We start from the raw sequence: 56,187 nt of genomic DNA, 5'->3' as shown, positions 1-56,187 counted from the left end.
GGCTGGACGCTGCCCTGGCGGATGCGCGACGGCGTCAAGGAGTTCCACCTGGTCGCCGAGCCGGTGCTGCGCGAGCTCGCGCCCGGCATGACCGCGCACCTGTGGGGCTACAACGGGCAGTCGCCCGGTCCCACGATCGAGGTCGTCGAAGGCGACCGCGTGCGCATCTACGTCACCAACCGGCTGCCCGAGCACACCAGCGTGCACTGGCATGGCCAGCGGCTGCCCAACGGCATGGACGGCGTGTCGGGCCTGACGCAGCCTGCGATCCGGCCGGGCGAGACCTTCGTCTACGAGTTCGTCGCGCGCCGGCCCGGCACCTTCATGTATCACCCGCACGCGGACGAGATGACGCAGATGGCGATGGGGATGATGGGCTTCTGGGTCACGCATCCGAAGGGCCGCCATCCGCAGATCGCCGAGGTGCAGCGCGACTTCTGCTTCCTGCTGTCGAGCTACGACATCGATCCCGGCAGCTACACGCCGCGCACGATGACGATGACCGACTTCAACCTGTGGGCCTGGAACAGCCGCGTCTTCCCGGGCATCGACACGCTCAACGTGCGCCAGGGCGACCGGGTCCGGATCCGCGTCGGCAACCTGACGATGACCAACCACCCGATCCACCTGCACGGGCACGAGTTCGAGGTCACCGGCACCGACGGCGGCCCGGTGCCCAAGTCGGCGCGCTGGCCGGAGGTGACGACGGACGTGGCGGTCGGGCAGATGCGGCAGATCGAGTTCCTGGCCGACGAGCCCGGCGACTGGGCGATCCACTGCCACAAGAGCCACCACACGATGAACGCGATGGGGCACGAGGTGGACACGCTGATCGGCGTCGACCACCGCGGGCTGGCGGCGCGCATCAACAAGGTCATCCCCGACTACATGGCCATGGGCGAGCGCGGCATGGCCGACATGGGCGAGATGCAGATGCCGCTGCCCGAAAACACCGTGCCGATGATGGCCGGGCAGGGGCCGCACGGGCCGCTCGAGATGGGCGGCATGTTCAGCGTGCTCAAGGTGCGCAAGGACCAGAAGCCCGGCGACTACCGCGATCCGGGCTGGTACGCGGCGCCGGCGGGCACGGTCGCCCGGGCCGTCGCGACGCCTCCGGGCGCTCCGGTCGCGCCACCGCCGAAGCCCACCGCGGCGCCCGCCGCCGAACCGCTGCGTGTCCGCAAGCCCGATGGGCACGGACATCAAGGACATTGAACAAGGAACACCGACATGAACCGCATTGCCCTCTCTTTCGCCATCGCCCTCGTCACGCTGATCGGCGCGCAGACGCCGCTGCGCGCGCAGGCGCATTCGCATGAAGGCCACGACCAGGAAGCGTCCGCCGCCTCGGACGCGGCGACGCCGTCGTCGCAGGACTGGGTCGCCGCCGAGGTCCGCCGCATCGACATCCCGCAGCAGAAGCTGACGCTCAAGCATGGCGACATCCGTCACCTCGACATGCCGGGCATGACGATGCCGTTCAAGCTCGCGCCGGGCGTGCTGAGCGCCGCGCAGCTCTCCGAGGTCAAGATCGGCGACAAGGTCGAGGTCCGCATCGAGGCCCAGCAGGGGCAGCTGACGATCGTCGAGCTGCGTCCCGCGCCCGCCGCGAACTGAGGTCAGTCCCCGGTCGTTCGGGGCCGGAAGGGCGTGGGGTTTCGGCGCTTGCCGCCGGGGCCCCATGCCCTGGCGGCCTGGCGCTGGGACGCGGCAGGTGGCAGCCACCCCTCGCGAATCGCCGACAATCGCGGGATGGCGATTCAATGGTTTCCCGGGCACATGCACAAGACCCGGGGCGCGATCCGCGAGCGCATGAAAAGCGGGATCGACGTGGTCATCGAGATGCTCGATGCCCGCGTGCCCGCGAGCAGCGCCAATCCGCTGATCGCGCAACTCACGGCCGGCCGTCCGGCGCTGAAGCTGCTCAACAAGCAGGACCTGGCGGACCCGGCGCGCACGGCGCAGTGGCTGGCGTTCTACCAGTCGCAGCCGAACACGCACGCGGTGGGGATCCATCAGGGGCAGCCCGGGCTGGCCAAGATGATGGCGGCCGAGTGCCGTTCGCTCGCGCCCACCCGGGGCGGGCTGGACAAGCCGCTGCGGGTGCTGATCTGCGGCATTCCCAACGTCGGCAAGAGCACGCTGATCAACACGATCGTGGGCAAGCGCGCCGCCGCCACCGGCGACGAGCCGGGCATCACGAAGATCGAGCAGAAGATCCTGCTGGAGAAGGGGGTCTACCTCTTCGACACGCCGGGCATGCTGTGGCCCAAGATCCGCGTGCCGGAGGCGGGGCTCAACCTGGCCGCCAGCGGCGCGATCGGCCGCAACGCGTTCGAGGAGGAAGTGGTCGCGCTGGACCTGCTGGGTTACCTGCGCCGGCACTATCCGCAGGCGCTCAAGGTCCGGTACCAGTTGGAGCCTGACGCGTCGCTGCTCGACGGCGAGGTGCTGGCGCTGATCGGCAAGCGGCGCGGCGCGGTGCTGCCGGGCGGCCGGATCAACACGCAGAAGGCGGCGGAGATCCTGCTGTACGACCTGCGCCAGGGGCAACTGGGCCGGATCACGCTGGAGACGCCGGACGAATTCGCCGAGTGGACCGCCGCCGCGGACGCCGCCGAGGCCGCCAAGGAGGCGGAGAAGGAAGCCCGCCGGGCGGAGAGCAAGCGCGGGACGCGCGATGCGTACGTCGTGGACGACGGCGACGAAGACGAAGACGAAGACGAAAGCGACGGCGACGGCGAAGGCGAAGGCGAAGGCGAAGGCGAAGGCGAAGGCGAAGGCGAAGGCGAAGGCGCCCCGCGCTCCTGATTCCCCGAAGGCGCCGCCACCCCCCGGCCCGTCCCGGCGGACCGGCGCCGCCCTCCGGACTCTTCCTTACGCATTTCTGCAATAGCCGGAACCGGGTCGACCTGCTCTACAATTGACGTTTACGTAAACGTAAGTGCGAATTGCCCAGCGCGGCGCCCGGACGGCGGCGCGCGGAGGTGGTCGAGGAGACAAACCCATGAACCTGCCCGGTCTGAACTTCCAACTCGGAGAGGACATCGACGCGCTGCGCGACGCGGTGCGCGAGTTCGCCCAAGCCGAGATCGCTCCCCGCGCCGCGGAGATCGACCACAGCGACCAGTTCCCGATGGACCTGTGGCGCAAGATGGGCGACGTGGGCGTCCTGGGCATCACGGTGCCCGAGGAGTACGGCGGCGCCGCGATGGGCTACCTGGCCCACATGGTGGCGATGGAGGAGATCAGCCGCGCCAGCGCCTCGGTCGGCCTGAGCTACGGCGCCCACTCCAACCTGTGCGTCAACCAGATCAAGCGCAACGGCAACGAGGCGCAGAAGAAGAAGTACCTGCCCAAGCTGATCTCCGGCGAGCACGTCGGCGCGCTGGCGATGAGCGAGCCGGGCGCCGGTTCCGACGTCGTCTCGATGAAGCTGCGGGCCGAGGACAAGGGCGGCTACTACGTCCTGAACGGCACCAAGATGTGGATCACCAACGGTCCCGACGCGGACACGCTGGTCGTCTACGCCAAGACCGAGCCCGAGCTGGGCGCCCGCGGCATGACCGCCTTCCTGATCGAGAAGGGCATGAAGGGCTTCTCGATCGCGCAGAAGCTCGACAAGCTGGGCATGCGCGGCAGCCACACCGGCGAGCTGGTGTTCCAGGACGTCGAGGTCCCGGCCGAGAACATCCTGGGCCAGCTCGGCGGCGGCACCAAGGTGCTGATGTCGGGCCTGGACTACGAGCGCGCCGTGCTGGCCGCCGGTCCGATCGGGATCATGCAGGCGGTGATGGACAACGTCGTCCCCTACATCCACGACCGCAAGCAGTTCGGCCAGTCGATCGGCGAGTTCCAGCTGATCCAGGGCAAGGTCGCCGACATGTACACGGTGCTGCAGGCCGCCCGGGCGTTCTGCTACACGGTCGGCAAGAACCTGGACGCGCTGGACGGCGCCCACGTGCGCCAGGTCCGCAAGGACTGCGCCTCCGTCATCCTGTGGTGCGCCGAGAAGGCCACCTGGATGGCCGGCGAGGGCATCCAGATCTTCGGCGGCAACGGCTACATCAACGAGTACCCGCTGGGCCGCCTGTGGCGTGACGCGAAGCTCTACGAAATCGGCGCGGGCACGTCCGAGATCCGTCGCATGCTGATCGGCCGCGAGCTCTTCGCCGAAACGATGTGAGGCCTTCGCGGTTCCGACATCCGGCGACGGCCCGCAACCGCGACAATCCCGCTTCATGAGCACGACGAACCAACTGCAAGACCTGCTGGACAACAACAAGCGCTGGGCCACGGAGACTGAAGAGCAGTCCCCCGGTTTCTTCTCGCGCTTGCTGAAGCAGCAGACGCCGCAATACCTGTGGATCGGCTGCGCGGACAGCCGCGTGCCGGCCAACGAGCTGGTGGACCTGCTGCCGGGCGAGCTCTTCGTCCATCGCAACGTCGCCAACGTCGTCGTGCACTCGGACCTGAACTGCCTGTCGGTGATGCAGTTCGCCGTCGACCAGCTCAAGGTCCAGCACATCATCATCGTCGGCCACAGCAACTGCGGCGGCGTGCGCGCGGCGCTGGAGGACCTGCGGGTCGGCCTGGTCGACAACTGGCTGCGCCACGTCCAGGACGTGCGCAACCACCACCAGGAGTGGCTGGACCAGGTGGCGCCGGACCAGCGCGCCAACGCGCTATGCGAGCTCAACGTGCTGGAGCAGGCCCGCAACGCCTGCCAGACCACCGTGGTCCAGGACGCCTGGGCGCGCGGCCAGTCGGTGGCCGTGCACGGCTGGGTCTACGGCCTGCACAACGGGCTGCTGAAGGACCTGAGCATCACTGTCGGCAAGGCCGAGGACGTCGGCCCCGCCTACCGCAGCGCGCTCGAGGCGCTGCACCGCCGCTACGAGGCCGCGATGGGCCGCTGAGCCCGCGCGCCGGCGAGCGGTCACCCCTGGAACGGACGACGCGATGTTCCCCCACGAGCTCACCGATCCGCGCGCCTTCGAGATCGCGCAGGCGATGCTCGAGGGCTTCGACAAGCACTACCGGCTGTTCCGCGCCGCGTCGGCGACGGCCAAGACGCGCTTCGAGCAGGCGGACTGGCACGGCCAGCAGCGCGCGCAGCGCGAGCGCATCGAGTTCTACGACCTGCGCGTGGACGAGGCGGTGGCGCTGCTCGAAGCGCGCTACCAGACCAGCGCGCTGCCCGGCGAGGTCTGGCAGCAGGTCAAGCTGCACTACATCGGGCTGCTGACCAAGCACCTGCGGCCCGAGCTCGCCGAGACCTTCTTCAACTCGGTCACGACGCGCATCCTGCACCACAGCTACTTCCACAACGAGTTCATCTTCGTGCGCCCGGCGCTGTCGACCGAGTTCATCGAGAACGACGAGCCCGCCGCGCAGCCGACCTACCGCTGCTACTACCCCTCGCAGGACACGCTGCGCGACACCTTCATGCGCATCGTCTGGAACTTCCAGCTGGCGCTGGAGTTCGAGGACCTGGGCCGCGACATCGACCTGGTGCTGCAGGCCGTGGGCGAGCAGCTGGGCGCCTTCCGCTGGCGCACCAACTTCCAGGTGCAGGTGCTGTCCTCGCTGTTCTTCCGCAACAAGGGCGCGTACATCGTCGGCAAGGTCATCAACGGCTTCACCGAGACGCCGTTCGCGCTGCCGATCCTGCACAAGGAGACGGCACCGGCGGCCCAGCCCAACGGATCGAAGGCGCCGGCCCCGGTCGAGCGCCGGCTCTACATCGACGCCGCGCTGTTCGGCGAGGACGAGCTGCAGATGCTGTTCAGCTTCGCGCGGGCCTACTTCCTCGTCGACATGGAGGTCCCCAGCGCCTACGTGCAGTTCCTGCGCTCGCTGATGCCGCGCAAGCCGCGCTCGGAGATCTACTCGGCGCTGGGCCTGCAGAAGCAGGGCAAGAACCTGTTCTACCGGGACTTCCTCAATCACCTGCGCCACAGCAGCGACAAGTTCCGCATCGCGCCCGGCATCAAGGGCATGGTGATGCTGGTCTTCGACCTGCCGTCCTACCCGTTCGTCTTCAAGGTCATCAAGGACTTCTACCCGCCGCAGAAGGACACGACGCGCGAGCAGATCCAGTCCAAGTACCTGCTGGTCAAGCAGCACGATCGCGTGGGCCGCATGGCCGACACGCTGGAGTACACCCGCGTCGCCTTCCCGCGCCACCGCTTCGAGGAAGAGCTGATCGCCGAGCTCAAGCACTTCTGCCCGTCGCTGCTGGAGGAGACCGGCGAGGACCTCGTCATCAAGCACCTGTACATCGAGCGGCGCATGGTGCCGCTCAACATCTACCTGCAGGAGGCGTCGCCGGCGCAGCTGGCGCATGCGGTGGTCGAGTACGGCAACGCGATCAAGGATCTGGTGGCGGCCAACATCTTCCCTGGCGACATGCTGTGGAAGAACTTCGGCGTGACCCGCCACGGCAAGGTCGTGTTCTACGACTACGACGAGATCGAGTACCTGACCGACTGCAACTTCCGCAAGGTGCCCGAGGCGCGCAACGAGGAGGAAGAGCTGTCCGGCGAGGTCTGGTACTCGGTGCAGAAGCACGACGTGTTCCCCGAGACCTTCGGCCCGTTCCTGCTCGGCCATCCCGGCGTGCGCGACGTCTTCATGGCGCACCACGCCGACCTGCTCGATCCCGCGTTCTGGCAGACCCACAAGGAGCGCATCCTGGCGGGCCATGTCGAGGACGTCTTCCCGTACGACCCGCACAAGCGCTTCCACGTCCGGGACGTGGCGCCCGCGCTGAAGGTGCCGGAGCCGCAGGACCGCGAGCTCCCGATCCATTGATTCCACCGATTCCACGGACTTCTTTGAAGGAGACCCCCATGTCCGATTCCATCGTCATCGTTTCCGCGGCCCGCACGCCGATCGGCGGCCTGCTGGGCGACTTCGCCGGCCTGGCCGCGTGGGAGCTGGGCGCCGTCGCCATCCAGGCGGCCGTCGAGCGCGCCGGCATCCCGGCCGACGCGATCGAGGAAGCCTTCCTCGGCAACTGCCTGATGGCCGGCCAGGGCCAGGCCCCGGCGCGCCAGGCCGTGCTGAAGGCGGGCCTGCCGCAGTCGGTTGGCGCGGTGACGCTGTCCAAGATGTGCGGCGCCGGCATGCGCGCGACCATGTTCGCGCACGACACGCTGAAGGCCGAAAGCGCCGACATCCTGATCGCCGGCGGCATGGAGTCGATGACCAACGCGCCGCACCTGATGTTCGCGCGCAAGGGCGTGAAGTACGGCGCCGCGCAGATGTACGACCACATGGCGCTGGACGGCCTGGAAGACGCCTATGAGCGCGGCAAGGCGATGGGTGTCTTCGCCGAGCAGTGCGTCGACAAGTACGCCTTCACCCGCGAGGCGCAGGACCAGTTCGCGATCGCCTCGACCGAGCGCTCCAAGCGCGCCAACGAGGACGGCTCCTTCGCCTGGGAGATCGCGCCGGTGACGATCGCCGGCAGGGGCGGCGACACGGTGATCTCGCGCGACGAGCAGCCGTTCAAGGCCAAGCTCGACAAGATCCCGACGCTGAAGCCGGCGTTCAAGAAGGACGGCTCGATCACCGCCGCCACCTCGTCGTCGATCTCCGACGGCGCGGCCGCGATGGTGCTGATGCGCGAATCCACCGCCAACAAGCTGGGCGTGACGCCGGTGGCGCGCATCGTCGGCACGGCGGTGCACGCCAACGCGCCGGAATGGTTCACGACGGCCCCGGTCGGCGCGATCCAGAAGCTGCTCGCGAAGAACCAGTGGGACGCCAAGAGCGTCGACCTGTGGGAAGTGAACGAGGCCTTCGCCGCGGTCACGATGGCCGCGATGGCCGAGTTCAAGCTGCCGCACGAGATCGTCAACGTCAACGGCGGCGCCGTGGCGCTGGGCCATCCGATCGGCGCCTCGGGCGCCCGCATCCTGGTCACGCTGCTGGGCGCGCTCAAGCACCGCAATCTCAAGCGCGGCGTCGCGGCGCTGTGCATCGGCGGCGGCGAAGCGACCGCCGTCGGCGTCGAGCTGATCTGAGGACGGGACGGATGGCCCAAGTCCTCATCATCGGCGCGTCGCGGGGCATCGGCCTCGAGCTCGTGAAGCAGCACCGCGAGCGCGGCGACGCCGTCGTCGCGACCGCGCGCGACGACGCCAGCCTGGAGAAGCTGAAGGCGCTCGGCGCGACCGCGATCAAGCTGGACGTGTCCGACATGATCAGCATCGCCGGGCTGGCCTGGCAGCTCGACGGGCACCAGTTCAACCGCGTCATGTACGTGGCCGGGCTGTACGGCCCGAAGACGATCGGCCTGCAGCCGCCTAGCGCGGCGGACTTCGACGCCGTCATGCACACCAACGTGCTGGGCCCGATGCGGGTGCTGCCGCAGCTGCTGGACGCGCTCGCGCCGGACGCGCGCATCGGGATCCTGTCCTCGCGGATGGGCTCGATGACGCTGCGGGCGAACTCGGCCGGCTGGGTCTACCGGGCGTCGAAGGCGGCGGTGAACTCGGTGATGAAGGACGTCGCGCTGACGCTGGACGGCCGCGCGATCTGCGTCAGCCTCCACCCGGGCTGGGTCAAGACCGACATGGGCGGCCAGGAGGCCGACATCGACGTGGCGACCAGCGCCTCGAGCCTGCGCGGCGTGCTCGACGGCCTGAAGCCGGCCGACAACGGCGGCTTCTTCAACTACGACGGCAGCGCGCTGCCCTGGTGACGCCATGATCCTTTCCGAAGACCACCGCGCCGTGCAGGACGCCGTCCGCGCCTACGTGCAGGACCAGATCGCGCCGAAGGCGGCCGAGTGGGACAAGTCCCACCACTTCCCGGCGGCCGAGCTCAAGGGCCTGGCCGAACTCGGCTGCTACGGCGTGGCCGTGCCCACCGAGTACGACGGCGCCGGCCTGGACTACCTGGCGCTGGCGATCATCCTGGAGGAGATCGGCGCGGGCGACGGCGCGACCTCCACCGTCGTCAGTGTCAACAACTGCCCGGTGTGCAGCATCCTGATGGCCTTCGGCAACGAGGACCAGAAGGAACGTTTCCTCAAGCCGCTGGCGCGCGGCGACATGCTGGGCGCGTTCTGCCTGACCGAGCCGCATGTGGGCTCCGAGGCCGGCGGCCTGAAGACCACGGCGGTGCGGGACGGCGACGACTACGTCCTCAACGGCGTCAAGCAGTTCATCACCAGCGGCAAGAACGGCGACGTCGCGATCGTGATGGCGGTGACCGACAAGGCCGCCGGCAAGAAGGGCATCTCGGCCTTCCTGGTGCCCACGTCCACGCCGGGCTACGTGGTGGCGCGCATCGAGGACAAGATGGGCCAGCACGCCAGCGACACGGCGCAGATCCTGTTCGAGGGCTGCCGGGTGCCGGCGGCCAACCGGTTGGGCGAGGAAGGGCAGGGCCTGAAGATCGCCCTGTCGGGGCTGGAGGGCGGGCGCATCGGCATCGCGTCGCAGTCGGTGGGCATGGCGCGCGCGGCCTTCGAGGCGGCGCTGCGCTACAGCAAGGAGCGGGTCGCCTTCGGCGTGCCGATCTTCGAGCACCAGGCCATGCAGCACAAGCTGGCCGACATGGCCACGCAGATCGAGGCCGCGCGCCAGCTGATCTGGCATGCGGCGTCGCTGAAGGATGCCGGCCAGCCCTGCCTGAAGGAAGCGGCGATGGCCAAGCTCTTCGCCAGCGAGATGGCGGAGAAGGTGTGCTCCGCCGCGATCCAGGTCCACGGCGGCTACGGCTACGTCAGCGACTTCCCGGTCGAGCGGATCTACCGCGACGTGCGGGTGACGCAGATCTACGAAGGCACCTCCGAGGTGCAGAAGATCCTGATCGGCCGCGCGCTGGTCTGAGCGCGGGCCCCGGTGCCGGCCGCCTCGCCGGCGGCAGGCCCGGGCGCCGGAGGGCGGCTTACTCGCTTTCCTTGACCTCGCGACCGTTGAGCGGCTGCACCGGCCGCGCGTTGCTGCCGACCAGCTTGCGGATCGCGCCGATCTGGCGGGCCGACAGCGTCACCGGCGTCTTCAGCACCATCCAGTGCACGCCCTCGGAGCAGGGCGGCGTGGTCAGCGAGCCAGCGAAGTCGTAGTAGCCGAGCGACGTGGGCAGCAGGGCCGGCAGGTCCAGCGCGAGCTCGTCCACGGTGATCTTCTCGCCGGGGCGTGGCAGGTGCGCGAACACCGGCGACAGCGCGGCGTTGGCCTGGCCCGCGCGCGCCAGCACGGCGACCACGCCGAGCTCGCCGGCCGCGTTGCGGTGGACGAAGTGCAGCACCATCGGCTGCGACTTGCCCTTGATGCGCTCCTCGCTGGGCGTGTGGAAGTGGAACTGCAGCAGCTCGTAGGTCTGGTCGCCGACCTGCAGCGTGTTGCCGGCCGGCAGGTTCACCTGCACGGTGTGGCCGTTGTTCCAGATCGTCGGCGCGGCGCTGCCGTAATGGAACTCGAGCCGGGGCAGCTCGGCCTTCACGGTCTGGGCGATGTCGATCGGGCTCTGCTGATGGCCGAGCCCGCATTGCGCGAAGGACGCGTCGATGTCGCCCCAGTGCGTGGCGCCCTTGTCGCCGGTGTACGCCCAGTGGGGCGGCGTCGCGGCGACGGCGGACAGGGCGGAAGACAGGAGGCCGATCGACAGGACGGTCGTCAGCGCGCGCGCGTGCAGGGTCATGGTGATGAGGGCGTTGGGAAGGGCTGGAAACGAGGCGGCCGGATCGCCGGCCGGCGGCAGTGTGGCACGGTGCCCTTGGCGTTGCATGACCGCTGGCGCTCCAAACGACACCGCTCCGCGCGAGGTGTTTGGAGGCCGTTGGGATCGCGTTCAGGCGTCGTTCCGAATCCGCCTGGCCTGCGTCGCGTCGCCTTGGCATCGGCGTTTTCCCGTCCCTCTTCGGGCGGGTTGCCGATGACACCAGGTCGACATACCCTGCCGCGCGCCGGCAACAAGACCTGACCCTCGCGATGGGATCGGCCCGGCGCGATGCCTCAGGGAGAACGACACATGACTTCGACGATCGGGCGGCGACTGGCCGCCGCGCAAGGATGGCGCGCGAGCGCGACGGCGCTGCTCGCGCTCACCGCCCTGGCGGGCTGCGGCGGTTCGGACTCCGGCGCTCCGCCGGTCGAGGACATTCCTACCTTCGCGCTGGACCGGGACACCTTCGACTGCAAGGCCGCGCCCGAGGCGAGCTGCGACCAGGTCACGATCTACGCGACGCCGGTGCACCTGGAGCGTCGCGACCGGACCCCGTTCGTCTACGTGCGCTCGGTCGACGGCGCGACCGGCATCCCGGTCCAGTCGATGGGCGACATGAAGCAGCTGCCCGACGGGCGCTGGCAGATGAGCTTCCGCCTCGCGCCGGACCGCCCGGCCGGCGTCTACGTCGGGGCGGTCCATGTCGACCTGCCACCGGACCTGATCCCGCCGGCGGGCAAGCGCTACCGCGGCGCCCGGCTGAACTACCGGCTCGAGGTGACGGCGGTGCCGACCGCCACCACGCCGCTGCCCGCGACGGTCGCCGGCGCCACGCCCTGGAGCGACGCGGCCCCCGGCTCGACGCGCAGCGGCTACGTGCCGGTCTCGCTGGACGCGTCGAAGTTCTCGCGGCGCTGGATGGCCTGGCTGGTCGGCGCGACGGACACCTCGACGCCCGGACTGCCGGCGCTGGTGGACGGCCAGATCCTGGTGCCGCAGGCGCGCGTCATCGACGGCGCCACCGGGCCGAACGCGCTGGCGCTGTCGGAGTCCGACGGCAAGCCGCAATGGACCGCGACGATCGCCGGCGCGGGCCTGACGCACGTGGTGCCGGCGGGCGGCCGCGCGGTCTGGTCCTCGCTGCAGGCGACGACGCCGGGCACCTTGCCGCTGTACTCGGCGGTGTCGACGAACCGGACCAATGGCGCGGTGCTGGCCACCCGCTCGCTGAACGAGAACAACCCGCCGCGTTTCTGGCTCGCGACGGACGACACGCTGTACCTGACCGACGCGATCACCGGCGAGGTGGCGGCGGTGAACCCCGGCGACCTGCAGACGCGCTGGACCGCGAAGGCCGATCCGTCGCCGAGCCGCGTGCTGCCGGTGCACGGCCAGTTCGGCGCGACGGTGGCCGACGGCGTGGTGTACACGCACTCGAGCACGACCTTCCGCGCCTTCCGGGCGACCGACGGCGGGCAACTGCTCGACGTGACGGCCGATGGCGGACAGTCCTTGGCGCTGAAGCTCTACGAGAGCCAGACCCCGGTGATCGCGGACGCGAACACGGTGCTGGCGATGGACCGCCCGCGCTACGTCCAGGAATCGGCGAGCGCGAACGCCGGCGTCCAGGCGCTCGCGCGCGCGGACGGTTCGGTGCGGTGGACGGTGCGTGCGCCGTTCCGCGGCTTGCCGGTGACGGCCAACGGCGTGGTGTACCTGGCCAACCAGGGCAACAAGGCGATCGAGGCGCGCAGCCTGGCCGATGGATCGGTGCTGTGGTCGTGGCCGATGGACGCGGCCGACCGGGTCTGGCAGCAGACGATGGTGCTGACGGACACCCACCTGTTCGTCTCGACCGATCGCCAGACCGTGGCGATCGACCTGGCGACGCACCAGGCGGTGTGGCGCTACTCGCTGGGCGGCTGGCTGGGCATGAGCCAGCGCGGCACGCTGCTGATCGTGACGACGAACACCGCGACCACCGCCGATCCGATGGCGCTGACGGCGGTGACGTTGCGCTGAAGGCGGTCACGCCGCCGTAAGAGCGGTCAGCTCGCGAATGACGGTCGCGCCGCTCGGGCCGGCAATTCGCGGGGAAGGGGCAATGCCGTGCGGCGGGCTCAGTCGTCGTCGAGATTCAGGCCGCTCTGCCAGGTGGCCGTTGCCGCCTCGAACATCGACCCGGCGCTTCCCAGCGCCTTCGGATCGCGCGCGAGCTTGAGCCAGGCGAGCGTGTCGTGGTGGCTGCCCGGCAGCAGGTCGCGACCGCGTTCGGCGGTGAGCCAGGCGTGCAGCGCGGCGTATTGAGCCGGGTGGCGCTGCGCGGTCCAGCTCAGCGCGACCAGGTCGCCGTAGCCTTCCTCGCGGCGCGTGGACTTCATCGACTGGTAGGCGCGCTGCAGGTCGGGGCTCAGCCCATCCGGCACCTGGCCCGCGGTGAATCCAGCCGGCAGCTGGAACCACGCGCCGTCGAGGTAGCGACGGCAGTGACCCAGTTCATGCGCGGCCATCAGTTCGAGCGCGGCATCCTCGAGCCCCTCCGGCACGCGACCGAGCGTCGCTTCGCCTTCCGGGTTGCCGCGCAGGCTGAGCACCAGCTTGCAGCGGCCGTCCTTGAAACCCAGCGCCAGCGGCGCGGCCTCCGGCGCGTCCTGCGGTTGGACCACGATGTCCACCGGCATGCCGGTGCCCTTCGCATGCACCAGCACCGGCGTCATGCCGGCGACCCAGCGCTGCTCCAGCGGCGTCAGGCCGGCGGCATGCGCGGCGGTCGAAAGGACGGGGAGGGCGGCGGCCACGGCGGTCAGCGCGGCGAACAACTTCTTCATCGCTCGGGTCCTGCAGGGAAGGGCAGAGCACCGATGGTGACGGGCCGCGCGGCGCTTGTGGGCGCGCGGTTCCGCGCGGGAGCGGGGGCGCCGTGACAGGCTGCCGCTTGCGCGTGGCGAGTTGTAAACGACGCGGGTCCGAACGGCGCGGCGAGGGGCCGCGCGACGGCGCGAGAGCGGACCCACGCCCGTCGCGTGGGGGGCCGACGCTCAGCCCAGCGCCGTGTCCAGCACCATCATCAGCGCGAAGCCCAGCATCAGTCCCTGCGTCGCCCAGCGCTCATGGCCCTTGCGGTGCGACTCGGGAATGATCTCGTGGCTGATGACGAACAGCATCGCGCCCGCCGCGAACCCCAGTCCCCATGGCAGCAGCTGCGGCCACGCCGACACGACCCAGGCGCCCAGCACCGCGCCGACCGGCTCCACCAGCCCCGAGGCCGCGCCCAGCAGCAGCGCCTTGCGCCGCGAGTACCCGACCCCCATCAGCGCCACCGCGATGACGAAGCCCTCGGGCAGGTCCTGGATCGCGATCGCCAGGCTGAGGCTGGCCGCCGCCAGCGGATCGTTCGCCGCGAAGGCCACGCCCATCGCGAGGCCCTCCGGCAGGTTGTGCAGCGTGACGGCGATCACGAACAGCGTCGTGCGCCGCAGCCGCGTCGGATCGGTGCCTTCGCGGCCCTTGATGAAGTGCTCGTGCGGCAGCCAGCGGTCCAGCGCCATCAACGCCCACGCGCCCAGCAGCACCGCCAGGGCCACCTGCGCGGCGGCGCCGGAGGCGGTCGCGTGATCGCGCGCCGCCGCCAGGCCCGGAATGATCAGGGAGAACGAGCAGGCCGCCAGCATCACCCCGGCGCCGAAGCCCATCAGCGCATCCTGGCCGCGCGCCGACAAACTGCGCGTGCCCAGCGCGGGCAAGGTGCCGAAGGCCGTCGCCGCCGCGGCGATCAGGCCGGCCTGCAGCGCCATGACGATCACCGACCCCTGCCCGATGCCACCCGCCGGCTGCATCCAGGTCCAGCCCTGGTGCAGCAGCAGCACCGCGCCGATCAGCAGGATCGTCCAGCCCAGCGCCTGGCGCAGCCGATGGCGGCGCGCCGACGTCCGGTCCGCGGCGATGACGGCCTCAGAGTCCGCCATCGGTCAGCTTGGCCGGATCCAGCATCTGCTGGAGCGTGGCGCGGTCGAACTCGGTCATCTCCTCGGCGACGTCCAGGATCGGACGCTTCTCGGCATAGGCGCGCTTGGCGATCGCGGCGGCCTTCAGGTAGCCGATCTCGCGGTTCAGCGCGGTGACCAGGATCGGGTTGCGCGCCAGCGCATGCTGCAACCCGTCGGTGTTGACCTTGAAGTCGCGGATCGCCTGCGCCGCCAGCGCCTGCGTCGCCGCCGCCAGCAACGCCAGGCTGTCCAGCAGGTTGGTCGCGATCAGCGGCAACATCACGTTGAGCTGGAAGTTGCCCGACTGCCCCGCCACGGTGATCGCCGCGTCATGGCCGATGACCTGCGCGCAGACCATCGTCACCGCCTCCGGGATCACCGGATTCACCTTGCCCGGCATGATCGACGAGCCCGGCTGCAGCGCATGCAGCTCGATCTCCGCCAGCCCGGCGAGCGGGCCGGAGTTCATCCAGCGCAGGTCGTTGGCGATCTTCATCAGCGACACCGCCAGGCCCTTGAGCGCGCCCGACAGCGCCACCGCCGTGTCCTGCGCCGACAGCGCGGCGAAGAAGTCCGGCGCCGGGCGGAAGCTCAGGCCGGTGAGGGTGGACAGCTCCTCGCAGAAGCGGCGCGCGAAGTCCGGATGCGCGTTGATGCCGGTGCCCACCGCGGTGCCGCCCTGCGCGAGTTCGCACACCGACGGCAGCAGCGCGCGCAGCTGCGCGCGTCGCGCCTCGATCTGCGCGCACCAGCCGCCCAGCTCCTGGCCCAGGCGCAGCGGCATCGCGTCCATCAGGTGGGTGCGGCCGGTCTTGACGTGATGGCCGTCGCTCTGGATCTTGTCCTGCAGCGTCTGCACCAGCAGGTCCAGCGCGGGCAGCAGCTCGCCGTTGAGCGCCTGCGCGGCGCTGATGTGCAGCACCGTCGGGATCGAGTCGTTACTGCTCTGACCGGCGTTGACATGATCGTTGGGACTGACGCTGACCGGGTTCGCCGCGCCGCTGCCGATCAGCCGCGTGGCCACGGTGGCCAGCACCTCGTTGGCATTCATGTTCGAGCTGGTGCCCGAGCCGGTCTGGAAAACTTCCACCGGGAAGTGGCTCATCAGCGCCGGATCCTGCAACAACTGGGTCGCGGCACGATCGATGGCCTGGCCGATGTCGGCGGGCAGTTGCTCCAGCGCGATGTTGGCGCGCGCCGCCGCGGCCTTCTGCAGCACCAGCGCGCGCACGAAGCGCTCGGGCATCGGCTGGCGGCTGATCGCGAAGTTCTCGACCGCGCGCTGGGTCTGCGCGCCGTACAGCGCGTCGACCGGCACGGCCACCTCGCCCATGGAGTCTCGTTCGATGCGGGTGGGCTTGTTCATCGGGATTCCTTCATGTCGGGCAGGCGGATCGCCACGGACCAGCGTAGCAGCGTGAGTTGCGCGGCGCCGTGAAGCCGGTGGAGGGCCTGCCGAAGTGGGGGACTCCAGGCCGGACGGGGGACCATGCGAACGATGCAAAAGAAAAAGAGGCCGCGCCGCCGAACGATGCCGATCTGATGGCGGCGCAGCCTCTGTGCAAGTTGCATTGGTCGCGGGGCTCGGGTCCCGCTGGAGTCTTTTCGTTTGTGACGATGCTAGATGAGAATTGCTCTCATTTGCAAGCCTCGTCGTGCAAGCGCTTGCACGGCCTGGGGGCTTTGGGGCGAGTGGGGGGGCCCGGCCTCAGACCAGGCGCAGGTCCTTCGGGCGGACCGACGGGAACACACGCGTCAGCGCTTCGTTCGACAGGCCGAACTGGCGTTGCCAGAGGCCGCCGAGCACCGCGCGGTAATCGTTCAGCACCGGATAGTCCCGGTTCTGGAACAGCGTCGTCGCCGTCAGCGCGATCTGGTCGCCCGCGACGGGCCCGCCGCTCGCCAGCCCGCCGCCCAGCAGCCAGTAGACGCTCCCGTGACCGTGGTCGGTGCCACGGTTGCCGTTCTCGCGGAAAGTCCGGCCGAACTCGCTGATCACCATCATGGTGGTCTGGCGCCACACCTCGGGCCCCAATTCGTCGGCGATCGCCGCCAGGCCTCGGCCCAGTTCCTCGAACCGGTTCGCCAACTGCCCCGTCGCGCCGCCCTGGTTCACATGCGTGTCCCACCCACCCACATCGATGAACCCCAGGCTGAACCGCCCTCGCATCAAGGTCGCGATGCGTCGCGCCTCCAACTCGAACCCCTTCGCCGGAATCGCGTTGCGACCCGCCGCATCGGTCATCGACTTCATCCGGTCTGGCGACAGATCCCTCGCCAGCTCATCCCGCAGCGCCAGTCCCTCCTGCACGCTCGCCCCCAGCGGCTGACCCTGGTACATGCTCGCGATCAGCGCCCGGTTCTTCCCCTCCACCGCCGGGCGCGCCGTCTCCCGCAAGCCCGCGTTGGCAATGCGCACCGGACCCCGGAAGGCCATCGGCAACTGGTCGGTGAACGACAAGGCCTGCTGCGCATCGAGCTCCGCCGCGAGCCGGTTCAGGAAACCCGAGTTGTAGTCGCGCGATCCACCCACCGGTTGGCCCAGCTCAATGCTGTCCTGCGTCTCGAAATGACTCCTGGACAAGTCCTCGGTGCCGGCGAACGGGATGAACCGCGCCTGGCCAGCCTGCGCCAGCGGGTACACGCTGTTCCGGAGCGCGGGGTGCAAACCCCAGTCCGCATTCAGCGGCAGCGCGGCGTTCACATCCGTTGCGCTCGGGCGGGCGATCGCGATGCGGGGGCGTTGCTCGTAATAGAAACCACTCGAGGTCGGAATCAATAGGTTGGTGGCGTCGTAACCACCGCGCAGGAACACCAGCAGGAAACGTGGACGGGCGCCCGAAGCCTGAACAGCCGGTGCCCCCCTCCGCTCAGACGCCTCCGCACGCTCGGCATTCGCTCCGGAGGGCACCGGCTGCCCAGGCTTCTCCATGCCCAGCCCCCGTCCGTCGGTGGCGAAGAGACGGGCACTGGAAATCGTCAGGCCGCCCAGTGCGAGAGCGTGGAGGAGGTGACGTCTGTGCATGGTCATCGATACATGAAATCAGGACTCGAGAACAACAGCGTCAGCCATTGCTGCGGCGATGTGGTCTGCGACAAGGCAGCCATCGTCGTCGTCGCCAGCGTGGGCTCGATACGCGTCCGTAGAGGGCTCAGGTCCGGCATCGGGACCGGCGTCGTGACGCCATCCGGGCGGTAAAGCGGCGCCGCGCCGCTGCCCATCTGGCGCGCGATCTCGAATCGCAGCGTCATCTGGCCCGGGCTGTTCCACGCGTCCGCCGTCATCGGATAGCCGTCCGGCGTCTGCTTGTCGTAAAGGCCCTGGCCCAGGCGGCGCAACCAGTTCTGCAGCGGCTGCGCGTTCTGAAGCTCGCGGCGCTCGAAACCGGCGCGCAAGCTCGACAGCAAGTAGTGATGCGGGTCCTTGAACTTCGGGGACTCCGCGGACGCGAACTGCGGCGCGTACAGCAGCGGCCTCAAGGTCGCCGGCACGTCGCCCTTCGTCCGCAGGAACGCCGCCGTCATCGCGTCCACCACCGGCTGCGGCGGCTGGTCGCTCAGGAAGAACACCGCCAGCTTGCGGCACACGAATCGCGCCGTCGCCGGCTGCGCCGTCAGCAGGTCCAGCACCTCGTCCAACTCGTCCGCGCCGCGGCCCTTGATCGTGTGGCCCAGCAACTGCTTGTCGCCGAAATCGTGGCGGCCCGGATGGAACTCGAACAGCCCGTCGCGCTGGTAGAGGCGCTCGAAACGCGGCGCCACCTTCGCCGGGTCCGGATCGACCCGCACGCCGAATCCCGTCAGCACGCGCGCCAGCTCCTGCACGTCGCGCTGCGTGTAGCCGCCGTCCACGCCCATCGTGTGCAGCTCCAGCAACTCGCGCGCGTAGTTCTCGTTGATCGCGCGCACCGCGTTCTGGTCGTTGTCTAGGTAGCGCAGCATCGCCGGATGTCGCGCGACCGCGCCCAGCATCCGGCGGAACGAACCCAGCGCCTGCGGGCGCAGCGCGCGGTCCTGGTAATCCGCCAGCAGCAGCCGGATGTCGCGCTTGCCCTGGTGCACGTTGAAATGGTTGAACCAGAACCACGACAGGTGCTCGAGCAGCTGCTGCTCGCCGTACAGCTCGCGCAGCAGCTGGCGCTCGCCGGTCTCGCGCGCGGCCAGGCCCTGCGCCTCCTGGTAGGCCTTGCGCGCGGCGGCGCGCTCCTCCTCGGTCGCGCCCTTGTCGCCGTTGCGTCGGAACGATTCCGCCGCCCACACGCGTGACGCGACGTCGCCCTGGCTGATGCCGAGCGCGTCGATGCGGGCCTGGATCGGCGCGGGCATCGGCGCCTTGGGATCGGCCTTGAACTGGCGTTCGACGTAGCGTCCCCAGCCAAGCCGGTCGATCTCGTCGAGCTGCGATTGCGTCGCGCCCCAACCGATGCGGTTGGCCGCGCGTTGGCGCTGCGTCGCATCCATCGGCACGTCCGGCGCCGACGGCAGGCCGCCGCAGGCGGCGAGCGCCGCGGACGCGGTCGCGCCGAGCAGCAACGCGCGGCGGGGGATCGGGACGGAGGCGGTCGGCAATGACATGGGGGCTAGCATGCCGCCGCCGCGTCCGCGATGTCCAGAGACCTTTTCGCTACTTCACAGTTGTAGCGGCGGCGCGCGCCGCATCGCGGCCATCCAGCGCTTGGTGCCCATCACGCCTTCGAGCAGCCCCGGCAGGTAGACATCCGCGTTGAGCCGGGGGAAGAACACACCCAGTCCGGACGGGGAGATCACCGCGTCGGCGAGGTCGCCGGCCTCGGCGCCGCCCAGCCCCTGCACCAGCCACGGCGCGAAGGCGAGTTCGACGCCGGTGTCCAGGATCACCAGCACCCGGTCCGTCACGCCGTCGTAACGCACCGCGACCGCCGCCGGCATCAGCGAGCGCTGCAACGCGCCGGCGCGCTCGGCGGCCTCGTAGGTGTCGGCGTCGATCGGGACCGGCGCGGCGTCGGGATCGTCAATGCCGTCCATGGAGAACCCTCCAGTCGGCGCTGAGCCGCGGCAGCTGGCTCGCCAGGATCGCGGCGATGCGGTTCAGCCGCGCGTGGGTGAAGAAGTGGTTCTCCATCAGCGTCAGCGTCAGCGCGCCGGCGGCGCCACCATCGAGGCCCGCATGGCCCGCATGGCCCGCATGGCCCGCATGGCCCGCATGGCCCGCATGGCCCGCATGGCTCGTGGAACTCGCGTGGCCGCGAGGGCGGAACTCGAAGCGCGCCTCGCAGCCGTGGCCCATCACGTGGACCTGGCCGGGGCGGTGGTCGTTCAGGTAGATCACCGCTCGCAGGCCGTTGAAGCTCAGGATCGTCGGCATGGCAGCCGCGGTCCCGGACAGGACCGCGTGGGGAAGTGGCACAGGCCTCGAAGCTTCCCCGGCCCGCGAGCGGCGCGCCTTGACGGATGAAGACAAACGCGCCGTCCGGCGCCGCGTTCCCCCTTCAGGACGGGGACGGGCACCGCGACGGCGCGTTCGATGCCGCGAGCCTCAGAGCTCGGCCACGCCCTTCACGCGTTCGGGGGCCTTCGTCAGCGGCACGACAGCGATGGGCGCCTCGACCGCGCGGCCGTGGAAGCGGTCCAGCAGGTCCTTCCACTGCGCGCGCACGGTGACGACGTTGGCCAGCTTCACGTGGCCGTAGCCGCGGATGCCCTCGGGCAGGCGCGCGAGCTTGATCGCGACGTCGAGCTTGTCGGCCTTGCCGCCGGCCAGGCCGGCCAGCAGCTCGTCGACGAGCGCCTCGTAGTCGCGGATCAGCTGGCGTTCGATCCGGCGTTCCTCGGTCTTGCCGAAGAGGTCGAGCGCGCCGCCGCGCAGGCCCTTGAACTTCGCCAGCGTCTTGAGCGCCATGAAGGTCCACGAGCCGAGCTCGACCTTCTTCGCGCGGCCGTCGGCGCCGGGCTTGGCGATCAGCGGCGGGGCCATGTGGAAGCTCAGGTGGTCCCAGTCCTCGAACTGCGCCTTGAGCGCGGCCTCGAACTTGCCGTCGGTGTACAGGCGCGCGACCTCGTACTCGTCCTTGATGGCCAGCAGCTTGGCGTAGTAGCGCGCGACCGCCTTGGTCAGGCGCAGGCCCTTGCCCGCGTCGCCGAGCGCGGTCTCGGCCGCGCGCACGCGCTGCACCAGCGCCTCGTAGCGCGACGCGTAGGCCGCGTCCTGGTAGTCGGCCAGGAAGGCCTTGCGGCGCGAGACCAGGCCGGGCTGGCCGTCCTTGTCGTCGAGCTGGTCGAAGTTGAACCACTGCACCGCCGACCCCGGCTGCTCGCCGGCCAGGCGGCGCAGCGCCTCGGGCGCGGCGATCGCCAGGCGGCCCAGCGCGAAGGCGGTCTTGTTGTTCTCGACCGCGACGCCGTTGAGCTCGATCGCGCGCATCAGCGCCTCGAAGGACACCGGCACCAGCCCGCGCTGCCAGCAGGCGCCGAGCATGACGATGTTGCTGGGCATGGTGTCGCCCATCAGGCGCTGGGCGATGTCCTGCGCGTCGATGCTGGCGAGCAGGTCCTTGCCCTCGCCCACGGCGTGGCGCATCTTGGCCAGCAACGCGTCGGCCTGCAGGTTGGCGTCGGGGTTGCGGACGAAGGCGGCCGTGGGCAGCTCATGCGTGTTGGCCAGGATCACGGTGCGGCCGGCCTTGACCGTGGCCAGCGCGTCGGCGCTGGCGCCCACGACCATGTCGCAGGCCAGCAGCACGTCGGCCTGCTGCGTGTCGATGCGGACCTGGTTGAGCAGGTCCTGCGTCGGCGCGACGCGGACGAAGGAGAGCACCGCGCCGCCCTTCTGCGCGAAGCCCATGAAGTCCAGCACCGAGCTCTGCTTGCCTTCCAGGTGCGCGGCCATCGTGACCAGCGCGCCCACCGTCACCACGCCGGTGCCGCCGACGCCGGTGACCAGCATGTCGAACGGACCCGTCCAGGCCCAGGTCGCCGGCGGCTGGATGGCGGCGATCTCGCGCGCCAGGTCGGCCGGGCCGAAGGCCGCGCCCGCGCGCTTCTTGAGCTTGGCGCCGTGCACCGAGACGAAGCTCGGGCAGAAGCCGTTGACGCAGCTGAAGTCCTTGTTGCAGCTGCTCTGCTCGATTGCGCGCTTGCGGCCGAAGTCGGTCTCCACCGGCACCACCGACAGGCAGTTGCTCGCCTGGCCGCAGTCGCCGCAGCCCTCGCAGACGGACTCGTTGATGAAGATGCGCTTGTTGGGGTCGGGGAACTCGCCCTTCTTGCGGCGGCGGCGCTTCTCGGCCGCGCAGGTCTGGTCGTAGATCAGCACGGTGACGCCGGCGATCTCGCGCAGCTCGCGCTGGACCGCGTCGAGCTCGGACCGGTCATGGAAGGTCGTGCCCGCCGGGAAGAGGCCGTGATGGCCGTCGTACTTGCCGATCTCGTCGGAGACGACGACCAGGCGCTTGACGCCCTCGGCCTCGACCTGGCGCGCGATCTGCGGGACCGAGGTCTGGCCGTCCACCGGCTGGCCGCCGGTCATCGCGACGGCGTCGTTGTAGAGGATCTTGTAGGTGATGTTGGCCTTGGCCGCGATGGCCTGCCGGATCGCCAGGTAACCCGAGTGGTAGTAGGTGCCGTCGCCCAGGTTCTGGAAGACATGCTTCTCGGTGGTGAAGCGCGAATGCGCCGCCCAGTCGACGCCCTCGGCGCCCATCTGGATCAGGCCGGAGGTGCCGCGCTCCATCCAGCTCGCCATGAAGTGGCAGCCGATGCCGGCCAGCGCGCGCGAGCCCTCGGGCAGCTTGGTGGACGTGTTGTGCGGGCAGCCCGAGCAGAAGTAGGGCTGGCGGCGCACCGCGTCGGCATCGTTGGACAGCAGGCAGGGCGTCAGGAAGTCGACGACCAGGTGGCGGCGGTCCAGCGCCGGGTTCAGCCGCGCGAGCCAGTCCGCGACGGTCGGCATGATGCGCGACGGCCGCAGCTCGCCGAGCGCGCTCAGCACCGCGCCGCCGTGCTCGTCGGTCTTGCCGACGACGCGCGGACGTTGCGCGTCGGGCAGGTGATAGAGCAGTTCCTTGATCTGGCGCTCGACGACCGGGGCCTTCTCCTCGATGACCAGCATGTCGGTCAGGCCCTGCGCGAATTCGCGGATGCGCGTCGGCTCCAGCGGATAGACCAGGCCGACCTTGTAGAGCCGCACGCCCGCCGCGGCCAGCGCGTTGGGGTCGAGGTCCAGGCGGCGCAGGACTTCCATGAAGTCGTAATGCGCCTTGCCGACGGTGACGATGCCCAGCGTCGCGCGCGGGCTCACCACGATGTGCTTGTCGATGGAGTTGACCTTGGCGAAGGCCAGCACGGCATCGATCTTGTGCGCCAGGCGCGACTCCAGCTCCAGCGACGGCAGGTCGACGGAACGGATGTGGAGATTCGTCGGCGGCGTGTGGTCGACCGGCAGCTCGAAGTCCAGCGGCACCGCGTCGAGGTCGACGGTCATGCCCGACTCGACGACCTCGGAGATCGCCTTGAAACCGACCCACGCGCCCGAGAAGCGCGAGAGCGCCCAGCCGTAGAGGCCGAACTCGAGGTACTCGGCGACATTGCCCGGATGCACCAGCGGCATCGACCAGGCCTGCAGCGCGAGATCGCTCTGGTGCGGCGTCGACGAGGAGACGCAGCCGTGGTCGTCGCCGCAGACGACGAGCACGCCGCCCTGTTTCGCGGTGCCGTAGACGTTGCCGTGCTTGAGCGCGTCGCCGGAGCGGTCCACGCCCGGGCCCTTGCCGTACCACATCGCGAAGACGCCATCGACGGTGCGCTTCGGATCGAGCGCCACGCGCTGCACGCCCAGGCAGGCGGTGGCGGCGAGGTCCTCGTTGATCGCGGGCAGGAAGTTGACCGCCGCCTTGTCGAGGAACTTCTTCGCCTTCCACAGCTGCTGGTCGACCATGCCCAACGGGCTGCCGCGGTAACCGCTGACGAAGCCGGCGGTCTTCAGGCCCTGGCGCTCGTCCAGCGCCTTCTGCATCAGCAGCAGGCGCACCAGGGCCTGCGTGCCGGTCAGGAACACCTGGCCGGCGCTCGCGGCCAGGTTGTCGGACAGCTGGTACGGGCGCAGCGCCGGCGCGACGGCAAGACTGGCTTCGGTCATGGCTTGTCTCCCCAACGGGACGAGCCGGCCGGACGCCGCCGGTCGGCTCGGGTTCTAGGAATGATGAATGGAGGGATTCTTTCCGAGACAATGCGCAGTTTCTTGCTTCGTTCGCTCGATCGATAGCAAAGATCGATAGATCCATTCTCAAATGAGGACGATATGGAGAATGAACGTTTCGACCGCGCGACGCGCCTGATCCTGGAGGCGCTGCAGGCCGACGCGCGCCAGAGCACGCAGCAGCTCGCCGAGCGGGTGGGCCTGTCGGCGACGCCGGTGTGGCGCCGGGTGAAGGAGCTGGAGGAACGCGGCGTGATCCGGCGCCACGTGGCGCTGGTGGATCGGGAGCAACTGGGCTTGTCGATCTGCGTGCTGGCCAACGTGAGCCTGGTGAGGCACACCGAAGGGGCGGTGGACGCGTTCGAGGCGATGGCCGCCGGCAGCCCGGAGATCGTCGAATGCCAGGCGATCACCGGCGAGGCGGACTACGTCCTGAAGATCGTCGCGCCGGACATGAAGGCCTATGACCAGTTCCTGCAGAACAAGGTGTTCAAGGTGCCGGGCGTGGCGAGCGTGCGCAGCAACGTCGTGCTGCGCGAGGTGAAGTACGAGACCGCGTATCCGGTCCCATGAACGCCGCGCCAGGACACCGCGCCCCTGTGCCGTTCCCTGACGCCGTGCTCGTTCTCCTCAATGGGCATCGGCCTTTGCTCGTGACATCCTTTGAATCATGTTCTCCGTCTACGGCACGTCCGGAAAGATCCTGACCGGGGGCCTGGAGCAGGTCCGAGACCTCGCCCCGGTCCAGGCGGTGGCGCGCACGCGCGCGATCGCGCCCATCGCCCGCCAGGGGGACCTGACGCCCTCGTCGGTGGTGCTGGCCGGCGTGACGCAGGGCGGCGCGGGCGGCGGCGGCCCGATGACGGGGCCTTCCGCCTACGTCGCGCATGAAGCGCTGGCCGCCTACGCCGGCGACACGACGCGCCAGCCGCTGACGCAGGTGCATCAGCTGATGAGCCGCAAGCTGATCAGCGTGATGTCGGGCGCGCCGCTGCGGCAGGCGATGCGGATGATGTCGCGCGCCGGCGTGGCGCAGGCGCCGGTGCTGGGCCCGATGGGCGAGGTCCGCGGCCTGGTGTCGCGCGGCGACCTGACCCGCGGTCTGGCGGACGACCTCGACGAGGTGCCCGAGATGATGCTGATCGCGCGCCGCTTGGCCGCGCCGGTGGATGAGGTGATGTGGACGCCGGTGCCGGTGGCGCAATCGGACACGCCCTTGCGCGAGGCGGCGCAGTTGATGCTCGACCTGGGCCTGCCGGGGCTGCCGGTGGGCGACGACAACGGCCACCCGATCGGTTTCCTCTCGCGCAGCGACCTGCTGCGCGGCATGACGCACGAGCCGCCGCTGGACCTCTGGTCCTGATCAGTACTTGCGCATCCCGCGCTCGGACTCTTCCTGCTCGACGGCCTGCAGGGTGCGCCAGTCGGTGCAGACGAAGACGCCGTCTTCCATGATCCGATCGGGCAACGAGCCGTCGCCGCGGGCGATCTTGCCGTCCTTGCAGATCAGGGAACTGCGGTTCTGCCCCTGGTCCGACAGCGCCTTGCCGACCGCCATCGAATCGCGGGTGTAGAGCGTCAGCATCAGCAGCGCGAACAGCACGCCGAGCATCAGCGCCACGCCGACCATGATGTCGCTGACATCGCGCAACGCCGATGGCGGCGCGGCCGTCTGCGCCCGCGGGGCGGCGGCGAAGCTCCGGTCCTCGTCGCGAGAGGCGCTGGAGGCGCCGCGCGACGTGGCGGAGGAGCCAGACCGCGCGGTGGCGCGATTGAGACCGGGCGAGGGGCGGGTGGTGGCCATGTTCATGGGGACGGATCGCTCAGCTTGTGACAAACACCGAGGACGTGCCGCGGACGGACGGGATGAAGGCTACAGGCGACCCGGTGATTGGATGACTTAAATGCAGAAATCCCCACCAAAAATGCACGGGTGACGGCCTCCCTTTCCGTTGGTTACAGCGGTTGCAGAACTAAGATTTCCGCACCCTTGAACGGCGCCGACAGAGCACCGTCCAGCGCCCGAGAGACGTGGCGCATAGCGCACGAATTCGCGCGAATCCACACGCCGACTGCGTCCACCTTCGCGAGCCTGCCCACCATGTCCCAGACCGATACCCCTCTCACGCCCGCCGAACACCAGGCCTTGCACAAGCTGTCGCAGGAACTGCCGGACGCCTGCGAGCGCCTGGACTACGTCAAGCGCATGACGGACCAGGCGGCCAGCAAGGTGCTGGGCATCGTGGAGTCGGCCCAGGAGGACGCGGACGCGGTGGGCCGCCAGGGCAAGGAGCTGTCGGAATCGCTGCAGCGGCTGGCCGCCGCGCCGGACCTGAGCATCGAGCGGGCCCGCGCCATGATGCGGCTGTGCGCGGCCTACGCGGCCGGCGCCGCCGGCTTCGCCGACCGGGTCAAGGGCCTGCAGACCGAGATCATGATGGCCCAGGACTTCCAGGACCTGTCCGGCCAGGTGATCAACAAGGTGCTGGGCATGCTGCGTCCCGCGCAGGAGCCGCTGCAACAGCTGCTGGCCTCGCACGAGGCCGCGCCGGCCGTCGTCGCCGCGGAGCAGGAACAGCTCGCCGGCGTGCAGACGCCGGACAAGGCGCTGCAGCAGGACGACGTCGACGCGCTGCTGGCCGAGATGGGCTTCTGAGCCCGGTCCGTCAGGACCAGAGCATCGGATCCACTTCGTAGAACCGTCTCAGCTCGGCGTACAGCGCCGGATGCGCCTGCGCCAGCGCCCAGGGCTGGCCGAAGAAACGCTCGCTCGCCACGGCGAAGAACTCCGCCGGTTCGGTGGCCGCGTAGTCGCCCAACGGATCGGGCTCGCCCGCGTCGAGCCGCGCGCGCAGCAGGTTGAAGCTCTGCTGCATCACCACCGCCCAGCGCGCCTGCCGCGCCCGGTTGCCCAGCCAGGGCGCGCCGTTGGCGATGCCCTTGACCTGGTCGAGCTGATGCGCGAATTCATGCACCGCCACGTTGTGGCCCAGCGCCGGCTGCGCGGCGTCGCGCTGCACGTCGTCCCAGGACAGCACGACCTGGCCCTCGCCCCAGGATTCGCCGCTGAGCACCTGGCGCTGCTGCATCTGCAGCGGGCCCTGGTGCCGGACGCGGTCGACGACGAAGGCGCCGGGATAGACGAGCACCGTGTGCAGCTTCGGGTAGTAGCCGCGGGAGCGGCCCAGCAGCGGCAGCGAGGCGAGCGCGGCGATGGTCACGCGAACCTCGTCCGTGATGACCTGGCCGGCGCAGCCGATGAAGGTCTTCTCGGCGAGGAAGACCTGCATCTGGCGCTTGAGCCGCAGCTGCAGGTCCGCCGGCAGGGCCGCGACCTGCGGCACGTTGCGGCGCAGGATCGCGCGCCACGTGGCGGGAAAGGCCTTGGCCCGCAGCGCGGCACGGCGGCGCGCCTGCCGCCAGGGCTGGCTCAGCAGCCAGGTGCAGATCAGCGCGGCGATCGCCGCAAGCAACAGCAGGGTCATCGGGAGCGGGGCGCGAAGGCGTTTCGCTGCGGAACTCCCAAGATGCGCGCGCCCGCCGATCTTTTCAAGGGCGGGTCAGGTCTTGCGTTCGAACGAGGGATTCGACCGACGTTCGAACAGGACTGCGGCGCGCACGCGACGCCCCCCGCGCGCCGGGGCGATTGACGTCCGGACGGGGCCCGCCGCCGGCCGCTCCGCCTTCCCGGGACCGGACAATTTCGGCCTGGGTCGACCCGGACTTGAGCGCTGATTTCAGCGCCACCGCGCGACGGTCGCCTGATACCAACACACGAGTCACGAGGGAGGGCGGCGACCGGCCAGCGCGCAGGGTCGCCGTCAGGGCGATTTGAAGTTTTCGCAAGTGCAGGCGACGTCGCTACGGACCTCGCCATTCGACGTCAGTCCGCTGCAGCAGTACCGCGCCAAGGTCCAGCAAGAGATGCTCGACGGCCCGCCGCCGTCGGTGGTGCTCAAGCTGTCCCCGTTCATCGGGACGGAAGGGCCGCTGAAGGAAATGCGCGCCCGCGACAGCGCCGACGTCACCTACGGCCGCCATCCGCTCGGCCAGGAAGCGCCGCCGGTCAGCCGCATCGAGACCCCGGCCTACTCCCACGGCACCTACACCGCCGCCAGCTTCCCCGACCTGAAGGTGAACGTGTCGCTCGGCCCGCTGCTGTCGAGCCACGTCGACCGCGCCGGCGGCACCCCGCGCGCGCTGGACGTCACCGCCTGAGCCGCCTAGCATCCCCCGCACTCGCGCGCGTCCGGCGCGCACCGGGAGGAACCACCATGACCACGCAGAACCAGCGCGCACGCTGGATGCGCCGCCTCGTCGCGGCGCCCGTCGCCGCGGCCATCACGCTCGGCGGCCCGCCGGCACGCGCCGCCGAACAAACCATCGACCTGACCTCGCGCGGCGGCTACCAGAGCGCCCGCCTGCCCGACGGCACCACCGAGGTCGAACTCGTCCAGCAAACCGCCGGCGGATGCCGCTTCGGCCGCACCTGGGGCTTCGACCTCACCAACAAGGAAGTCTGGGTCGACGGCGGCTGCGGCGGACGCTTCAAAATCACCGTCTCAGGGGCCGGCAACTCGTCCGGTGGAGACAGCAACACCTCCAGCTCCGATAACTCCAGCAACATCGGCGCCGCTGTCGCGGCCGCCGCCGTCATCGCCGGCATCGCCCTGATCGCCAGCAGCAAGGACAAGGACAAGGACAGGGACCGCGACGACGACTGGCAAGGCGACGCCGGCTGGAACAGCCGCCAGATCCGCGGCAAAGGCGGCCTGTGCCTCGACATCGAAGGCGGCGCCCGGCCAGGACGCAACCTCATCGTCTACGACTGCAATGGGGGCGGGAACCAACGCTTCGAATGGAACCGCAACGGAGAACTCCGCGTCTCCGGACTCTGCCTCGACGTCGCCGACCGCAATACCTCCGATGGGGCGCGGGTGATGGCGTTCAACTGCAACGGGGGCTCGAACCAGCGGTGGCGAACGCGGGGTGGGGAAATCCGCAGCGTCGAAACCGGGAAATGCCTCGACATCGAGAACGGACGGGCGCGGCCGGGGACGGCGGTCATCATGTATCGATGCAACGGGGGGGATAACCAGCGCTGGTCTTGGTAGACCGGGGAATCGGCAGCCGGCAACGCCGGTGCCCCCCTCCGCTCAATCTCCTCCTCGCCGCTCGGAATTCGCTCCGGGGGGCACCGGCGTCGCCGGCTGCCGATGCGCGAGGCTGCTGGACCGCGGCATGCCGTTTTGGCCGCGGGCGCGTGGCGGTGCGGGCTCGGGCGGTAGGCCCGAGGCGTGGCGCGGGCGGCCGGTTGGGCGGGGGCTCAGCGGTCGACGGTCTCCGTGCGGGCGGCTCGCACCGCTTCGCTCAGGACATCGAGCACCTCGAGCGAGTCATCCCATGCTAGGCAGGCGTCGGTGATGCTCTTGCCGTACTCGAGTTGCGCGGGGTCGTCCTTGCCGGGGCTGAACTTCTGCGCGCCGCCCTTGAGGTGGCTCTCGACCATCACGCCGAAGATGCTGGTGCTGCCGCCACGGATCTGCGCGGCGATGTCCTTGGCGACATCCAACTGCCGCTCATGCTTCTTGCTGCTGTTGGCATGCGAGCAATCCACCATCAGCCGCGTGTCCAGCTTCGACGCCTCCAGGTCCGCGCAGGCCGCCGCGACGCTCTGCGCGTCGTAGTTCGGCGCCTTGCCGCCACGCAGGATCACGTGGCAGTCCCGGTTGCCCTTGGTCTCGACGATCGCCACCTGGCCGTTCTTGTGCACCGACAGGAAGTGGTGCGGCCGCGCCGCCGCCTGGATCGCGTCCGTCGCGATCTTGATGTTGCCGTCCGTGCCGTTCTTGAAACCGATCGGCGCCGACAGGCCCGAGGCCAGCTCGCGGTGCACCTGGCTCTCGGTGGTCCGCGCGCCGATCGCGCCCCAGCTGATCAGGTCGCCGATGTACTGCGGCGAGATCACGTCCAGGAACTCCGACCCCGCCGGCATGCCCAGCCGGTTGATCTCCAGCAGCAGCTGCCGCGCGATGCGCAGGCCCTCGTCGATGCGGTAGCTCTCGTCCAGGTAGGGGTCGTTGATCAGCCCCTTCCAACCGACCGTCGTGCGCGGCTTCTCGAAGTACACGCGCATCACGATCTCCAGCGTGTCGGCGTGCTTCTCGCGCATCGGCGTGAGGCGCTTGGCGTACTCCAGCGCCGCGGCCGGGTCGTGGATCGAGCACGGCCCGATGATCACCAGCAGCCGGTCGTCCTTGCGCTGCATGATGTCGCGGATGCGCTGGCGCGTGCCGACGACCAGTTGCTCCATGGCCGTGCCACGGATCGGGAAGAAGCGGATGAGGTGTTCAGGAGGCGGCAAGGGCGTGATGTCCAGGATGCGTTCGTCGTCGGTCTGGGAGGTCTTGTCCTGCGGCGAATACCAGCGCTCCGCCTGCTGCGCGCTGGGATAAGGACTGGTCGACTTGGCATTCATGGATGACGCTTTCAGGTTGTATGGGACGGCAGGTCGAGACGCTCGGCACTCCCCAAATCCCCGCTCTCCCGGCGCCCGGCCGAAAAAAAACCGCCGGGCTGTGGGCCCGGCGGTTTTCTGAGGATTCTTGGCGCTCTGCTTATGCGTTCGCCTCTCCTCCGCCGGGGCGGTGCGAGAACCAAAAATAGGCAAAGTAAAACTTCGGTGCGGAACGCATAAGGGCCAATGGTGCACGCGCTTGCTGCACCGCGTCAAGCGCGAAGGGGTGACAGCCGCACGCCGGGATCGACGACATCGGGCAACTCATCCTTCGCGAAAACAGCGGATGCCGGGGCTCGCGGCCGGTCAGGCCGTGCCGCCGACGGTCAGGCCGTCGATGCGCAGCGTCGGCTGGCCGACGCCCACCGGCACGCTCTGGCCTTCCTTGCCGCACACGCCGACGCCGGTGTCGAGCTGCATGTCGTTGCCGATCATGCTGACCCGCGTGAGCGCGTCCGGGCCGTTGCCGATGATCGTCGCGCCCTTGACCGGGTACTGGATCTTGCCGTTCTCGACCCAGAAGGCCTCGCTCGCGGAGAACACGAACTTGCCCGACGTGATGTCGACCTGGCCGCCGCCGAAGTTGGTCGCGTACAGGCCCTTGTCGATGCTGGCGATGATCTCCTTCGGATCCTTGTCGCCGCCCAGCATGTAGGTGTTGGTCATGCGCGGCATCGGCATGTGGGCGTAGCTCTCGCGCCGGCCGTTGCCGGTGGGCGCGACCTTCATCAGCCGCGCGTTCATCGCGTCCTGGATGTAGCCCTTGAGGATGCCGTCCTCGATCAGCACGTTGCGCTGGGACGCGCAGCCCTCGTCGTCGACGTTGAGCGAACCGCGGCGGTCCGGGATCGTGCCGTCGTCCAGCACCGTCACGCCCTTGGCGGCGACACGCTCGCCGATGCGGCCCGAGAAGGTGCTCGAGCCCTTGCGGTTGAAGTCGCCCTCCAGGCCGTGGCCGACCGCCTCGTGCAGCAGCACGCCGGGCCAGCCCGGGCCGAGGACCACCGTCATCTCGCCGGCCGGCGCCGGGCGCGACTCGAGGTTGGTCAGCGCCGCGCCCACCGCCTGCTCGACGTAGGACGCGATCATCTCGTCGGTGAAGTACGCCAGCCCGAAGCGGCCGCCGCCGCCGCCGGAACCCACCTCGCGGCGGCCGTTGCTCTCGGCGATGACGGTGACGGACAAGCGCACCAGCGGCCGCACGTCCGCCGCCAGCGTGCCGTCGGCGCGCGCGATCAGCACCACCTCGTGCTCGGCGGCCAGGCCGGCCATCACCTGCACCACGCGCGGATCCTTGGCGCGGGCCAGCCGCTCGGTGCGCTCCAGCAGCGCCACCTTCTGCGTGCTGTCCAGGCTCGCGATCGGATCGGCCTCGCCGTACAGGGCCCGGCTCGCGGACACCACCGGCTCGGCCGGCACCTTCACGCGCTTGCTCTGCCCGGCCGACGCGATCGCGCGCACGGTGCGGGCGGCGTCGAGCAGCGCGGCCTCGGAGATGTCGTCGGAATACGCGAACGCCGTCTTCTCGCCGGCGACGGCGCGCACGCCCACGCCCTGGTCGATCGAGAAGCTGCCGCTCTTGACGATGCCTTCCTCCAGGCTCCAGCCCTCCGCGCGGGTGGTCTGGAAGTAGAGGTCGGCGTCGTCGACGCGGTGCTCGGTGATCAGCCGCAACGCCTGCGACAGCGACGCGTCGGTCAGGCCGAAGGGTTCGAGCAGCTGGGCACGGGCGGTGACCAGGCGGGCGAGGGTGGGTTCGCGCGAAATCATCGGGCGATTGTAGGCAGGGCCCCGCGACCCTGGGCCCGGGAGGGGGACCGCCCGGGCGCCACCCGTCGCCGCGACCGGTGACCGCCGGTAGCAATCGGTTCACTGTTCTTTACTGGAACCGGTCGCCGTGGCGCGGTCGGCGGTCGTTGACATCCCCAGCGGCGGCGACGCCGCGCCCACCACCCTCCGAAGGAGCACCTCGATGAAACGCCTGTCCCTGTCGATCGCCCTCGTGTCCAGCCTGATCGCCGCCTCGGCGTTCGCCCAGACCACCGCGCCCGCCGCGCCGCAGACGCCGCGCGTCGACCAGCGCGAGGCCAACCAGCAGCAGCGCATCGCCAACGGCGCCGCCTCGGGTCAACTGACCGCCAAGGAAACCCAGCACCTCGAGAAGGAGCAGGCCCGCGTCGACAACGCCGAGGCGAAGGCCAAGTCCGACGGCGTGGTCACCGCCAAGGAGCGCCGCCAGCTGCAACGCAAGCAGGACGTCGCCAGCGCCGACATCCGCCGCGCGAAGCACAACAAGCGCACCGCCGGCAACTGACCTCGTTCCCCCGTTCTCCTGCAATGAACGAACGCCCCTCGGGGCGTTCTTCATTTGGGGGAGGAACGCCCCGGAGCGAGGGACCGAAGGAGGCCCATGGTCAGCGATCCTCGTCGTCTTCGGCGGCTTCGGCGGCTTCGGTGTCGTCGTCGGACGCCGCCTGCTTCCAGTCCAGCGCCTGCTGATACAGCGCCTTGCGGGATTCGCCCGTCAGCTCGGCCGCCAGCGCCGCCGCCTGCTTCAGCGGCAGGTCGCGCACGAGCACGCGCAGCGTGCGCAGCGCGTCCTCGGGCAGCCCGCCCGCGTCCGACGGCGCCGGCGCCGCGTGCAGCACGAGCACGAACTCGCCGCGTTCGCGCTGCTTGTCCTCGGCCATCCACGCGGGCAGCGTCGCGCAGGGCGCGGTGTGGATCGTCTCGAACTGCTTCGTGACCTCGCGGCAGACGGTCAGCGTCTGGTCGGGCGCGAGCTCGGCCAGCAGCGCGATCAGTTCCTGGATGCGATGCGGCGCCTCGAACAGCACCTGGCTGTAGGGCGCGCCGGTGAGCGCCTGCAGCGTCGCGCGGCGCTCCGCCGCCTTGGTCGGCAGGAAACCGACGAAGCGGAAGCCCTGCGCCCGCGCGTCGCCGGCGACGCTGAGCGCCGCGGCCGCGCTGCTGGCGCCGGGCAGCGGCACGACGCGCACGCCGGCCTTGGCCGCCGCGGCGACCAGCACCGCGCCCGGGTCGGAGATCGCCGGCGTGCCGGCGTCGCTGACGTAGGCGATGCGCTCGCCGTTCAGCAATCGGGCGACGAGGCCCTCGGCGGCCTGCTGCTCGTTGTGCTGGTGCAGCGCCACCAGCGGCTTGTGCAACCCGAGCCAGCGCAGCAACTGAGCGCTGACGCGCGTGTCCTCGCAGGCGACCGCGTCGACCAGGCCGAGCAGGTGGATCGCCCGCAGGCTCAGGTCGGCGAGGTTGCCGATCGGGGTCGCGACGACGTAGAGCGTGCCGCCGGGATATTGCTGATGCCCGGCCGCGGCCGAGGCGGCGGCGATCAGCGAGGCGGACGGGGACGTCGGAATGTTCAAGAAGCTCTCCATCGGACGGGACGGCGCGCAGGCGCAGGCGCGCGGCGCCAGTGCCGAACAGCGCGCGCTGGACTACCTGAGGCGCCAGGGGCTGCGGCTGGTGGCGCGCAATTATCGGGTGGCGCGCGGACCGTCCGCGCGCGGCGGCGAGGTCGACCTGATCCTGCGCGAGCGCGACGGCACGCTGGTGTTCGTCGAGGTCCGCGCTCGCGAGCGCGACGCGCATGGCGGCGCGGCGGCGAGCGTGTCGCCGGCCAAGCAACGCAAGGTGATCTTCGCGGCGGAATGTTTCCTGCGGACGTTGCCGGCGCTGCCGCCGTGCCGCTTCGACGTCGTCGCCATCGACGGCGACCGCATCGAGTGGCTGCGCGGCGCGTTCGACGTGCCTCAGGAACGGTGAGGGCGGCGGCCCCGGAGCGCGGTCTTCAACCTTTATCATCCGCGCTCATGTTGGAACAACGCATACAACAACAATTCTTCGAAAGCGCGGACCTGCTGTACCAGGTCGCCGAGGGCCTGTCGCGCCCGCTGGCGGTCGCGGCGCAGATGATGGTGGACGCGCTGACGGCCGGCGGCCGCGTGCTGGCCGCGGGGCTCGGCCCCTCGGCCGCGGACGCGACCTACATGGCCTCGCTGCTGTCCGGCCGCTTCGAGCAGGAACGTCCCGGCCTGGCCGCCATCGCGCTGGACGCGCAGGCGCAGGGGTACGCCGATCCGGCCTCGGCGCTGATGCGCCAGATCCAGACCTTCGGCCACCCCGGCGACCTGCTGCTGCTGTTCGAGGCGCAGGCCAGCGGCGCCGCCGCCGCGCTGCTACAGGTGGCGCACGCGCAGGAAATGAGCGTGATCGTGCTCAGCGGCACCCAGGACGACGACTGGCGCGGCACGTTGCTGGACACCGACGTGCAGCTGCGCGTGCCGCACAGCCGCTTCGCGCGGGTGGCGGAGGCGCACCGGCTGCTGTCGCACTGCCTCGGCGACGCGATCGACCTGCAGCTGCTCGGCGCCAGCGAATGACCCTCTTCACGCCTTGAAGGACCTCCCGATGACGACCTTGATCCGCTCGAACCGTTCGACCCGCCCCGCCCGCCGCGTCCTCCTCGCCGCCGCCGTCTGCGCCGCGCTGCTGCAGACCGCGTGCGTGCCGCTGATCGTCGGCGGCGCCGCCGTCGGCGGCGCGCTGGTGGCCACCGACCGCCGCACCTCCGGCACGCAGCTCGAGGACCAGGGCATCGAGCTCAAGACCGGCAACCGCATCCGCGAGCAGCTCGGCGACCGCGTCCACATCAACGTCAACAGCTACAACCGCATGGTCCTGCTGACCGGCGAGACCCGCAACGACGAGGACAAGGCCGCCGTCGAGCGCATCGCGCAGGGCGTCGAGAACGTCAGCAGCGTGCTCAACGAGGTCGGCGTGGGCATGCTGAGCTCGCTGTCCAGCCGCGCCAACGACGTGGCCATCGCCGCCAAGGTCAAGGCCAGCCTGGTCGACGCGAAGGACCTGATCTCCAACGCCTTCTACGTCGTGGTCGAGCGCGGCAACGTCTACATCATGGGCCGCGTGACCGAGCGCGAGGCGGCCCGCGCCACCGACATCGCCCGCGGCGTGCGCGGCGTGCAGAAGGTCGTGCGCGCGATGGAGATCATCAGCGAGGCCGAACTCGCCGCGATGGGCCAGTCGCAGCAGCAATCCAAGCCCAAGAGCGACCAGTGAACGCGCCCGCCGGCTGATCCCGGCGCCGGATCCGGCCCGGACCGGACCGGACCGGACCTGCATCCCCCCTCGAAGGGACCGCCTCGCGGTCCCTTTTCTTTTGTCCGTCCTCCGGGGGACCCCGAAGGGGCGCATCAGTGTGGGCGGCGCGGGCGAATGGTGCGATCTCGAGGCGTCGTTCTTGATCTTTTTTGATGGTCCTTTGACTTGCCTCACACATGCAGGCGATCGCTGCTGACGGATGGGCCAGTGCTCCCCATCATCGCGCCTCCCTGAAACGACCTCGCGGAGGCGGAGACCATGTATTACCCCTATCTCCATGGCAAACAGAAGGAGGTGCTGGCCTTGCGGCACCTCGCGCCCGTCCTGGGCGCGGAAGGCCAGCTGCAGCCGGTGCTGGAGCCGGTGCGCCAGGCGGCGACCTCGATGCGGCACACGCTCGAGGCCTGCGAGGCGCACCGGCTGCAGGTCTGGCTGGTGGTGAACCCGGTGCGGCAGGACTTCGAGCTGCTGCGCCCGTCGGAGACGCTGGAATGGGGCCGGCAGCTGTTCACCTCGCTGTCGCGGCGGCAGTGGATCCATCCGACGCTGATGCTGGGCCCGGCGCTGACGCCGGAGGTCGTGCGGCGCTTCGTGCAGCTGTTCGGGTCGCGGCCGCTGGGGCTCGTCGTCGGCGCCGACGCGCCGCCGTTGCCCGACGTGATGGCGCTGCTGGGCGGCGCGCAGGTGCGGCGGGTGTTCTTCAAGGACAGCGAGCCGGCGCCGGCCGCCCGCGCGGCTCTCGGCGGCGCCGGCTGCGTCTGGGTCGAGAACCGGCGGTTGCCGGAGACCCACGACCTGCGCGTCAACGAGCGCCACCTGTTCACCGACCGCGCCGCGAGCTTCCGCGCGGCGGGGCTGGCGGGCTTCTCGGACTACACGACGCTGCCGTCCCGGCCCGAGGCGCCGGAGCTGCCCTCGCGGACGATCGCGTTCCGGCTGAGTTTCCTGCGCCAGCCGTCGACCTCGGGCGAGGTCTGGATCGAGCACTTCATGAACGGCCGCTGCTCGGCGGAGGAGGGCGGGCCCGACGCGCGCTTCCGCTACGCGCTGCAGGCCTTCCACGCGGCGCTGGACCGGACCGACGCCTGCTTCGGCCCGACCGAGGCGGTGCGGCGCTACCTGACCAGTCTCATCGACGGCTCGACACCGTCGCGGGCGCTCAGCAAGCAGTGGGAGGTGATGCACCACCTGGAGCTGGTCAGCGGGATGCTGGCCGGCCGGTTCCCGGCGCCGCGGCAAACCGGACGGCCGGAGAGCCTGCTGGAGCGCAGTCCCGCCGGCGATTGAGCCGAGCGCTCTCCTAGGCTTCGGCGGCGCTGAGCCGCACCGGGATGCCGCTCAGCACCGAGGTGCCCGAGACCGGATCGCGCGCCTCGTCGTCGAGCAGCAGGTTCATGTTGACGCCTGGATGGCGCGCCGCCACCGCGAGCTGGCTGCCCGCCAGGTCATGGCCCCAGCCGTGCGGCAGGCTCACGACGCCGGGCCGCATGTCGCCGGTGACCGTGATCTGCGCCAGCAGGCTGCCGCGCGCGTTGCTCAGCCGCGCGGTCGCGCCGTCGGCCAGGCCGGCGCGCGCCGCGTCGTCGGGATGGACCAGCAGCGTGCAGCGCTCGCGGCCCTTGGCCAGCACCGGCAGGTTGTGCATCCAGCTGTTGTTGCTGCGGGTCTCGCGACGGCCGATCAGCAGCAGCTCGTCGCCGGTCGGATGACGCAGCGCCGCGTCCGCGTGGGCGAGGTCGGCGAGCAGCGCTTCCGGTGCCAGCTCGATGCGGCCGGACGGCGTGCGCAACACCTCGGGGATCCGCGGCCGCAGTTCGCCGAGGTCGATGCCATGCGGCGCGGCCTTCACCTGGGCCAGCGTCAGCCCGTCCGGCTTCGCGCCGAAGCCGTCGCCATACGGGCCGCTGCGCAGCGCCAGGTCCAGCCAGCGCGCCGGACCCGGGCCGCCGTCCAGCATCGCGAAGACGGCGTCGGCGTGATCGCCGGCCTGGCGCTTGAGCTCGGCGCGCAGCGCGGCGTCGTCGATCGGCTGCAGGTCGGCGTCGGGCGGCTGGCCGGCGGCGATCGCGGCCAGGCGCAGCAGCGTCTGCCACTCGGCGCGCGGGGCCGCGGGATCCGCCGGCATCACGGGGCCAGACCAGCGCGCATGGTTCCGCCAGGACAGCTGCGAGAACACCATGTCGTAGTGCCAGTCTTCGAGCGGGGACGGCGGCGGGAGGATCAGGTCGGCATGGCGGCTGGTCTCGTTGATGTACGGGTCCAGGCTGACCATGAAGTCCAGCTGGTCCAGCGCGCGCGCCAGCCGGGCGCCGTTGGGCGCCGACAGCACCGGGTTGCAGGCGACGGTGATCAGCGCGTGGACCTGGCCGTCGCCGGGCGACTCGATCTCCTCGGCCAGGCAGCTGATCGGGAACTCGCCCATCACCTCGGGCGCCTTGCCGACGCGGCTGCGGCGGCGGCCGGTGGCCACGCCCTTGCCCTGGCCCGGCTTGCCCATCGTGTTGGCCGCGAAGGCCGCGGCCTTCGGGAACATCAGGCCGCCCTCGACGTCGAAGTGGCCGGTGACGATGTTGAGCGCGTCGATCAGCCAGCTGTTGAGCGAGCCGAAGCGCTGCGTGCAGGTGCCGAAGCGGCCGTAGAGCACGGCCTTGGGCGTGGTCGCGAACTCGCGCGCGAGCCGCCGTTGCGTCTCGGCCGGGATGCCGCAGTGGGCGGCGCCGCGTTCGGGCGGGAAGTCGGCGACCGCCGCGCGCAGCGCGTCCAGGTCCTCGACGTGATCGGCCAGGTGGCCGAGCCGTTCGAGCTGCTCGTCGAACACCGTGTGCAGCAGTCCGAGCAGCAGGAACACGTCGCCGCCGGGGCGGATCGCGAGGTGCTCGTCGGCGGCCTGCGCGGTCTCGGTGCGGCGCGGGTCGATGACGACGATGCGGCCGCCGCGCGCGCGCAGCGCCTTGGCCTTGCCGCGGTAGTCGGGGCTGGTCCACAGGCTGCCGTTGCTGACCATCGGGTTGGCGCCGATGCACAGGAACAGGTCGGTGCGCGGCAGGTCGGGCACCGGGACGCTGAGCCAGTGGCCGTACATCAGCCCGCAGGCGAGCTGCTTGGGCATCTGGTCCAGCGTCGACGCGGAGAACAGGTTGCGCGTGCCCAGCGCCCGCGCCAGGTGCGGGAAGTAGCTGAACAGGCCGATCTTGTGCGAGGCCGGATTGCCGATCGTCAGCGCGACCGCGTCGGCGCCGTGGCGCTCGCGCAGCGGCGGGAGGCGCTCGGCGATCTCGGCGAAGGCCTCGTCCCAGCCGATGGGATCGAAGCCGGACCGGTCCGCGCGGCGGCGCATGGGCTGGCGCAGCCGGTCGGGATCTTCGTGCAGGTCCTTCAGCGCGACGCCCTTGGGGCACAGGTAGCCGTTGCTGAACGGGTCGGCGTCGTCGCCGCGGATGGACACGACGGAGGTGCCGGTGCCGGACGCGGCGGTGCGGATCTGCAGGCCGCAGGCGGCCTCGCACAGCGGGCAGATGCGGTAGTGGGTGGTCTCGTTGGCTGCGGCGTCGGCCATGGCTTGTCTCCCGTCGTCTGGCGGCGATTGTGGGAGCGGGGCCATGCTCTCGCGGTCATGTAGGCGACAGGCCCGCCATGACGCCTCGCGTCATGGCCGCCACGCCGCTCACATCTGCCGGAACAGGTGGGTATAGCTCTCCGCGACGATCAACGCGTCCTCGCTCTCCTTGAGCTTGACCTGCATGCGGCCGCGGAAGTCGCGCGAGACGCCGGCCACGGCCGCCGCGTTGACCAGCGTCGAGCGGTGGATCTGCCAGAACTGCTGCGGATCGAGCTCCTCGACCAGCTCCTTGAGCGGCTTGCGGATCAGCGCCTCGCCCTGGCGGGTGGCGACGCGGGTGTACTTGTTGTCGGACTGGAAGTAGAGGACCTCGTCGACGGTGATCAGCTTCAAGGTCTGCCCCACCGACGCGTTGATCCAGCGCAGGAACTGGCGCTGCGGCATCTGCCCCGCCTGCGCGCCGAGCTGGCTCAGCACCGCGCTCAGGTCGGCCGGCGGTCCGGCCAGGCGCTGCTTGACGCGCTGGATCGCGGTGAACAGCCGCGCCGGTTCCAGCGGCTTGAGCAGGTAGTCGACGGCGCCCTCGTCGAAGGCCGACACCGCGTACTGGTCGTAGGCGGTGACGAAGACCACGTGCGAGCGGCCCTGCACCTGCCGCGCCACGTCCAGTCCGGTCGCGCCCGGCATCTGGATGTCCAGGAACAGCACGTCGGGCCGGGTCTCGTGCAGCAGGCGCAGCGCCTGCACGCCGTCGGCGGCCTCGCCGACGATGCTCAGTTCCGGCCAGAGCTGCGCCAGCCGCTCGACCAGCTCGTGGCGCAGCGTGGCCTCGTCCTCGGCGACGACGGCGGTGGGATGAAGGCTCATGCGGGCAGCTCCAGCGTGAATTCGGTGTCCTCGGCGTTGCTGCGGCAGTGCAGCCGCGGCGGCGGCGCGCCGGGCGCGCGGTCCAGGCGGTCGAGCCGCTCGCCGAGCGCGCGCAGCGCGGTCTCCTCGCCGCACAGGCCGCCGCGGTCGAAGGACAGCCGCAGCCGCAGGCCGCCGCCGGCGGCTTCCTGCGCGCTCAGCCGGGCCTGCGTCGGCAGCCGCGCCGCGTCGCGCAGCATCAGCTGGGCCAGCGGCAGCAGCAGCATCGGCGGCATCGGCCGCGGCGCCAGCCACGCGGACCACTCGGTCGCCAGCGGCAGCGCGCCGCGCTGGCGCCCGGCGACGACGGCCAGGTAGCTGTCCAGCAGCGCCGCCTCCGATTCCAGCGTCACCCCGCGCTCGCGCAGCCGCGGCAGCGCCACGCGCAGGTGCCGGATCAGCCGCTCCATCTGCTCGGGCGCCGCGTGGTCGCCGCGCTCGTAGGCGCGCTCGATGTCGACCAGCGTGTCGAAGAGGAACTGCGGCTCGACCTGCGCCTGCAGCGCCGCCAGCCGGGCCGCGACCGCGTCGCGCTGCATCGCGCTCTGCTCGCGCAGCAGCGCCTCCAGCCGGGCGCGGGTGCGGCGGCGCCGCATCGCCATCTCGTACCAGGCGACCGACAGGCTGGCGGTGACGCACAACGACAGGCATTCGCCGATGAAGTTCAGCGACTGGATCGGCTTGTAGGGATGCTCGCCCTTGCGCGCGCGGGCCAGGTCGGCGATCGACGGCAGGTTCAGCATCGGCATCAACTGGTCGTACAGCAGCTTGGCCAGCACCGCGCCGACCAGCACCGCCGCGCCGAGGCGCACGACGCGCCAGCGGCTCTCGATCGCGCTGCGCGACGCCGGCAGCCAGGTGGTCAGGATCACCAGCGACACCAGCAGCGGCGTCAGCATCTGGTTGGCCAGCGCGGCGGGCCAGCGCACGTCGTCCATCACGTAGAAGATGGACGACACGTCCACCAGCCCGTAGAAGATCCCCATCAGCAGGAACCACGACAGCTCCTCCCGGCGCAGCGAGCGCCACGAGCGCCAGACGTGGGCGACGGTGTCGCGCCCGCTCATGGGAGGGCTCCGGCGATCGCCGGGGCCGCGCCCACGCCGCGCGAGGCGCCGGCCAGCGGCACCCGCACCCGCGCGACGACGCCGCGCGGCTCGGCCGCCTCCAGTTCCAGCCAGGCGTCGCGCCCGAACATCGCCATCAGCCGCGCCCGCGTGTTGGCCAGGCCGACGCCGCTGCCGCCGCTGGCGGCGAAGCCCTGGCCGGTGTCGCGCACCTCCAGCAGCAGGCCCGCGCCGTCGGGCTCGCGGCGGGCGCTGATGTCGATGCGGCCGCCCTCGGGCAGCGGCGACAGTCCGTGCTTGATCGCGTTCTCCACCAGCGTGGGCAGCACCATCGGCGGCAGCGGCGTCGCGAACAGCGCGGCGTCGGCCTCGATGTCGAAGCGCAGCCGCTCGCCCATGCGCATCTGCAGGATCGTCAGGTAGCTGCGCGCCAGTTCCAGCTCCTGGCCGAGCGTGGACATGCCCTGGCGCATGCTGGGCAGCGCGGCCCGCAGGTAGGCGATCAGGCTGGTCATCATGTCGCGGCCGCGCTCGGGCGCGGTCTCGTACAGGCGCTTGACGTTGGCCAGCGTGTTGAACAGGAAGTGCGGCTCGATCTGCGCGTTCAGCGCGGAGAACTGCGCCTCCAGCTGCTGGGCCTGCAGGTGGTCGTGCTGGCGCGCGAGCTCGGCCAGCCGGGCCTGGGCGCTGCGTTCCTCGCGCACGCCGTGCAGCAGCGCGGCGAAGAAGCCGCCCAGCACCAGCCACAGCGCCGTCGTCGACAGCAGCCAGTCCCAATTCAGCGGCTCCTCCGGCGCGCCGAAGTTGGCGACCTTGTAGCGCAGCAGCGCGCCCACCAGGGCGCCGACGGCCACGCCCAGCGCCCGCACGGCGACCGGCCAGCGCATCGCGGTGCGTGCCAGCAGCGCCTCGGCCAGCGCCAGCGCGGCCAGCACGCTGAGCGCCGTCAGCAGCGTCTGGCGGGTGAAGCGCAGCCACTCCAGCACCCAGGTGCCGACGCCGTCGTCCTGCGTCAGCCAGGTCAGCGAGCGCGCCCCGGCCATCGCCAGGCAGAAGTAGAAAGCCGCCGCGATCATCCGCAGGTTGAAGAACTGCAAGGCGGCGTCGCGCGCGGAGCGGCGCGGCTCGGCGGCGGGCGGGGACGGGGTCGCATCGGACATGGGCGGCATTCTGGCCGCCGCCCGGCGGCCCCGCCAGCGGGCTTGCGACGAAGCCGCCCAGGGCCGGACGAGTCCGGGAAGCCGGGGGCGGACACCGGCCGCGCCCCCGGGGAGGGCCGGCGGCGGATCGGGGCGGAGGCGGCATACTCGCCGCCCATGAAGATCCATATCGGAAACGGCGCGCGCCTGTTCGTGGACATCGAGGGCGCCGGCCTGGTGCCCGACGGCACGCGGATGCGGCAGAAGCCGACGCTGATCTGCATGCATGGCGGCCCCGGCTTCGACCATGCGGCGTTCAAGCCGGCGTTCAGCCAACTGGCCGACATCGCGCAGATCGTCTACTACGACCACCGCGGCCATGGCCGCAGCGATCCGCGGCCGTCGTCGGAATGGACGCTGGACACCTGGGCCGACGACATCGTGCGGCTGTGCGACGCGCTGGGCATCGACAAGCCGATCGTGCTGGGCCAGTCCTTCGGCGGCTTCGTCGCGCAGCGCTACATCGCGCGGCATCCGGGGCACGCGGCCAAGGTGATCCTGTCTAGCACCTCGCACCACATGGGCCTGGAGCGCAAGCTGGCGGCGTTCGAGCGCCGCGGCGGGCCCGAGGCCCGGGCGCTGGCCGACGCCTTCTGGCGCCATCCGTCGCGCGCGACCTTCGAGGCCTACTGGGCCGGCGTGCGCCACCTCTACAACACGCGGCCGGCGGCGGACGCCGAATCCGGCGCGCGCACGCTGGTGAACCTGGACATCCTGCTGCACTTCGTCGGCGGCGAGAAACAGGACCTCGGCCTGCTGCAAGGCCTGGCGCGGGCGCAGTGCCCGGTGCTGGTGATGGTCGGGGAAGACGACCCGGTGTGCCCGCTCGAGGACGCGCTGGACATCCACGACGCGCTGCCGGCGCCATGGCGTCAGCTGGCGCGTTTCCCCGGCGTGGGCCACGGCGCGTGGCGCGACGATCCGGAAGCGGCCTTCGCGGTGCTGAGGAAGTTCATCGCCGATTGATGACTGCCTCTCCCGCCTGCGGGAGAGGGCCGGGGCGAGAGCCAGCGGCCGGCGAAGTCGCGCTGACCGCTCGCGCCTGGGGCGTCAGGACGCCACCAGCGCCTTCAGGTCCCGCTCGACCAGCGTCGCGTCGCCGAGGTTGAGCTCGATGACGCGGCGCAGATGGGTGATGCTCTCGATGTCGATGCCCAGGCAGAGCAGCCCGGCGCGACCGCCTTCCACGTGCGCCAGCTGCGCGGCCATCGCGATGCGCCCTTCATGCGGCGCCAGCGGCAGATCCAGCAGGCACAGCGCGCCCGCCTCGACGGCGGACGACTCGGGCAACAGCAGCAGCGCGCCCTTGAGCGACAGGTCCAGCACCTGCACCGGCAGGCGTTGCTCGACCGTCACCAGCTGCGCCGGGCCGGCGAACGCGATGCGGGAGAAGTGGCGGCGTTCTTCGGAACTCATGGGCGGCGGGGCGTGGGGATCTGGGAATCAGAGCTCGGCGTAGATCGTGCTCTTCTCGATGGCCTGATGCAAACGCGACGGGGCCAGCGGCTCCAGGCCCATCGTCTCCAGCAGGTACCAGGACGCGCGCAGCAGCGCGGAGGTGGCCTGGCGCAGCTCGCTCGATTCGGGCGTCTCCTGGCGCGAGAGCATCGCCTGGAGCTGTCGCGACTGGTTGTGGCCGACGACCTCGGGCACCTGCGACGGCACGTGCTGCTGCGTCAGGCGGGCCAGCAGCTGCTGGACCTCGTGGCCATGTTCGGGGGACTGGATCAGCCGGGCGAGGTCGCCGAGCAGCCGTTCGCCGGCGGCGGCCAGCAGTTGCGCGGAATGGTCCGCGCCACCGGCCAGGTAAAGCGCCGACGCCATGTCCAGGTACTCCAGCGCGCGGGCCAGACGGGGCAGATCACTGCTCACTGCATGTCCTCCTTGATGCACTCTTGTCACGACTGCTGTTTGCATGCATCGCCGCTCCTTGTTATGGAATCGGTTCCCTCTCGACGGCGTGGAGCGGAGTGTATCGGGGCGTCGACGCGATGCGCACGCCGTTTGTCACGCCGCCGGGTAGCATCCATCGCGTTCGGAGAGCGGGCATCCCGATTGCCTGCCCGTCGGCAAGCGGCGCCGGGACGCGAGAGTCCGACGCCATCCAGACTTACCCGGAGAGACGCATGAATCGCCAAGAGATTTCGACCGAGGGCTCGAACGACCTGACCGAGGCGCCCGAGCGGGCGCGCCGCGACGCGCTGGGGCGCCTGGGGCGCTACGCCGCCGCGGGCCTGATCCTGCCGCCGGGACTGGCGGCGCTGCCGGCGCTGGCCGCCGAGAACGAGGACGACACCTACGACCAGGATTCCGTGGTGAAGGCGGCGACCGACTTCTTCGGCGAGACCACCGAGGGCCTGGCCAAGGTGATCGAGAAGGCCTTCAAGGAGCAGGGCCGCCCGAACGCCTACATCAAGGGCCAGGAGGCCGGCGGCGCGATCACGGTGGGCCTGCGCTACGGCGAGGGCGACCTGCTGATGAAGCATGGCGGCGCGGCCAAGGTGTACTGGGCGGGCCCGTCGGTGGGCTTCGACCTGGGCGCGAACGCGTCCAAGGTGTTCACGCTGGTCTACAAGCTGCCGAAGACGTCCGCGATCTACCGCCGCTTCCCGGGCGTGGACGGCAGCCTCTATTACATCGGCGGCGCGGGCATCAACTACCAGCGCGCCGACGGCATCACGCTGGCCCCGATCCGGCTGGGCGTGGGCCTGCGCGCCGGGGCGAGCGTCGGCTACATCCACTACCGGCCCGAGAAGACGATCAACCCGTTCTGACGGGAAAAGCCGGCGAGGCGGTCCGGGCGCGCGGCGCCCGGGGCGTTCAGCCGGTGCGCAGCGGGGCGCCTTCGCGCTGGCTGCGCGCCAGCGCCTGTTCGGCCCGGCCGAGCAGGCCGCTGCCGGTGTCGCCCGCGCCGCGCCAGGCCGTCAGGCCCATGCTGAGCGGGCCGGCGGTCGGCTGCTGCTGCATCCACACGGCGCGGAAGCGCTCGCAGACCTTGCGGCCGGTGGGCAGGTCCACGTCGTGCAGCAGCATCAGCATCGCCTCGCCCTGGCCGAGCGCGAGCACGTCCTGCGCGCGGCACTGCTGGCGCAGCATGTGCGGCAGCGCGCCGGCGGGCGCGCGGTTGGCGGCCAGCGCGACGAGGCACCAGGTCATGTCCGGCGCCTGCTGCTGCTGGCGCTCGACCAGCCGCGCCAGCAACTGGTCGCGCGAGGCCAGCGGCGAGGACGCGCCGGCCTGGACGGCCAGCGCATGGAAGCGCTTGAAGTGGGCGAGGGCGATGTTGAAGTCGCCATGGGCTTCGGCCAGCGCGCTGAAGGCTTCCTGCATCGGGGCGTGGTCGTCGCCGTGGGTCTTGCGCAGCTCGTCCAGGCGCGAGCGGGCCGCGTCGAGCTGGCCGTCGAGGATCAGACGGCGGGCGTCGGCGCAGCCTTGTTCCAGATCGCCCAGGGTGCCGGGGCTGGATCGCAAGACCTTGTCGGGAGTCATGACCGAAAAGAATAGCGTCCGACATACGGACAGCCCATGGGGGCTAACCAGCGGAAACAACGACAAACACGCATCAAACCGTGTCCGCGCCGCAAGTGCGCGCTTACCGGAGGACACGCCGGTGAAGGTTTGGTGACGCGTCGGCGGCGGGGGCATGACCGATTCGCGGGACCTTCGGGGACGCGCGCGGCGGGCCGGGACTAGGATGGTCCGCGTCGTTCGATGGAGACCCCGCATGAGCCAGCAGACCGTCCCTCAGAACTCGTCGTCCCTGCCGCTGCAGGCGACGGCCGAGAGCCTCCCGCCGCAGGACATCAGCGCCGAGGTGCTGCTGGAGAAATACGCGAAGGACGGCGAGCGCTCCCTGGAGGAGGTGCGGGCGCGGGTGGCGCGGGCGCTGGCGGCGGCGGAGTCGCCCGAGCAGCGCGCGCATTGGGAGGCGCGTTTCCTGGAGGCGCAACGGCGCGGCTTCGTGCCGGCGGGGCGGATCGCGTCGGCGGCGGGGACGTCGTTGTCGGCGACCTTGATCAACTGCTTCGTGCAGCCGGTGGGTGACGCCATCGCGGAAGAGGAGGACGGCCATCCCGGCATCTACACCGCGCTGACCGAGGCGGCGGAGACGATGCGGCGCGGCGGCGGGGTCGGGTACGACTTCTCGCGGATCCGGCCCAAGGGGGCGCATGTGAAGTCGACGCAGTCGAGCGCGTCGGGGCCGGTGAGCTACATGCGGGTGTTCGACCGCAGCTGCGAGACGGTGGAATCGGCGGGATCGCGGCGTGGGGCGCAGATGGGTGTGCTGCGCTGCGATCACCCGGACATCGAGGAGTTCATCCACGCGAAGGACCAGGGGGACCTGCGCAACTTCAACATCTCGGTGGGCGTGACGGACGCGTTCATGGAGGCGGTGGAGGCGGACGCGGACATCGAGCTGGTGCACAAGGCCGCGCCGGGCGCGAAGCAGCGGGCGGCGGGGGCGACGCAGCGTTCGGATGGCTTGTGGGTGTACCGGCGAATGCGCGCGCGCAAGTTGTGGGACCAGGTCATGCGCTCGACCTACGACCACGCGGAGCCGGGGGTGCTGTTCCTGGACCGGATCAATGCGGACAACAACCTGCATTACTGCGAGTCGATCAGCGCCACGAATCCGTGTGCTGAACAGCCGCTGCCTTCTTATGGGTGCTGCTGCCTTGGATCGGTCAATCTGACGCCATTCGTAAGGGATGCATTCAGCGCCAGAGCCAGCTTGGATGAGCAGGGGCTCATCGAAGTCTGCAAGGTCGCCACCCGCATGCTGGACAACGTCCTGGACGTGACGCCGTGGCCGCTGCCGCAGCAGGCGCGCGAGGCCGCCAACAAGCGGCGCGTGGGCCTGGGCTTCACCGGCCTGGGCGACGCCTTGGTGATGATCGGCCTGCGCTACGACGGCGAGCCCGCGCGCGCGATGGCGCGCCGCATCAGCGAGCTCATGCGCGATGCCGCCTACGAGGCGTCCGCCGACCTGGCGCTCGAGCGCGGCGCCTTCCCGCTGTTCAACGCCGACCTCTACCTGTCCGGCGGCAACTTCGCGTCGCGCCTGCCGCCGTGGCTGAAGGACAAGATCCGCGCGCAGGGGCTGCGCAACTCGCACCTGCTGTCGATCGCGCCGACCGGCACGATCTCGCTGGCCTTCGCCGACAACGCCAGCAACGGCATCGAGCCCGCGTTCTCGTGGAGCTACACCCGCAAGAAGCGGATGCCCGACAACAGCTTCAAGGAATACGCCGTCGAGGATCACGCCTGGCGGCTCTACCGCCACCTGTACGGGCCCGACGCGCCGTTGACCGACGCCTTCGTCACCGCGCTGGAGCTGCAGGCCGCGGACCATGAGGCGATGGTCGCGGCGGTCGCGCCCTGCATCGACACGTCGATCTCGAAGACGGTGAACGTGCCGGCGGACTATCCCTATGCCGATTTCCAGGACCTCTACCGCTGGGCCTGGCAGAGCGGGCTGAAGGGCCTGGCGACCTACCGTCCCAACAGCGTGCTGGGCGCGGTGCTGAGCGTGGAGCCGATCGCCCAGCCCGAGCCGCTGAAGGCCGACACCGGGCCGAACCAGCGGCTGCGCGTGGAGCGCCTGCCCAAGCCGGTGCTCGCCTCGCTGCGCTGGCCGAGCCGGCCGGAGCTGCCCGGCGGCAATCCGGCGTGGTCGACGATGATCCGCCACCCGCATGGAGACTTCGCGCTCTTCGTCGGCGAGCTGCCGGCGGAGGGGCCCGATGCGGGGCTGTTCGGCCGCACGCTGCCGTTCGAGGTCTGGGTCAACGGCGCGGAGCAGCCGCGCGGTCTGGGCGCGATGGCCAAGACGCTGTCGATGGACCTGCGCGCGAACGACGCGGCCTGGCTGCGGCTGAAGCTGGACGCGCTGGCGACGGTGGCCGAGGAGCGCGCCTTCGAGATGCCGATGCCGCCGCAAGGCGAGCCGCGCTTGTTCCCGGGCGTGGTGGCGGCGACGGCGGCGGTGATCCGCTGGCGCTGCGAGCAACTGGGCGCGCTGCAGGAAGGCGGTCCGACGCCGGTGCTGGACGCGATGTTCTCGCGCGAGGAGCCGAGGACCGGGACGGCCGGCACGCTGGCCTGGGCGGTGGACGTCGACAACCCGGCGACCGGCGAGCTGTTCACGCTGACGCTGAAGGAGGTGAGCCTGCCGACGCCGGACGGCGGCAGCGTCACGCGGCCGTGCGCGATGGGGTTCTCGGGGAACTATCCGAAGGCGCTGGACGGGCTGTCGAGACTGCTGTCGCTGGACATGCGGGTGCTCGATCCGGGATGGATCGGGATGAAGCTGCGCAAGCTGCTCAACGTGGGCGAGCCACTGGGGCACTTCATGGCACCGGTGCCGACCTTGTCCGGGGAACGCCGGCAGCAGGTGTGGCCGTCGACGGTCGCGTACGTCGCGCGGCTGGTGATCCACCGCTACGCGATGCTGGGGGTGCTGGACGAGAACGGCTATCCGCTGGTGGACATGGGGCTGATGCAGCAGGCGCCGGCGAGGACGGCGAGCGCCGCGCGGCCGGCGTCGGAGACCGGCGGCGTGCGGGCGATGGCGGGGAAGAAGTGCCCGGAGTGCGGGAACGCGACGCTCATCCACCGCGATGGGTGCGAGTTCTGCACGGCGTGCGGGTTCGTGGGGCAGTGCGGGTAAAGGGGGAGCCGCATGGCATCGAAGAGCTTGAAGGTCGGCGCGATCGCCGTGTTGCTGGGCGTCGCCGCGTACTGGTACTGGTCGCCGTTCCTGGCGATCCACCAGCTTCGCGCGGCGGCGAAGGCGGGGGACGCCGATGCGTTCAATGACCACGTCGACTATCCGCGGCTGCGGGAGAGCCTCAAGGGTCAGTTCTCCGCGGCCATCGGGGACCGGATGGCGGACCGGGCGCCGAAGAGCGACGCGGGCAGGGCCGGCGCGGTCCTGGGCTCGATGTTCGCGGTGGCGATGACGGACCGCATGGTGGATGCGCTGGTGCGGCCCGAGGCGGTCATGCGGATCATGCAGGAGGGCAAGTTGATGCCCAAGCGAGGGTCGCGCCGAGCGCCGGACGGCGAAGATCAGGATGGCGAGGAGCCTCGTGGTGGTTCCGATGCCAACCGCGCGGACGGCCGTGATCCCATCTGGTCGACCGAACGCAAGAGCGTCGACAAGCTCGTCCTGTATGCGAGAGGCGCCAACCAGCCCGAGGACCGCCGGACCGGCCTGGTCCTCGAGCGCCGGGGGTTCGCGTCGTGGCAGCTTACCGAGATCCGGTTGCCGTCGTTGTGATCGCGGGTGCGATAGGGGCTTCCAAGAATTCCTTTGCACCGCCTGCTGGTCCGTGGGCTGTGCGGATAGACGGCTCTCCCACGCGCCGATCCCGAATTCCTGCCGGGTAGTCGACAGCTTTCGGGAATGGCCGCGCGACAGGTCGAGCGAGACACTTTTCGCCCGACCACTTCCTGGAGGTGCCATGTCCAAGCGCCCCGTGTTCACCCTTCCGGTCCACGCCGATCCGTGTCCTCAACTGATCATCGAACGCGGACCGACAGGCGTGGGCGTTGGATCCTGGGTGCCGCAGTTCAAGCACACCTACCTCGCCAAGTACATCGACGGCACGCGCAAGGCCCAGGTGAAGTTCCCCAGGCGCGTGCTCATCGACCCCTTCTGCGGCCCCGGCCGAATCCAGGTGCATGGCGAAGCGTTCACGCGGGACGGCGGCACGATGGTGGCTTGGCGCCAGTCGGTCCAGTCGCGCTGTCCATTCACCGACATCCTGATCGGCGACCTGGATGACGATCGAAGCCGCGCCTGCGAAGCCCGATTGCGCGCGGTCCAGGCCCCGGTGACACGCTTCGATGGACCGGCCACAGAGACCGCCATCCGCATGGCCGCGGCCGTCCCGCGAGGCGCGCTGTGCCTGGCCTACATCGATCCCCACAACCTGGAGTTCCTGTCCTTCTCCATCATCGAGCGACTGGCGCTCCTGCCGCATGTGGACTTCGCCGTTCACTTCAGCCTGATGGACCTCAGTCGCAATGTCGACATGGAGCTCGATCCGGAGCGGGATCGCTTCAATGGGGCGAACCCAGGATGGCGCGACCGATGTCCGAAGAACGCGTCGAAGGCCAGCCTCGCCGCCTGGTTCTTCAATGATTGGCGGGATCGCATCGCCAGGCTCGGCTTCAGCGTGAGCGAAGAGATGCCGCTTGTGCCGAATGAACAAGGCCGGCCCTTGTACCGGTTGGTGTTCTTCAGTCGCCACGCACTGCCGGAGCGCATCTGGGGCGACATCGCTCGAAGCCCCAATCTCGCTTTCGACTTCTAGAACGACACGGTCACCTTGAACAATCAGGCGTCCAGGCAGCACAAGGCCAGGCGCCGGACAATCCCGACGCCTGAACGAGGGGAGCGCAGAAAGCATGACCACCACCAGCCGCATCGAGTGGACCGAACAGACCTGGAACCCGATCGTGGGGTGCACCAAGATCTCGCCGGGCTGCAAGCATTGCTATGCCGAGGCGATGGCGCGTCGGCTTCAGGCGATGGGCACCCCCGGCTACGAGAACGGCTTCGCGCTGACGCTGCTGCCGGAGCGGCTTGGCGACCCGATCAAGCGCAAACGCCCCACGGTCTACTTCGTGAACTCCATGTCGGACCTTTTCCATGAGGACGTGCTCGACGAGTACATCGATCGTGTCTTCGCCACGATCCGCGCGACACCCCATCACACCTATCAAATCCTGACGAAGCGGGCGGAACGCCTGGCCGGTTATTTCAAGGGGCGGCCCGTGCCTCGCAATGCATGGATCGGCGTTTCGGTCGAGGACCGGAAGTACGGCGTCCCTCGGATCGACCACCTGCGCGAAGTCCCCGCTTCGATCCGCTTCCTGTCGGTGGAGCCGCTGCTCGAGGACGTCGGCGCGCTCGACCTGACCGACATCCATTGGGTGATCGTCGGCGGAGAGTCCGGGCCGAAGGCCCGTCCCATGCAGAAGGCCTGGGCCTTGGCCGTTCAGCATCAATGCGAAGCGCAGGGCGTCGCGTTCTTCTTCAAGCAGTGGGGCGGCTGGGGCGCCGATGGCAAGCGGCGCGCCAAGAGCGCCAATGGACGTCTGCTGGACGGGCGCACCTGGGACGAGATGCCGGCGGAAGTGGTTGGGCGGCTCGCATCGCCTTGAGGAAGGGGGAAAGCGGGGCCTGGCATCGCCGATTAGGTCGATTCCAGCATCAATCAATCCCACTTCACCCGGCTAGTGGACTTGCGCCGCGGCTCGTAGATTTCGGTCCATCGATCCACGATCCCGATATCCACAAGGAGCCCCTCATGTCCACCTTCTCCCAATCCCTCGCCACCGCCACCCCCGCGCAGGCCGGCGGCCTGCCCAGCGCCATCGAGCTCGCCGGCCGCGTGATGCTGTCGCTGATGTTTCTGCTGTCGGGCGTCGGCAAGATCACCGGCTACGCCGCCACCGCCGGCTACATGGCCGCGATGGGCGTCCCGGGCTTCCTGCTCCCCGTCGTCATCGCCACCGAGGTCCTCGGCGCCCTGGCCATCATCCTGGGCTGGCGCACCCGCGTCGTCGCCTTCCTGCTCGCCGGCTTCACGCTGCTGACGGCCCTGCTGTTCCACAACAACTTCGCCGACCAGACGCAGATGATCATGTTCCTGAAGAACGTGTCCATCGCCGGCGCCTTCCTGATGCTGATGATCAACGGCGCCGGCCGCTTCAGCCTCGACGCCCGCCGCGCCCGCTGAGCGTCGGGATCGGACCGGCCGCCTCCCGGCGCCGGTTCGATCGTCCTTTGAGCCCGCGTCAGCGGGCTTCGCCCATCCGGCGGCGCAGGCGCCAGCCCAGCACCGCGATCCCCGCCAGCAGCATCGCGTAGGTCGACGGCTCCGGCACCGCGCTCAGCACGGTGAAGCCGTTGCTGAAGCTGAAGCTCACCGCCTGCCCGTTGATCTTCGTGGCCGCGACCAGGTTCAGGAAGCTCGCGTCATGCGACAGGTCGCCGGCGAAGCGCAGCGCGTAGCCCGCGCCCAGCTGCGTCACCGACAGCACGCTGCCCGCGACCACGCTGCCCAGGCCGCCGAAGCTCAGTCCGGCGCCGTCCAGCTCGAACGCGCCGCTGCCCAGCAGCGCCAGGCTCGCGAAGCTCTGGTTCCCGCCGACGACCTTCAGCGTCCCGCCATTCACAGCCAGCGCGCCGGCCGCCCCCAGGCGCTGGTCGCCGCGCAGCTCCAGCACGCCGCCGTCCAGCGCCACCGCGCCGATGTCCTGGCTCTGGCCGCTCAGCACCACGCGGCCGCTCTCGACCTGCACCTGGTTGAAGCGGCTGAACCCGCCGGCGTAGCTGAACTGGTTGCCATTGCCGACCTCGAAACGCAGCGTCGCCGATCCCGCGCCGCTGGCGCCGCGCACGTTGCCCAGCACTTCGGCCTGGCCGCCGCTGATCACCAGCGAGCTCCGGCCCGCGCCGAGGTCGATCGCCACGCCGCTGGCGCTGCCGTCGATCCGGCCCGCGTTCACCACCGTCGTGTCGTAGTCCGAGGCCGACAGGATCGCCGGCGCCGTGCCGCCGCCGACGATCGTGCCGCCGGCCTGGTTGTCGATCCGGACCAGCTTGCCGCTGCCGCCCAGCCCGCCGATGTAGATCGCCGAATCGCTCTGGCCGCGGATCACGCCGCCGGCCAGGTTGGTCACCGTCGTGTCGGTGTACAGCGCCTCGCGCTTGCCGGCGTTCACGCCGCTGGTGATGTCGTTGCCGACCAGCGAGATCCCGCGGCCCACCGCGTTCGTGTTGCCCGCGGCCACCAGGCCCTCGATCAGGCCGCTGTTGCGGATCGTGCCGCCGCCGGCCGAGATGCCTTCGCTGAACGCCAGCCCGCTGCCCAGCGCCGAGAACGCGTTGATCGAGCGGATCGTGCCGCTGTTGGTGAGGTTGACCGGGCCGTCGATGTCCACCCCGTCGCCGTCGCCGGTCACGCCGTTGCCGGTGATCAGGCCGGCGTTGCGCACGGTGATCACCTGCAGCGCGTTGAAGCCGTCGAAGTTCAGCCCCGAGCCGTTCATGCCGCGGATCGTCGCGCCCGCCGCGTTGTCGATCGTGCCGGTCCAGGCGATCGCCGTCTCCGGGCCACCGGTCACGCCATGGCGGCCGCCTTCGAGCAGGCCGCCCGACAGGTTGTTGAACGTGATGCCGCTGTTGGCCTGGAAGTCGATGCCGTCGCTGCTCGAGCCGGTCGTCGTCACCGCGCGGATCGTGCCGGCGTTGTTGACCACGCCGTTCACGCCGGGCCGGACCGCGTCGGCCTCGGTGGCCAGCATCGTCGCGCCGGCCATGTTGTTGACGATGTTGACGCCCGAGGCGATCGCGTTGAAGTCCACCACCTGGTTGCCGCCCGCCGACGCATTCGTCGACGTCATCACGCCCCAGTTGTTCAGCGTGACGCTGGCCGGCGACTTGTTCATCTGGATCACGTCGGCGTCCTGCGCGCGCAGCGACGCGGTCGCGTTGGTGGCGCTGCCGTTGTTGATCACCAGGTTCTGCACGCCGGTGTTGTCGCGGATCACGCGGCCGGTGCCGGTCTGCGTGATGCTGCCCAGGTTGTTCAGCGTCGCGTTGTTGCCGCTGATGGTCACCGCCACCGTCGAGCCGCCCACCGCCAGCGTGCCGGTCGCGCACAGCGCGCCGGTCTGCCCGCTGCCGCTGCCCAGCGTCTGCGCCGCGGTGAACGCGCCGCAGAGGTCGAACGACGCGGCGGCGGCCGGGCCGGCCTGCAGCAGCAGCGCCGCGAGCGCCACGGCGCTCAGGCGCAGCGCCGGCGCGCGAAGGAGGGAGGCGGAACGGCGGGGCAGCGGGTGGACCATGGCGCGGCGTGTCGAGTGTGAAAAATTCCCGGGATGCTAGAAGCCCGGCGCGATCCGCGGCACCCCCGGGGAGGGTGCCGATTTCTGCGTCGCCGACATCGTCGTGACATCGCGTTGTCATCGAACGGTGGGCGCGCCGAATCCGGCTTTTGACCCCCGTGCCGCCGCTACGGTCGCCGCCCGTGTCCGCGCCCTGAATCCCGGCCCGTGAACCTCGTCACGGGGCCCTCCCCCCGGAATGCGGGGGGAGGTCGCCGCAGGCCGGTGACTGCTTCACGAAAGAAAAAATCAGCAAATTCCGCAGCGGGGTTTCAAAAGTAGCATTTCGACCGTTCCCCAGCCCCGTGCACCGCGCATCGCGTGCCGGCCTCCTCCTTCCTGCGCCTGAACGCGCCTCCCCAGGAACTGGACATGAACGGTCTCTCGATCAAGAAGCAGTTGACGCTCGCCTTCGCCGCGCTGGTGGCGATGGTGGCGATGGTCAGCGTCGTCGCCCTGCACAGCCTGCGTGCCGCGGACGACCGGTTCTCCGGCTACATCGACGGCATCAGCGCCCGCGAGACGACAGCGGTCGACCTGCGCATCGCGGCCAACCGCCGCGCGATCGGCGTGCGGGACATGGTCGTCATGAAGCAGCCGGTCGATGTCGACGCGGCCAAGGCGATGGCGCTGGAAGCCCATGCGACGCTGGGCAAGCGCCTGGTCGAGTTGAAGACGGCGGTCGCCGCCGCCGGCGACGTCACGCCGCGCGAGCGCGAACTGCTGGGCCGCATCGCCGACATCGAGGCCAAGTACAGCCCGGTGGCCGTGGCCATCGTCGAGATGGCCGCCGCCGGCAAGCGCGACGAGGCCATGGACGCGGTGGCGCGCGACTGCCGGCCCTTGCTGGCGGCGCTGCTGACCGCCTCGCGCGAGTACGTCGAGTACACCCGCGCGCAAGGCACCGCGCTGGCCGAGGCCTCGAACGCCGCCTACGCCTCGCAGCGCGCCTGGATGATCGCGCTGGGCCTGGGCGCCGCGGTGCTGGCCGCCGCGCTGGGCGCGTGGATCGTGCGTCGCCTGATGAAGGCGCTGGGCACCGAGCCGGCCGCGCTGGCCGAGGCCGCCCACCGCATCGCCGAGGGCGACCTGCGGCCGGTCGACGGCGCGGCGCAGGCGCCCGCCGACAGCGTGCTGGCGTCGATGGGCCAGATGCAGGGCCAGTTGCTGGCGCTGATCGGCCAGGTCCGCGGCTCCGCCGACCAGATCGCGATGGCCAGCGCCCAGATCGCGCAGGGCAACCTGGACCTGTCCTCGCGCACCGAGGAACAGGCGTCGGCGATCGAGGAGACCGCCGCCTCGATGGAGCAGCTCAGCGCCACCGTGCGCCAGAACGCCGAGAACGCGCAGCAGGCCAACCAGCTCGCGCGCAGCGCCAGCGACGTGGCGGTGCGCGGCGGCGAAGTCGTCGGCCAGGTCGTCGACACCATGCGCGGCATCAATGACAGCAGCCGCCGCATCGCCGACATCATCGGCGTCATCGACGGCATCGCCTTCCAGACCAACATCCTGGCCTTGAACGCCGCGGTGGAAGCCGCACGCGCCGGCGAGCAGGGCCGCGGGTTCGCGGTCGTGGCCTCGGAGGTCCGCAGCCTGGCCAGCCGCTCGGCCGGCGCCGCCAAGGAGATCAAGCAGCTGATCGGCGAGAGCGTGTCGCGCGTCGAGCAGGGCAGCCAGCTGGTCGACCAGGCCGGCGCGACGATGACCGAGGTCGTCGGCGCGATCCGGCGCGTGTCGGACATCGTCGGCGAGATCAGCGCCGCCAGCACCGAGCAGAGCGCCGGCGTCGCCCAGGTCGGCGAGGCGATCACGCAGATGGACCGCGCCACGCAGCAGAACGCCGCGCTGGTCGAGGAAAGCGCGGCCGCCGCCGACAGCCTCAAGCAGCAGGCGGCGGGCATGGTCGGCGCGGTCGCGGTCTTCCGCACCGGCACCGAGACCGCCGGCGCAGCGCCGCGGGCCGCGTTCGTCCCGCCGGCGACGCGCGGGCCCGCCAACGCGACGTCCTCTGGCGCCTCGACCTCGACCGCGCTGTCGAGCGGGACCCGGACT

Annotated in this window: 50 protein-coding genes (1 of these 50 only partly in view); 28 read left to right on the top strand and 22 right to left on the bottom strand. The window is 70.4% G+C overall.

Annotated elements, in window-relative coordinates:
* The 9 genes from N5D62_RS10385 to N5D62_RS10345 all read left to right on the top strand — a co-directional run.
* A protein-coding gene (locus tag N5D62_RS10385) for a copper oxidase (RefSeq protein WP_279757641.1) crosses the window boundary here: on the top strand, positions 1–1,215 show its 3' portion. The gene continues 198 nt to the left of window position 1, outside the view; 1,215 of the gene's 1,413 nt are visible here — the last part of the coding sequence; its start codon lies beyond the left edge, outside the window; its stop codon occupies positions 1,213–1,215.
* A gap of 15 nt (positions 1,216–1,230) precedes the next feature.
* Entirely contained in the window at positions 1,231–1,617 is a 387-nt protein-coding gene (locus tag N5D62_RS10380; protein ID WP_279757640.1) for a copper-binding protein, read from the top strand.
* A 135-nt stretch (positions 1,618–1,752) separates the two neighbouring features.
* Positions 1,753–2,811, top strand: a complete 1,059-nt coding sequence (gene ylqF, locus N5D62_RS10375; protein ID WP_279757639.1) for a ribosome biogenesis GTPase YlqF — start codon at positions 1,753–1,755, stop codon at positions 2,809–2,811.
* A 196-nt stretch (positions 2,812–3,007) separates the two neighbouring features.
* A complete protein-coding gene (locus N5D62_RS10370) occupies positions 3,008–4,186 on the top strand; it encodes an isovaleryl-CoA dehydrogenase (RefSeq protein WP_279757638.1) in 1,179 nt (392 codons plus the stop codon).
* 55 nt (positions 4,187–4,241) lie between these two features.
* A complete protein-coding gene (gene can / locus N5D62_RS10365; RefSeq protein ID WP_279757637.1) occupies positions 4,242–4,919 on the top strand; it encodes a carbonate dehydratase in 678 nt (225 codons plus the stop codon).
* Positions 4,920–4,962: 43 nt separating this feature from the next.
* Positions 4,963–6,816, top strand: a complete 1,854-nt coding sequence (gene aceK / locus N5D62_RS10360; protein ID WP_279757636.1) for a bifunctional isocitrate dehydrogenase kinase/phosphatase — start codon at positions 4,963–4,965, stop codon at positions 6,814–6,816.
* Between the two features lie 38 nt (positions 6,817–6,854).
* Positions 6,855–8,033 (top strand): acetyl-CoA C-acyltransferase, encoded by a 1,179-nt coding sequence (locus N5D62_RS10355; RefSeq protein WP_279757634.1) that lies wholly within the window; start codon positions 6,855–6,857, stop codon positions 8,031–8,033.
* Between the two features lie 11 nt (positions 8,034–8,044).
* Positions 8,045–8,713 (top strand): SDR family oxidoreductase, encoded by a 669-nt coding sequence (locus N5D62_RS10350; protein WP_279757632.1) that lies wholly within the window; start codon positions 8,045–8,047, stop codon positions 8,711–8,713.
* A 4-nt stretch (positions 8,714–8,717) separates the two neighbouring features.
* Complete coding sequence (locus N5D62_RS10345; protein WP_279757630.1) at positions 8,718–9,848, top strand: acyl-CoA dehydrogenase family protein; 1,131 nt, start codon at positions 8,718–8,720, stop codon at positions 9,846–9,848.
* Positions 9,849–9,906: 58 nt separating this feature from the next.
* Here N5D62_RS10345 and N5D62_RS10340 read toward each other — a convergent pair whose 3' ends face one another.
* Complete coding sequence (locus N5D62_RS10340; protein ID WP_279757629.1) at positions 9,907–10,662, bottom strand: carbonic anhydrase family protein; 756 nt, start codon at positions 10,660–10,662, stop codon at positions 9,907–9,909.
* Between the two features lie 330 nt (positions 10,663–10,992).
* On the opposite strand from N5D62_RS10340, the gene N5D62_RS10335 reads away from it, so the two are divergent.
* On the top strand, positions 10,993–12,708 hold the full coding sequence (locus N5D62_RS10335; RefSeq protein WP_279757628.1) for a PQQ-binding-like beta-propeller repeat protein: 1,716 nt from the start codon (positions 10,993–10,995) through the stop codon (positions 12,706–12,708).
* A gap of 98 nt (positions 12,709–12,806) precedes the next feature.
* Here N5D62_RS10335 and N5D62_RS10330 read toward each other — a convergent pair whose 3' ends face one another.
* The 8 genes from N5D62_RS10330 to N5D62_RS10295 form a co-directional block, all read right to left on the bottom strand.
* Entirely contained in the window at positions 12,807–13,514 is a 708-nt protein-coding gene (locus N5D62_RS10330) for a hypothetical protein (protein ID WP_279757627.1), read from the bottom strand.
* A gap of 210 nt (positions 13,515–13,724) precedes the next feature.
* Complete coding sequence (locus tag N5D62_RS10325; protein ID WP_279757626.1) at positions 13,725–14,651, bottom strand: ZIP family metal transporter; 927 nt, start codon at positions 14,649–14,651, stop codon at positions 13,725–13,727.
* Positions 14,638–16,038 (bottom strand): class II fumarate hydratase, encoded by a 1,401-nt coding sequence (locus N5D62_RS10320; protein WP_279757625.1) that lies wholly within the window; start codon positions 16,036–16,038, stop codon positions 14,638–14,640. The genes N5D62_RS10325 and N5D62_RS10320 overlap by 14 nt, the downstream gene beginning before the upstream one ends.
* Before the next feature lie 342 nt (positions 16,039–16,380).
* Positions 16,381–17,697: a DUF1501 domain-containing protein gene (locus tag N5D62_RS10315; RefSeq protein ID WP_279757623.1), complete on the bottom strand. Its 1,317-nt coding sequence runs from the start codon at positions 17,695–17,697 to the stop codon at positions 16,381–16,383.
* Between the two features lie 2 nt (positions 17,698–17,699).
* The gene (locus N5D62_RS10310) at positions 17,700–19,247 is read right to left on the bottom strand and encodes a DUF1800 domain-containing protein (RefSeq protein ID WP_279757622.1); all 1,548 of its coding nucleotides are present in this window, start codon (positions 19,245–19,247) and stop codon (positions 17,700–17,702) included.
* 54 nt (positions 19,248–19,301) lie between these two features.
* On the bottom strand, positions 19,302–19,676 hold the full coding sequence (locus tag N5D62_RS10305; RefSeq protein WP_279757621.1) for a DUF2442 domain-containing protein: 375 nt from the start codon (positions 19,674–19,676) through the stop codon (positions 19,302–19,304).
* A complete protein-coding gene (locus tag N5D62_RS10300; protein WP_279757620.1) occupies positions 19,663–20,016 on the bottom strand; it encodes a hypothetical protein in 354 nt (117 codons plus the stop codon). Before N5D62_RS10300 ends, N5D62_RS10305 begins: the two co-directional genes overlap by 14 nt.
* 171 nt (positions 20,017–20,187) lie before the next feature.
* A complete protein-coding gene (locus tag N5D62_RS10295; RefSeq protein WP_279757619.1) occupies positions 20,188–23,784 on the bottom strand; it encodes an indolepyruvate ferredoxin oxidoreductase family protein in 3,597 nt (1,198 codons plus the stop codon).
* Between the two features lie 162 nt (positions 23,785–23,946).
* On the opposite strand from N5D62_RS10295, the gene N5D62_RS10290 reads away from it, so the two are divergent.
* Positions 23,947–24,417, top strand: coding sequence for an Lrp/AsnC family transcriptional regulator (locus N5D62_RS10290; RefSeq protein WP_279757618.1), 471 nt, complete (start codon positions 23,947–23,949; stop codon positions 24,415–24,417).
* Between the two features lie 97 nt (positions 24,418–24,514).
* A complete protein-coding gene (locus N5D62_RS10285) occupies positions 24,515–25,207 on the top strand; it encodes a CBS domain-containing protein (protein WP_279757617.1) in 693 nt (230 codons plus the stop codon).
* On the opposite strand, the gene N5D62_RS10280 is transcribed toward N5D62_RS10285, so the two are convergent.
* A complete protein-coding gene (locus tag N5D62_RS10280; protein WP_279757616.1) occupies positions 25,208–25,654 on the bottom strand; it encodes a hypothetical protein in 447 nt (148 codons plus the stop codon).
* Positions 25,655–25,945: 291 nt separating this feature from the next.
* Here N5D62_RS10280 and N5D62_RS10275 point away from each other — a divergent pair, with 291 nt between their 5' ends.
* Positions 25,946–26,500 (top strand): protein phosphatase CheZ, encoded by a 555-nt coding sequence (locus N5D62_RS10275; protein WP_279757614.1) that lies wholly within the window; start codon positions 25,946–25,948, stop codon positions 26,498–26,500.
* 10 nt (positions 26,501–26,510) lie between these two features.
* Here the strand turns inward: N5D62_RS10275 and N5D62_RS10270 are convergent, their stop codons facing one another.
* Positions 26,511–27,329, bottom strand: coding sequence for a zinc-dependent peptidase (locus tag N5D62_RS10270; protein WP_279757613.1), 819 nt, complete (start codon positions 27,327–27,329; stop codon positions 26,511–26,513).
* Positions 27,330–27,675: 346 nt separating this feature from the next.
* Between N5D62_RS10270 and N5D62_RS10265 the strand changes: the two genes are divergently transcribed.
* On the top strand, positions 27,676–28,062 hold the full coding sequence (locus N5D62_RS10265; RefSeq protein WP_279757611.1) for a hypothetical protein: 387 nt from the start codon (positions 27,676–27,678) through the stop codon (positions 28,060–28,062).
* Between the two features lie 56 nt (positions 28,063–28,118).
* Positions 28,119–28,958, top strand: coding sequence for a lectin (locus tag N5D62_RS10260; RefSeq protein WP_279757610.1), 840 nt, complete (start codon positions 28,119–28,121; stop codon positions 28,956–28,958).
* A gap of 212 nt (positions 28,959–29,170) precedes the next feature.
* Here N5D62_RS10260 and N5D62_RS10255 read toward each other — a convergent pair whose 3' ends face one another.
* Both N5D62_RS10255 and tldD read right to left on the bottom strand, forming a co-directional pair.
* A complete protein-coding gene (locus N5D62_RS10255) occupies positions 29,171–30,322 on the bottom strand; it encodes a 3-deoxy-7-phosphoheptulonate synthase (RefSeq protein WP_279757609.1) in 1,152 nt (383 codons plus the stop codon).
* 345 nt (positions 30,323–30,667) lie between these two features.
* A complete protein-coding gene (tldD, locus tag N5D62_RS10250; protein ID WP_279757608.1) occupies positions 30,668–32,131 on the bottom strand; it encodes a metalloprotease TldD in 1,464 nt (487 codons plus the stop codon).
* Positions 32,132–32,333: 202 nt separating this feature from the next.
* Between tldD and N5D62_RS10245 the strand changes: the two genes are divergently transcribed.
* Positions 32,334–32,675, top strand: a complete 342-nt coding sequence (locus tag N5D62_RS10245) for a hypothetical protein (protein ID WP_279757607.1) — start codon at positions 32,334–32,336, stop codon at positions 32,673–32,675.
* A 100-nt stretch (positions 32,676–32,775) separates the two neighbouring features.
* On the opposite strand, the gene rsmI is transcribed toward N5D62_RS10245, so the two are convergent.
* Positions 32,776–33,744 carry a 16S rRNA (cytidine(1402)-2'-O)-methyltransferase gene (gene rsmI, locus N5D62_RS10240; RefSeq protein ID WP_279757606.1) on the bottom strand — a complete coding sequence of 323 codons (969 nt, stop codon included), beginning with the start codon at positions 33,742–33,744 and terminating at the stop codon, positions 32,776–32,778.
* Here rsmI and N5D62_RS10235 point away from each other — a divergent pair.
* From N5D62_RS10235 to N5D62_RS10220, 4 genes are all read left to right on the top strand, one after another.
* On the top strand, positions 33,737–34,144 hold the full coding sequence (locus N5D62_RS10235; protein ID WP_279757605.1) for a YraN family protein: 408 nt from the start codon (positions 33,737–33,739) through the stop codon (positions 34,142–34,144). The two genes, rsmI and N5D62_RS10235, sit on opposite strands and share 8 nt — an antisense overlap.
* Before the next feature lie 47 nt (positions 34,145–34,191).
* Complete coding sequence (locus N5D62_RS10230) at positions 34,192–34,761, top strand: SIS domain-containing protein (RefSeq protein ID WP_279757604.1); 570 nt, start codon at positions 34,192–34,194, stop codon at positions 34,759–34,761.
* Between the two features lie 28 nt (positions 34,762–34,789).
* Positions 34,790–35,458 carry a BON domain-containing protein gene (locus tag N5D62_RS10225; RefSeq protein WP_279757603.1) on the top strand — a complete coding sequence of 223 codons (669 nt, stop codon included), beginning with the start codon at positions 34,790–34,792 and terminating at the stop codon, positions 35,456–35,458.
* A gap of 300 nt (positions 35,459–35,758) precedes the next feature.
* Positions 35,759–36,787 (top strand): sce7725 family protein, encoded by a 1,029-nt coding sequence (locus tag N5D62_RS10220; protein WP_279757602.1) that lies wholly within the window; start codon positions 35,759–35,761, stop codon positions 36,785–36,787.
* A gap of 13 nt (positions 36,788–36,800) precedes the next feature.
* Here N5D62_RS10220 and N5D62_RS10215 read toward each other — a convergent pair whose 3' ends face one another.
* The 4 genes from N5D62_RS10215 to N5D62_RS10200 all read right to left on the bottom strand — a co-directional run bounded on the left by N5D62_RS10215 (position 36,801) and on the right by N5D62_RS10200 (position 42,192).
* Positions 36,801–39,056: a molybdopterin-dependent oxidoreductase gene (locus tag N5D62_RS10215; protein ID WP_279757601.1), complete on the bottom strand. Its 2,256-nt coding sequence runs from the start codon at positions 39,054–39,056 to the stop codon at positions 36,801–36,803.
* Between the two features lie 108 nt (positions 39,057–39,164).
* Positions 39,165–39,926 carry a LytTR family DNA-binding domain-containing protein gene (locus N5D62_RS10210; protein WP_279757600.1) on the bottom strand — a complete coding sequence of 254 codons (762 nt, stop codon included), beginning with the start codon at positions 39,924–39,926 and terminating at the stop codon, positions 39,165–39,167.
* Positions 39,923–41,032: a histidine kinase gene (locus N5D62_RS10205; RefSeq protein ID WP_279757599.1), complete on the bottom strand. Its 1,110-nt coding sequence runs from the start codon at positions 41,030–41,032 to the stop codon at positions 39,923–39,925. The genes N5D62_RS10210 and N5D62_RS10205 overlap by 4 nt, the downstream gene beginning before the upstream one ends.
* Positions 41,029–42,192 (bottom strand): histidine kinase, encoded by a 1,164-nt coding sequence (locus N5D62_RS10200; protein WP_279757598.1) that lies wholly within the window; start codon positions 42,190–42,192, stop codon positions 41,029–41,031. Before N5D62_RS10200 ends, N5D62_RS10205 begins: the two co-directional genes overlap by 4 nt.
* A 156-nt stretch (positions 42,193–42,348) precedes the next feature.
* Between N5D62_RS10200 and N5D62_RS10195 the strand changes: the two genes are divergently transcribed.
* Positions 42,349–43,197 carry an alpha/beta hydrolase gene (locus N5D62_RS10195; RefSeq protein WP_279757597.1) on the top strand — a complete coding sequence of 283 codons (849 nt, stop codon included), beginning with the start codon at positions 42,349–42,351 and terminating at the stop codon, positions 43,195–43,197.
* 84 nt (positions 43,198–43,281) lie between these two features.
* Here N5D62_RS10195 and N5D62_RS10190 read toward each other — a convergent pair whose 3' ends face one another.
* Complete coding sequence (locus tag N5D62_RS10190; RefSeq protein WP_279757596.1) at positions 43,282–43,647, bottom strand: PilZ domain-containing protein; 366 nt, start codon at positions 43,645–43,647, stop codon at positions 43,282–43,284.
* 27 nt (positions 43,648–43,674) lie between these two features.
* The gene (locus N5D62_RS10185) at positions 43,675–44,103 is read right to left on the bottom strand and encodes a hypothetical protein (protein ID WP_279757595.1); all 429 of its coding nucleotides are present in this window, start codon (positions 44,101–44,103) and stop codon (positions 43,675–43,677) included.
* 254 nt (positions 44,104–44,357) lie between these two features.
* On the opposite strand from N5D62_RS10185, the gene N5D62_RS10180 reads away from it, so the two are divergent.
* The gene (locus tag N5D62_RS10180) at positions 44,358–45,005 is read left to right on the top strand and encodes a DUF1134 domain-containing protein (RefSeq protein ID WP_279757594.1); all 648 of its coding nucleotides are present in this window, start codon (positions 44,358–44,360) and stop codon (positions 45,003–45,005) included.
* Positions 45,006–45,051: 46 nt separating this feature from the next.
* On the opposite strand, the gene N5D62_RS10175 is transcribed toward N5D62_RS10180, so the two are convergent.
* Positions 45,052–45,702, bottom strand: a complete 651-nt coding sequence (locus N5D62_RS10175) for a hypothetical protein (protein WP_279757593.1) — start codon at positions 45,700–45,702, stop codon at positions 45,052–45,054.
* A 253-nt stretch (positions 45,703–45,955) separates the two neighbouring features.
* Here N5D62_RS10175 and N5D62_RS10170 point away from each other — a divergent pair, with 253 nt between their 5' ends.
* From N5D62_RS10170 to N5D62_RS10150, 5 genes are all read left to right on the top strand, one after another.
* Positions 45,956–48,901 carry an adenosylcobalamin-dependent ribonucleoside-diphosphate reductase gene (locus N5D62_RS10170; protein WP_279757592.1) on the top strand — a complete coding sequence of 982 codons (2,946 nt, stop codon included), beginning with the start codon at positions 45,956–45,958 and terminating at the stop codon, positions 48,899–48,901.
* Positions 48,902–48,913: 12 nt separating this feature from the next.
* Positions 48,914–49,513, top strand: coding sequence for a DUF2939 domain-containing protein (locus tag N5D62_RS10165; protein ID WP_279757591.1), 600 nt, complete (start codon positions 48,914–48,916; stop codon positions 49,511–49,513).
* Between the two features lie 184 nt (positions 49,514–49,697).
* The gene (gene tcmP, locus N5D62_RS10160; RefSeq protein WP_279757590.1) at positions 49,698–50,552 is read left to right on the top strand and encodes a three-Cys-motif partner protein TcmP; all 855 of its coding nucleotides are present in this window, start codon (positions 49,698–49,700) and stop codon (positions 50,550–50,552) included.
* Positions 50,553–50,646: 94 nt separating this feature from the next.
* Positions 50,647–51,405, top strand: coding sequence for a phage Gp37/Gp68 family protein (locus tag N5D62_RS10155; RefSeq protein WP_279757589.1), 759 nt, complete (start codon positions 50,647–50,649; stop codon positions 51,403–51,405).
* Between the two features lie 146 nt (positions 51,406–51,551).
* Positions 51,552–51,983, top strand: a complete 432-nt coding sequence (locus N5D62_RS10150) for a DoxX family protein (RefSeq protein WP_279757588.1) — start codon at positions 51,552–51,554, stop codon at positions 51,981–51,983.
* Positions 51,984–52,041: 58 nt separating this feature from the next.
* On the opposite strand, the gene N5D62_RS10145 is transcribed toward N5D62_RS10150, so the two are convergent.
* Entirely contained in the window at positions 52,042–54,096 is a 2,055-nt protein-coding gene (locus tag N5D62_RS10145; protein WP_279757587.1) for a PEP-CTERM sorting domain-containing protein, read from the bottom strand.
* A 360-nt stretch (positions 54,097–54,456) separates the two neighbouring features.
* Here N5D62_RS10145 and N5D62_RS10140 point away from each other — a divergent pair.
* A partial coding sequence (locus N5D62_RS10140) for a methyl-accepting chemotaxis protein (protein WP_279757586.1) occupies positions 54,457–56,187 on the top strand: 1,731 nt, incomplete at its 3' end.

Source organism: Mitsuaria sp. GD03876, assembly GCF_029840635.1.
In the GTDB taxonomy this organism is placed as follows: domain Bacteria; phylum Pseudomonadota; class Gammaproteobacteria; order Burkholderiales; family Burkholderiaceae_C; genus Roseateles.
This window is presented reverse-complemented; position numbering and strand designations above follow the sequence as displayed.

Coding starts and splice junctions, on each gene's coding strand:
- N5D62_RS10300 (WP_279757620.1), bottom strand. CDS start 20,016: ATGCCGACGATCCTGAGCTTCAACGGCCTGCGAGCGGTGATCTACCTG.
- N5D62_RS10350 (WP_279757632.1), top strand. CDS start 8,045: ATGGCCCAAGTCCTCATCATCGGCGCGTCGCGGGGCATCGGCCTCGAG.
- tldD (WP_279757608.1), bottom strand. CDS start 32,131: ATGATTTCGCGCGAACCCACCCTCGCCCGCCTGGTCACCGCCCGTGCC.
- N5D62_RS10280 (WP_279757616.1), bottom strand. CDS start 25,654: ATGAACATGGCCACCACCCGCCCCTCGCCCGGTCTCAATCGCGCCACC.
- N5D62_RS10205 (WP_279757599.1), bottom strand. CDS start 41,032: ATGAGCGGGCGCGACACCGTCGCCCACGTCTGGCGCTCGTGGCGCTCG.
- N5D62_RS10345 (WP_279757630.1), top strand. CDS start 8,718: ATGATCCTTTCCGAAGACCACCGCGCCGTGCAGGACGCCGTCCGCGCC.
- N5D62_RS10305 (WP_279757621.1), bottom strand. CDS start 19,676: ATGGACGGCATTGACGATCCCGACGCCGCGCCGGTCCCGATCGACGCC.
- N5D62_RS10220 (WP_279757602.1), top strand. CDS start 35,759: ATGTATTACCCCTATCTCCATGGCAAACAGAAGGAGGTGCTGGCCTTG.
- N5D62_RS10235 (WP_279757605.1), top strand. CDS start 33,737: ATGTTCAAGAAGCTCTCCATCGGACGGGACGGCGCGCAGGCGCAGGCG.
- N5D62_RS10355 (WP_279757634.1), top strand. CDS start 6,855: ATGTCCGATTCCATCGTCATCGTTTCCGCGGCCCGCACGCCGATCGGC.
- N5D62_RS10260 (WP_279757610.1), top strand. CDS start 28,119: ATGACCACGCAGAACCAGCGCGCACGCTGGATGCGCCGCCTCGTCGCG.
- N5D62_RS10295 (WP_279757619.1), bottom strand. CDS start 23,784: ATGACCGAAGCCAGTCTTGCCGTCGCGCCGGCGCTGCGCCCGTACCAG.
- ylqF (WP_279757639.1), top strand. CDS start 1,753: ATGGCGATTCAATGGTTTCCCGGGCACATGCACAAGACCCGGGGCGCG.
- N5D62_RS10195 (WP_279757597.1), top strand. CDS start 42,349: ATGAAGATCCATATCGGAAACGGCGCGCGCCTGTTCGTGGACATCGAG.
- N5D62_RS10330 (WP_279757627.1), bottom strand. CDS start 13,514: ATGAAGAAGTTGTTCGCCGCGCTGACCGCCGTGGCCGCCGCCCTCCCC.
- N5D62_RS10145 (WP_279757587.1), bottom strand. CDS start 54,096: ATGGTCCACCCGCTGCCCCGCCGTTCCGCCTCCCTCCTTCGCGCGCCG.
- N5D62_RS10320 (WP_279757625.1), bottom strand. CDS start 16,038: ATGAACAAGCCCACCCGCATCGAACGAGACTCCATGGGCGAGGTGGCC.
- N5D62_RS10290 (WP_279757618.1), top strand. CDS start 23,947: ATGGAGAATGAACGTTTCGACCGCGCGACGCGCCTGATCCTGGAGGCG.
- N5D62_RS10190 (WP_279757596.1), bottom strand. CDS start 43,647: ATGAGTTCCGAAGAACGCCGCCACTTCTCCCGCATCGCGTTCGCCGGC.
- N5D62_RS10335 (WP_279757628.1), top strand. CDS start 10,993: ATGACTTCGACGATCGGGCGGCGACTGGCCGCCGCGCAAGGATGGCGC.
- N5D62_RS10165 (WP_279757591.1), top strand. CDS start 48,914: ATGGCATCGAAGAGCTTGAAGGTCGGCGCGATCGCCGTGTTGCTGGGC.
- N5D62_RS10170 (WP_279757592.1), top strand. CDS start 45,956: ATGAGCCAGCAGACCGTCCCTCAGAACTCGTCGTCCCTGCCGCTGCAG.
- can (WP_279757637.1), top strand. CDS start 4,242: ATGAGCACGACGAACCAACTGCAAGACCTGCTGGACAACAACAAGCGC.
- N5D62_RS10270 (WP_279757613.1), bottom strand. CDS start 27,329: ATGACCCTGCTGTTGCTTGCGGCGATCGCCGCGCTGATCTGCACCTGG.
- N5D62_RS10180 (WP_279757594.1), top strand. CDS start 44,358: ATGAATCGCCAAGAGATTTCGACCGAGGGCTCGAACGACCTGACCGAG.
- N5D62_RS10150 (WP_279757588.1), top strand. CDS start 51,552: ATGTCCACCTTCTCCCAATCCCTCGCCACCGCCACCCCCGCGCAGGCC.
- N5D62_RS10380 (WP_279757640.1), top strand. CDS start 1,231: ATGAACCGCATTGCCCTCTCTTTCGCCATCGCCCTCGTCACGCTGATC.
- tcmP (WP_279757590.1), top strand. CDS start 49,698: ATGTCCAAGCGCCCCGTGTTCACCCTTCCGGTCCACGCCGATCCGTGT.
- N5D62_RS10215 (WP_279757601.1), bottom strand. CDS start 39,056: ATGGCCGACGCCGCAGCCAACGAGACCACCCACTACCGCATCTGCCCG.
- N5D62_RS10255 (WP_279757609.1), bottom strand. CDS start 30,322: ATGAATGCCAAGTCGACCAGTCCTTATCCCAGCGCGCAGCAGGCGGAG.
- N5D62_RS10325 (WP_279757626.1), bottom strand. CDS start 14,651: ATGGCGGACTCTGAGGCCGTCATCGCCGCGGACCGGACGTCGGCGCGC.
- N5D62_RS10225 (WP_279757603.1), top strand. CDS start 34,790: ATGACGACCTTGATCCGCTCGAACCGTTCGACCCGCCCCGCCCGCCGC.
- N5D62_RS10310 (WP_279757622.1), bottom strand. CDS start 19,247: ATGTCATTGCCGACCGCCTCCGTCCCGATCCCCCGCCGCGCGTTGCTG.
- N5D62_RS10245 (WP_279757607.1), top strand. CDS start 32,334: ATGAAACGCCTGTCCCTGTCGATCGCCCTCGTGTCCAGCCTGATCGCC.
- N5D62_RS10340 (WP_279757629.1), bottom strand. CDS start 10,662: ATGACCCTGCACGCGCGCGCGCTGACGACCGTCCTGTCGATCGGCCTC.
- aceK (WP_279757636.1), top strand. CDS start 4,963: ATGTTCCCCCACGAGCTCACCGATCCGCGCGCCTTCGAGATCGCGCAG.
- N5D62_RS10315 (WP_279757623.1), bottom strand. CDS start 17,697: ATGCACAGACGTCACCTCCTCCACGCTCTCGCACTGGGCGGCCTGACG.
- N5D62_RS10200 (WP_279757598.1), bottom strand. CDS start 42,192: ATGTCCGATGCGACCCCGTCCCCGCCCGCCGCCGAGCCGCGCCGCTCC.
- N5D62_RS10210 (WP_279757600.1), bottom strand. CDS start 39,926: ATGAGCCTTCATCCCACCGCCGTCGTCGCCGAGGACGAGGCCACGCTG.
- N5D62_RS10370 (WP_279757638.1), top strand. CDS start 3,008: ATGAACCTGCCCGGTCTGAACTTCCAACTCGGAGAGGACATCGACGCG.
- N5D62_RS10155 (WP_279757589.1), top strand. CDS start 50,647: ATGACCACCACCAGCCGCATCGAGTGGACCGAACAGACCTGGAACCCG.
- N5D62_RS10275 (WP_279757614.1), top strand. CDS start 25,946: ATGTCCCAGACCGATACCCCTCTCACGCCCGCCGAACACCAGGCCTTG.
- N5D62_RS10230 (WP_279757604.1), top strand. CDS start 34,192: ATGTTGGAACAACGCATACAACAACAATTCTTCGAAAGCGCGGACCTG.
- N5D62_RS10285 (WP_279757617.1), top strand. CDS start 24,515: ATGTTCTCCGTCTACGGCACGTCCGGAAAGATCCTGACCGGGGGCCTG.